This window comes from Pannonibacter sp. Q-1 (genome assembly GCF_054073275.1).
On sequence record NZ_JBSXNB010000001.1, the window covers coordinates 283524 to 339455 of the forward strand.

The following is a 55932-nucleotide window of genomic DNA, read 5'->3' on the forward strand; positions in this document are numbered from 1 at the left end:
CACCGCAATCGCCCGGCTTTCGAGCGCGCGGCAGGCCCAGGAACGGGCGCGTCTCGCCGCAGAGGAAGCCTTTTTTCAGTCCCAGCGGGCGGCAGCGCAACCCCATGCGCGGCCATTTCAAGAAGAGTGGCCGCTCTATACGGTGCTGGTCCCGCTCTACAAGGAGGCGGCGGTCGTGCCGTCGCTGGTGGATGGCCTTGCCAGGCTCGACTATCCGGCGGACAGGCTCGACATCCGTTTTCTGGTGGAGCAGGACGACCGGGAAACCCGCGTGGCCTTCAGGGGCCTGCTGCGCGAAGGCATGGAAGTGGTGGTGGTGCCGCCGGGCCATCCGCGCACCAAACCAAGGGCTCTGGCCTATGGGCTGGACTCCTCCATGGGCGAGTTCGTCACCATCTATGACGCGGAAGACCGGCCCGAGCCCGGCCAGCTGAAAAAGGCGGTGCGCAAGTTCCGGGAGAGCCCGGAAAGCCTCGCCTGCCTGCAGGCGAGCCTTGTCATCGACAATGCGGAGGAGAGCTTTTTCACCCGCCAGTTTGCCATGGAATATGCCAGCCTGTTCGATCAGGTCATTCCGTGGTTTTCCGGCGAGGAATGGCCCTTTCCGCTGGGTGGCACCTCAAACCATTTCCGCCGCGCGGCCCTCGTTACCGCAGGCGGGTGGGACCCCTACAATGTGACGGAAGATGCCGACCTTGGCCTGCGCCTTGCCCGCTTCGGCTTTTCCAGTGCCGCCCTCGACAGCGCCACATATGAAGAAGCGCCGGTGACGTGGAAGGTCTGGTATGCGCAGCGGGCACGCTGGTACAAGGGCTGGCTGCAGACAGTGCTCGTCCACCTGCGCGATCCGTCCATGCTGTGGCATGACATGAGCCCGCGCCGCGCGGTGCCTATCGCCTTCCTCATCGGCGGCAGCCTGCTGACGCTCGGCCTGCACCCCATATTCTGCATGATCCTGATGGGTTACCTGATCGGCCTGTGGAACATGCCCGTGCCCGATGGGCTCATGTCCGACATCACCGTCTGCCTCAGCGCGCTGGCCGCCATTTCCGGCTATGGCGCCGCCGTCATTGCCGGACGCAGCGCCGCCCGCGCCCGCGGCTTCGACCCGCATTTCAGCGATCTCGCCCTCATCCCCGCCTACTGGCTCTGCGCCAGCTTCGCCTTCTACCGCGCCGTCTGGGACTTCTTCATCCGCCCCCACCACTGGCACAAGACCACCCACGGCACCGCCCGCAAGCGCAAGACACCGGATTTCGGGAACAAGGGGGAGGATGGGTAGCCCTTAAAAACAATGCGAAGACTATACTTTCGGATAAAGTTTACACATGAATATCATCAAGCTACCGAATATCCTGCAAAAGCCTGCCAATTTTCACGAGGACCCCAAGCACAACACCAAACAAAAAAATATAAATACCTTGATCTATCGCCTCACCAGTTGCTCTAGACCCCAAGTAACGAGCTGCAAGCTCTGCCCGAGACATCGGATCGTCAACACTAGCAACAAAAAAACCGACGATAACTTTTACTCCACCCAAAACCAAAGCCAGCCACGCAACAACCCGACCAAGTAAGAGCATTTCGATTCCCCGAACCTAATTTCTGCAACTATACAAATGACCGTATTTTTTGGCAAAAGAACAAGTCGTTGAAGTTGCCAGCTTTCTCCTTGCGTATCTCTGCGTGGGAAAATTGAGCCGATGCAGTTTTGCGGCGCAGTTGAGACTGTACCTATGCTGCGAACGCCGCCAGCAGAAAACTCACGCTTGAAACTCACTTCTTGAGAGCAAGAACCGCTTCGATCTGAAGGTCAGCATCGCTCCCTGAAACGGAGGGACGGCGATCGGCCAATGCCATTTCAATCCGTTCCTCGATCCAGCGCTCATAGGTATCGGAAACAGCCTCAGCATCCGGCATTGTGCCACCAAGCGCTATCAGGCGCCTGCCCGTCTCGAGGCGCACCAGCGTCTCCAGCGCCTGATGCACGATGGCAGTGGTCTCCATTGTGCCAGTCAGGTCTCGGGCCGCCTCAAGAAGCTCATCATCAATATTGATAGTCAACTTCATGATCCGGCCTCCGTTGTCAGGCATAAGAATAGCACCAGTGGCACCCAGACTGCTGACAAACCAGCAACTCCTCCATCGTCATCCTCGGCCCTGTGCCGAGGATCTATACAAATCAATGATCTGCAGATGGTCGGGACAAGCCCGACCATGACGAAAGAAAGAAAGGATCTGGAGCGGGTAGCGGGAATCGAACCCGCGCGTTCAGCTTGGGAAGCTGACAGGCTACCATTACATCATACCCGCCTGAGCATGACGGCATCAAAAGAGGACAAGGTGTGTCCGGATGCCGTGGCCTTGGCGCATTAGATCGCCTGCGGCGGCGGTTCTGTCAAGCGGCGCTGGGACGCTTTTCAACGGGAGCCGGATGCAGGGCGGCTTCCGCAGAGTGCTTCCAGAGGCCGGCGCGGGAAACTGACCTGCAAAGCTGAGGGATTTTGCGTTTCAATGTCCTGCGGGCTATTGCGTATCAAGAGCGGAATTGCCAGTTTGCGCGGGCGGCGTCCGGCCGTGTTTCCAGATGGACATTTTTCAGTATGCGCCAGACTTTAAAGGCCCTCATCACGTCAAGCCGCTGGGAAGCGGCCATCATTGCGATCATTGTTGTCAATGCCTTCACCCTCGGGCTTGAGACCAGCCCCACTGTCGTTTCTGCCATCGGCCCGCTGCTGCACACGCTCGACAAGATCATCCTCGGCATTTTCGTGATCGAGCTGACGTTGCGCCTTTATGTGCACCGGCTGTCCTTCTTCCGCGATCCCTGGAGCATCTTCGACTTCGTGATCGTGGCGATTGCCCTTGTTCCGGCCAGCGGCCCCTTCTCGGTGCTGCGTGCGCTGCGCATCCTGCGCGTGCTGCGTCTCATCTCGGTGGTTCCGTCCCTGCGGCGGGTTATCGGCGGGCTGATCACAGCCCTGCCCGGCATGGGCTCCATCATGGTGCTGATGAGCCTCGTCTTCTATGTCTTCGCCGTCATGGCCACGAAGCTCTATGGCGAGACATTCCCCGACTGGTTCGGAGATCTTGGCCGTTCGCTCTACACCCTGTTCCAGGTGATGACGCTGGAAAGCTGGTCCATGGGCATCGTGCGGCCGGTGATGGAAGTTCACCCCTATGCCTGGGCCTTCTTCCTGCCCTTCCTGGTCTGCACCGCCTTCACCGTGCTCAACCTCTTCATCGGTATCATCGTTTCGGCCATGCAGTCCGAAACGGAGACGATTGCCGAAGCTGACCGGCAGGCGATCCACGACGAAACGGGGGTCATTCTCGAAGAAGTCCGCGCCCTGCGCCGGGAGATCGAGGCGCTGCGGCAGCAGACGGCGGGCAGCTGAGGCTTGACTGACCGTGATCCAGACAGGGAGGCCGGAGTTCAACAACTCCGGCCTCTTCGCAGTTTCCATACCAAGGCTTTCGATGCTGACGCATCATGCCTTGAAATTGCTCAAGCGCCGCACGGGCTTGACCAAATCCCGATGAGACAAGCTCGTCGGGATTTGGTCTCAGTCCAGATTTTCGCCCGCCCAGGCATCCACATTGGCTGAGCGCAGCCCGGCGAGGCTGGAGAAGCCACCGCGTTTCAGTTCCCCATCCAGATGCTTGAGGATGGCGGGAACCAGCCCCGGACCCTTGTAGACCAGCGACGAATAGATCTGCAGCAGCGTTGCCCCGGCGGTGATCTTGACCAGAGCCGTTTCGGGGCTGTCGATGCCGCCAACGCCGACAATCGGAAGATCCGGCCCCACCAGCTTGCGCGCGCGGGCCAGAATGACCGTGGCACGGCGGAACAGGGGGCGCCCGGAAAGGCCGCCCGCTTCCTGCGCGGTCTGCGTATCGCGAAGGCCGGCGCGGGACAGCGTGGTGTTGGAGACGATCAGCCCGTCCACCTTGTGGGTCAGCACCGCTTCGGCAATGTCCTCCAGCCCTTCGGCGGAGACATCCGGCGCAATCTTCAAAAGCACCGGCACCTTGCGTCCCACCTGCAGGCTCTGCGCATCGCGTTCGGCCATCACGGCAGACAGCAGTTCATCCAGCGCCGCCTTGGCCTGCAGATCGCGCAGGCCCGGCGTGTTGGGCGAGGAAATGTTGACGGTGAAATAGGACGCCAGATGCGCGAAGGTGCGGATGCCGGCCACATAGTCGGCCACCCGGTCCGCCGCATCCTTGTTGGCCCCCACGTTGACGCCAACGATGCCGCCCCTGCCCTTGCGCGCTTCCAGCCGGGCCAGCAGCGCCGCATGCCCCTCGTTGTTGAAGCCGAAGCGGTTGATCACTCCCTGATCGGCCGGCAGGCGGAACAGGCGCGGACGCGGATTGCCCTCCTGCGGGCGCGGCGTCACGGTTCCCGCCTCGGCAAAGCCGAAGCCCATCCCGAGGATCGCATCCGGCACTTCGCCGTTCTTGTCAAAGCCGGCAGCCATGCCGAGCGGGTTCGGGAAGCTCAAACCCAGCACCTCCTGCCGCAGGGAGGGCAGGCTGGTGTTGGAAAAGCGCGGATAAACCCCGCTGGCGAGCGCGCGGATCGTCACGCCATGGGCCGTTTCGGCGTCGACACAGTGGAGAGCCCGGAGGGTCAGGCGATTGGCAAGGGACTGGAACATGGGCGTGAGATCACTTCGTCAGGTCAGGAAACACATGCTGCCCATCCGGGCCGAGCGGCAGCGCCTCGACCCACAGGGCGCAGGCCGGATCGAAGCTGGCGTAAAGATGCGGGAACAGCGCGCCGCCGCGCGAGGGCTCCCACTTGACCGGCTGCCCGAAAGCCTCGCTGTCGAAGGCGGCCAGCAAGAGGCCGTCCTGCCCGGCAAAATGTTTGGCCGCCGTTTCACGCACCTGCTCCGCCGTCGAGAAGTGGATGTAGCCATCGGCAAGGTCGACCGGCGCGCCATCGAACCTGCCACGGCTCATGGCATCATCCCAGAGGTTGCGCGTCAGTATCTTGAAAATCACCGTCATGCCGGTCTGCCCATGTGCTTTTGGGGAGCCTCGGAACTGGCTCCCGTGCGTTGGTTGAGGCGGACCCTAGTCCGGGATTTTGCATTGGACAACCAGCACGCACCACAGGATCAACCGCCTATTCATTTGCATCAGGAATATTTGCCAATATCAATGGAATTCAAAGGGATTTATTCCTGATGAGGCAGCACGTGGAGGAAAGAACCATGCTCTCGCACGAGCGCGTCTGGGCAGCGATAGACGCCCTGGCCACACGCAAGCGTCTTTCGCCCTCGGCCCTCGCGCGCCGTGCCGGGCTGGATCCAACCACCTTCAATCCGTCAAAGCGGGTCGCCGGCGACGGCCGCCCCCGCTGGCCCTCGACGGAGTCTCTTGCCAAGATACTTGAGGCAACAGGTGCGCAACTGTCCGACTTTGCACAACTTGTGGAAGGTGACGCAATCCTCGCTCCCGCCAAGACAGCAAACGGCATAACCATGCCATTTGCCCGTCTCTGCGAGGCCGGAGACGGCACTGGCCTCTTCGACGCGACAGGCAATCCGGCAGGCGCCGGCTGGGACGAGATCTCCTTTCCCGATGATCTGGGCAGTCAGGTCTATGCACTGGGTGTGGGAGGCGATGACTATCTGCCGCTTTACCGGGACGGAGACATTATCGTCATCGCGCCGGGCATTCCCATACGCCGGGGCGACCGGATCGTGCTCCGCCAGACCACTGGCGGGATGCTGGTCGGCAGCTTCGTGATGCGCACCGCGCGGCGGCTGGAGTTGCATACGCTGGGCAGTTCGGGCACCATCACTGCGATGGACCTCGACAGCATCGCCTGGATGGCGCGGATCGTCTGGGCCAGTCAGTAGACCGGGACGGTACGAGGCGGAACTGCATGGCCGGACAAGAGATCAGACACCCGGTCTCATGCCGCGGAATCATTCGCTTCACATGGGCTTGCAGCCTTGTCTTTCTTGCAGGCCCAGCCTTCAGTCAATCCGCCGTGCGCAATGTCTCGCCGCCGGGTGTCGCCGTACCTCACATCACGGCCCCCCTGCAGCGGATTGAGCGCGTCCGGCCGCAGGCTGCCCGCCAGAGCGAAGCCGCCGCCCTGCCTGAACGCAGTTTCCACATCATTCGCCCGCTCGTCCTGGAAAGAGCCGCCCTCAAGTCGGGGAAGCTGACGGTTGAACTCGCCCATGTCACCGGCCTGCCTGCTGCCGGGACCTGTGAAACCGCAAGTGGCCAGGTCTGGCCCTGCGGCACAAGGGCGTTGACGGCCCTGCGCGCGCTTGTCCGCAGCCACAGAGTGGACTGCGAACCGGCCGCCTCCCTGGGCCCGCATCACATGTCCGCCATCTGCCGCAAGGGACCGGTGGACCTTGGCTACTGGCTGGTGCAGCAAGGCTGGGCAAGGGCTTCCGGGGAAGCGCCGGAAGACTACACAACGGCTGAGGCCGCAGCCCGCGAGGCGGGGCTCGGCCAATGGCAACAGGCAGACTTCCAACCCTTGCCGCAAGGCACCCCCATACCGGACATGCCGCTCATCGGCATGACCGGTGACACGGCACCGCAAAGACCCGCGCCCATCGAGATACTCCAAGATGAAGGTGCGCCGGATCAAGCCAGTTCCCGCGCTGAAACACCGCTCATCCCGGCATGGGAAAACCCGTTTGATGTACAGGATACCGGCGCGGAGACGGCTTCTGCCCCCTGCGCTTCATTCTCTCCCCCAGCCCTGAGCCCAACGGCAGAAATCGCTAGGCATTCTTCCCCGCTTTCCAGCCGTAAAGACTGAGGCATGATGGCAGAATCCTGTGGGCGCGAAGGAGGAAGCACCATGCCAGCACCTGTACTGGTACTGACACTGGCACCTGCACTGGCGCAAACCGTTTTTGATTGAATCTGACGGAAAATTGACATGTTGCGCCAGCGCGGGAGTTGTATCATCCTATGCAATCACAGGATGAAGCCGGGGAAGATCTGATGGATAAGTCGTTGCCTCGCCGCATGGTGGAGGAATGGTGCCGGGCCGACACGCTGCAATCCCTCGAAATTATCTGCGAGGAAAAAGGCCTCGACTGGCCCCGCATTGCCCGGCGGTTTGGCATTTCTCCCGAGACGGTCCATCAAACAGGCGCGACAATTCCCTACCGCATCGCTCTTTCCGTCTGCGAATTCGTGGCGGCTGAAACACGGGATGACGCCATCATTCTGGATGTGGCCTCCAGTATGCCGACAGGCGTGTTTTCAACCTTCGACTACGTGGGCCTGTGCGCCCCCAACCTGCGTGCGGGCATACGCAACTGGGTCCGTTTCCTGCCGCTGCGCTCCAACAGTTACGGACTGAATTTCCGTGAGGATGAGGATTGGGGCATCATCGAGTGGGTCGTGCCCGACCGGAACATGCCCCGTGCCCAGCATACCTTCGAACGCGTTGCCTGGGCGGCCAGCCGGGTCGAATATGCGACGCAGGACCCGCAGGTGCAACTGCGCATCGACATCAGCCAGCCTGCGCCCCGATGCCGGTCCGCCTTTCAGGAGCGCTACGGCAGCAGGCTGCGCTTCGGCCAGCCGCTTGACCGTATCCTCATCCCCGCGAAATATCTCGACCGGCCGACCCCCAACAGCGAGCAAAACCTCTACAGCATCGTTGAACAGGCCGCGATCCGGGAGATGGAGGAGTTCCGGGTCCAGAGCGATCCGCTGGTGCGCGTTGCCGATACCATCAACGAAAGCCTCAAGGCAGGCGCCGTCAGTCTGGAGCGTGTCGCCAGCGAACTGGGCATGTCCCAGCGCTCGCTGCAGCGGCTGCTGGAGGCGGAGGGCACTTCGTTCCGCAAGCTGACGGAAACGATCCGCCGCAACATGGCCGCACGCTATCTGCGCGACACGTCACTGCCGCTGAAGGAAATCGCTTTCCTTCTTGGCTTCTCGGAGCTCTCGGCCTTTTCCCGCGCGGTCAAGACCTGGTACGGCGTGCCGCCCAAGGCTGTGCGGCTGCATGGGGAAACTCCGGCCCCGCTCAGCTGGCAAGCTGCCGACTGATCGCACAGGGGGGATGCGGAACGGCTGGCGAATCCCTATGTTGTGGCGCAGACGCTGATTCAAGGGAGTTCGGCATGTCCGGTGGCCTCAACAAGTTTCTGGGTGACAGTCCGGCACGGGTGCTCCTGCGCCTCGTGTTCCTGTCGCTTGTGGTCGGCGTCATCCTGTCGGCGCTGAACCTTGACCCGCTGGGTCTCTTCGACCTGCTGATCTCCTTCGTCCAGCGCCTCTGGAACATGGGCTTTTCCGCCATCGAGCAGGTCTGGCACTATCTGGTGCTTGGCGCCGTCGTGGTGGTGCCGGTGTGGCTGGTCATGCGGCTGATGGCGAGCCGTTCAAGCTGACAGAACGGACGTTTCGCGGGCGACCGTGGCTGCCGCCCGCAACAGGGTGAGATGCCGGCCCGCCAGTTCATCAATGTCCGTGGAATAGCCGCCGCCCAGCACTCCGGCCAGCGGCAGGCCGAGACGGCGCACGGTGCGGATGACATGTTCGTCCCTCAGCTGCAGCCCTTCATGGCTCAGTGCCAACCGCCCCAGCTTGTCGCCAGCAAAGGGATCAACCCCGGCATTGTAGAACACGATGTCCGGCTCGGCCCGGTCTATCACCTGCGGCAGATGCTCCGCCAAAAGGTCCAGATAAGGCGCGTCCATAAGCCCGTCCTCCAGCCCCAGATCCAGATCCGAAGGCACCTTGCGCACCGGATAGTTCTTCTGCGCATGCATGGAGAAGGTGAAGACGGACGGATCGCCTGCAAATATATCCGCCGTCCCGTCGCCCTGATGCACGTCCAGATCCACCACCAGCGCCCGGCGGATGACGCCATCGGCCTGCATCACCCGGATGGCCACAGCCACATCGTTGAAGACGCAGAAGCCCGCCCCATGCGCCTTGCGGGCATGATGGCTGCCGCCTGCCGTGTTGCAGGCAAGGCCGTGTTCCAGCGCCAGATAGCCGGTCAGCACAGAGCCGCCGGTGGCACAGCGCCCGCGCAGGGCAATGCTCTGCGTCATCGGAAAGCCGATCTCGCGGGCAATCGCGGGCGGAACATTGGTGCTAAAGACTTGCTCCACATAGGCCGGATCATGGGCCAAAGCCACCCATTCCGCCGGAGCGGCCCGTGGCTTCAGGAACTTGCCGCCCGGCACCAGCCCTTCGGCCAGCGCCAGCTCCGCCACACGGCGGAACTTGTTCATGGGAAAGCGGTGCTCTTCCGGCAGCTCGGCGCAATAGGCCGGATGATGGACAACAGGAGGAAGCGGCGGGGCGGCGGGCAGGATGAGATTCATGCCAGCCATTATAGATCTGCCTCAGCCTGTTTCCAGAGCAGGCCAACCGTCTTTCAGGAATGCTCCGGGCCGTCCGGCGGCACAATGAAGCCAAGCGCCGACAGGCTGTCACGCACCTGGCGGAGATGGCTCTCCATCTCCCGTGCCGCGCCTTCGCAATCGCCCGTCTCAAGCAGTTCCAGAATGCGCAAGTGCTGCCGGGCCTGCCGGTAATAGCGCTCCCGGTCCTCCATCGCCTGATAGGTCAGCAGCCGGCGCAGACGGTTCACGCGCACGAGGGTCTGCAGCATGAAGGGATTTCCCGCACCCGTCATCAGCGTCTCGTGGAACTGTGCGCCCCGCAGGTAGAGCATGTCGGGCGGAACACGGTCGATGCCGCCCTCCAGCAGATCGTGCTCCACGCGGCGCAACCGGACAATGTCCTCCGGGGGCAAACGGTAGCCCGGCAGCCGCAGGGCACCCGGCTCAAGGATCAGCCGCAACTGTGTCGTATGGGCCAGAGCATCCGGCGCCGTCAGTTCGGTGTTGATGTCCCAGCCATAGCCTGCGCGCTTTTCGGCAATGCCTTCGCGGATCATGCGGCCCATCAGATCCGCCGTTTGCCTCTTTGTCAGCGCAAACCGGTCGCGCAGTTCCTGCTCCGTCACCCTCGGCCCGATGGTCCGGCTCGCCAGCAATCCTGCCAGCTTCAGATAGGCGGCGTGGATCGGATCCTGCGCCGCTGGGGGCGCGGCGGCATGGGTGCCGTGAACGAAGAAGCCGCGATTGGGCTCGTGCCTCACGCGTCCCGCCTCGGCCAGCTGTTTCAGCGCCTGCTCAACCGGCCAGCGGGACACCGCGAAACGGCGCGCCAGCTCACCGGTGCGCAGATGCGCTCCTGCAGGCAGCGACTCGGCTTCGATGAAGGCCGCGATATCGGCCGCCAGATGGGAACTTATGCTGCTGCGCGGGGTGGACGAAGCGGTCAATGGCAGTGCTTTGGCTATGAATGGGAAGACATGCTTTCACCCTATCACGACGGCACTTTGTTTTGATATTGCATTTTTAAACTCAAAAATGGATATATGCAGGATCAAACGCAACACTGGAGCCGCACATGACCGCCCAGCCATCCGCCCCCATTTCCCTGCTGGTCCTCGATGGCGATGGCATCAGCCCCGAGATCACCACGGCCACGCTGAAGGTGCTGGATGCGGTGCAGCACCGGCTTGGCCTGCGGTTTCAGGTAAACCGTGCCGAGGTCGGGCTGCGCCCGCTCGCCGCACAAGGCACCACATTTCCAAAGGGCCTGCTGGAGCAGGCACGGGCGGCCGATGGCGTGATCCTGGGGCCGGTGTCCCACAACGACTATCCGCCCGCATCGGAAGGCGGCATCAATCCGTCGGGGCATCTGCGCAAGCATCTGGACCTGTTTGCCAATATCCGCCCCGCGAAGTCACATCCAGATTTTCCCGCGCGCTGCGGCGTTCCGGTGGATCTGGTCATCGTTCGGGAAAACACCGAGGGCTTTTACGCCGACCGCACCATGTTCGCCGGGACGGGAGAGTTCATGCCCACCGAGGATGTGGCCATCGCCATGCGCAAGGTCACGCGCCAAGGCTCCCTGCGCATTGCCGAGGCCGGCTTCCGGATGGCCCGTCAGCGCGGCGGCAAGCTGACCGTGGTGCACAAGGCAAATGTCCTGCGTCTCAGCGACGGGCTGTTCCTATCCTGCACACGCCAGGCTGCCGAGGCCTATCCCGATGTTCAGGTGGAGGAAGTGCTCGTCGACGCGATGGCGGCATTGCTGGTGCGGGATGCCTCCGCCTTTGACACGATCGTGACGACGAACATGTTCGGCGACATCCTTTCGGATCAGGCAACCGAAATCGCGGGGAGCATTGGTCTGGCGGCCTCGCTGAATGCAGGGACGGATCATGCAATGGCACAGGCCCAGCACGGCTCGGCTCCTTCGATCGCGGGACAGGACCGGGCCAATCCGGCGTCTTTGATCAATTCTGCGGCCATGCTTCTGCGGTGGCTGGCGGAACGGCGGCAGGACGCGCGGCTGGATGAAGCAGCCGGATTGATCGAAGCCGCGGTGACCCGCGTCATCGCCGTGCCGGAATGGAGAACCGGCGACATGGGAGGCCCGCTCGGAACTGCAGCCTTCACTGCGCGTCTTGTTGAGGCTATTGAGAGCAGCAGCATCTGAGGAGACGCCGAATGACAAATGACGGACTGAACGCTCTTTTCGCTCCAACAGGGGTGCTGCGGGTGGTGATCAACACCGGAAACGCCATCCTGACAAGGCCAGGCGAAGGGCAGCTTCCCGCCGGTGTTTCAGTGGATCTTGCCCGGGCCTTTGCCGCCGAACGCGGGCTGGAGCTGGAACTGCTGCCGGTCACGAATGCCGCAGCTTCCGTGGCTCTGGTGGCTGAAGAGCGCGCCGACATCGGCTTCTTCGCGGTCGATCCCACACGGGCAGAGGTGGTTGCCTTCACCAACCCCTGGCTCCTGATCGAGGGCTGGTATCTGGTGCGGGAGAACTCGCCCATCACGGCGCTGGAGCAGGTGGACCGTCCGGGCATCCGGATTGCCGTGGGCCGTGGCAGCGCCTATGACCTTTATCTCAGCCGCGCCATCACCTCAGCCATCTTGGAAAAGGTCACGACGTCACAAGAGGTCGTGGACTTCTTCATGCGTGAGAACCTGGAAGTCGCGGCCGGTGTCCGCCAGCAGCTGGAAGCAGATCAGCGGCGCGTGCCGGGATTGCGTCTGCTGCCCGAGCGTTTCATGGTGATCAAGCAGGCTCTGGGCGTGCCCGCAGGCCGGGATCCCCGCCTGACCGGGGCGCTCAACGCCTTTCTTGCCCGCTCCCGCAGTTCCGGCCTGATCGCGAAGCTTCTGGAGAGCAACAGGACGGAAGGCGCCGTCATTGCCGGGCCGGAGGCAGCCTGAAAAAAAGCGCCCGCCCTCGACGGGGCGGGCAGCCTTCATCTCTTTCAGACGGCTTCGGCCTTGAACTCGTAGACGGCACTGCAGAATTCGCAGGTCACCACCACCTTGCCGTCCACAACCATCTCCGCCTTCTCCTCTTCGGAGAAGCTCTGGAAGATGCCCTCGATCTTCTCGCGCGAGCAGCGGCAGCGGTCGGCGATGGGCTGGGCGTCATAGAGGCGCACGCCGCGCTCATGGAACAGGCGGAACAGCAGCTCCTCGACCGGGATGTCCGGATCGGTCAGCTCGTCATCGCGCACGGTGCCGGTGAGGCTGCGGGCCTCGGTCCAGGCATCGTCCTCATCAATGCTGTGCTCTTCCACGCCTTCCGGCATGTCTCCGGGGTGGAGATCGGCCTGACGCATGCGCTCCGGCGCTTCGGGCAGGAACTGCACGAGAATGCCGCCGGCAGTCCACTGCTGGCTCGGGGCTTCGCCCTCGCGGCGGGTGAACAGGCGGCCAACGGCAAGGCGCACTTCGGTCGGGATCTGTTCGGAACGGGCGAAGTAGCGGCGGGCCACCTCTTCCAGCGAAATGCCGTCCAGCTCCACCAGCCCCTGATAGCGCTGCATGTGCTTGCCCTGGTCGATGGTCATCGCCAGATGGCCACGGCCCAGAAGCGCGGCCGCATCGCCATGTTCCCCTGCCCCGCCCGGCGCAAAGGCTTCCGGCTCGAAACGGGCATAGGCGCGGATGGCATCAGGTGAGGAAAAATCCACCACCAGCATGTTCACCGGGCCGTCGGTCTGGGTCTGCAGCGTGAAGCGGCCCTCGAACTTCAGCGAGGTGCCGAGCAGCGCCGTCAGCGCAATCGCCTCACCCAGCAGGCGGGCGACCGGCGCCGGATAGTCATGCCGGTCAAGGATCTGGTTCAGGATGGGGCCAAGCGCCACGGCGCGGCCGCGCACATCCAGCCCTTCCACGGAGAAGGGCCGGACGGCATCGGTGCCCGCAGGCGTCACGCCATAGGATGCAAGATCAAGTGCCACGTTTTACGTCCTCAAAGGCCGTTGAAACACCAGGCCAGAATGCCCTTCTGGGCATGCAACCGGTTTTCGGCCTCGTCAAAGACCACAGAATTGGGTCCGTCCATCACGTCCGAAGTGACTTCCTCGCCGCGATGGGCCGGCAGGCAGTGCATGAACAGGGCATCCGCATGGGCTTCCGCCATCAGCCGCTTGTTCACCTGATAGGGGCTCAGCAAGTTGTGACGGGTTGCCTCGTCGTCGTCGCCCATGGACACCCAGCAGTCGGTGATGACGCAATCGGTGCCCTTCACGGCGGCGAAGGGATCATCGGTGACGATGATCGAGGCGCCTTCCGCACGCGCGGCTTCAATGAGCGCAGGCGGCGGCGCCAGTTCCGGCGGCGTGGCGATGCGCAGCTCGAAATCCATACGCGGTGCGGCATGCACCCAGGAGGCCAGCACGTTGTTGCTGTCGCCGGTCCAGGCCACGGACTTGCCCTTGATGGAGCCGCGATGCTCCTCAAAGGTCATCAGATCGGCCATGATCTGGCACGGATGCGAGCGCTTGGTCAGGCCATTGATGACCGGAACGGTGGCGTTTGCCGCCAGCTCGTTGAGGTCATCATGGTCGAGAATGCGGATCATGATGGCATCAACAAAGCGGGACAGCACCCGGGCCGTGTCGGCGATGGTCTCGCCCCGGCCCAGCTGCATTTCCGCGCCGGTCAGCATCAGCGTTTCACCGCCAAGTTCGCGCATGCCCACGTCGAAGGAAATGCGGGTGCGGGTGGAGGGCTGCTCGAAGATCATCGCCAGCACCTTGCCGGCCAGCGGGCCTTCACCGCGGCGGACACCGTTGCGCTCAGTCTTCAGCTTGCGCCCGAGGGCCAGAATTCCGCGCAGTTCCTCACCGTCAAACTGCGTCAGATCGAGGAAATGACGCCCATTCGCAGACATGTTCACACCCCATCCCCTTCCTTGGCCAGATCGGCCTCCACGGCCGCTGCGGCCGCCTCGATGCGGGCCACAGCCTCGCCGATTTCCTCATCCGTGATCGTCAGCGGCGGCAGGATGCGCAGCACGTTGTCGCCGGCGGGAACCACCAGCAGGCCATTGGCGCGCACCTTGGCCAGAACTTCCGCATTCGGGCGGACACATTTGATGCCGAGCATCAGCCCGCGCCCGCGCACATCCTCGAATACCTTCGGATAGGCGTCGATCACCGCAGCCAGCCGCTGCTTCAACAGGAGGCCCTTGCGCTGCACTTCTTCCAGGAAGCCCGGGGCCAGAATGACATCCAGCACCGCATTGCCCACGGCCATGGCCAGCGGGTTGCCGCCGAAGGTGGTGCCATGCGTCCCCGGAACCATGCCGGCGGCAGCGGCTTCCGTGGCAAGGCAGGCGCCCATGGGGAAGCCACCGCCGATGCCCTTGGCAACGGCCATCAGGTCCGGCGTCACACCCGCCCATTCATGGGCAAAGAGCTTGCCCGTGCGGCCAACGCCGGTCTGGATCTCGTCAAAGATCAGCAGCAGGCCTTCGGCATCGCAGATCTCGCGCAGCTTGCGCAGGAATTCCGCATCCACCTCGCGCACACCGCCCTCTCCCTGAATGGGCTCAATGCAGAGCGCTGCTGTCGTTGGGCCGATGGCCGCCTTCAGCGCATCCAGGTCACCGGTCTTCACCTGATCAAAGCCCGGCGCCTTGGGGCCGAAGCCTTCCATATACTTGGCCTGGCCGCCCGCCGCGATGGTGGCAATGGTCCGGCCATGGAAGGCGCCTTCAAAGGTGATGATGCCGATCCGTTCCGGGCGGCCATTGACATAATGATAGCGCCGCGCCGTCTTGATGCAGGCTTCCATCGCCTCGGCGCCGGAGTTGGAAAAGAACACCCGGTCCGCAAAGGTGGCATCCGCCAGCCGCTGGCCGAGCTCTTCCTGCCCCGCAACCTTGTAGAGATTGGAGATGTGCCACAGCTTCTCGGCCTGCGCCTTCAGTGCATTGACGAGATGGGGGTGGGAATGACCCAGCGCATTCACCGCGATTCCCGACCCGCAGTCGAGAAAGCGTCGCCCGTCAGCGGTCTCCAGCCAGACGCCTTCTCCGCGGACGAAATCCAGGTCCGCCCGTGCGTATGTGCCGAAAAGTGCCGACGCAGTCATTTCCCTTGCTCCTTCAGGTAGTTAAGCGCGCCTTCCGCATGGGGTTCATGCCAGGGCGTCTACCATCAACGGGTTCTCAAAACGAACTGTGCCGCCCTCGCAGGCGGCACACCGAACAAGGACCGTTTATACAACGGTCCTGCCTATGGGTGTCAATGCAAATGGCGCATTTCCGCCATTGCCGCAGAAGGTAAAAGTCAACCCCGGTTATCTGGGGAAAAGTCGTTTCGTCCCCGGTTCATGTTTGCCCCCAACTTGCCTCGCCTTCACCGCCCATTGTAGTGTCCAACCAGTCGGATACGACATGTCGTGCTGTAGTTCACCAAATCATACTGGATATGGCCACTAAGGCGCGGACCACGCGTGCCTTAATTCATGGTTAATGCGTAAAATTCTACAGCCGCAAACGACGGGGTGCGACAGATGAGCTGGACTGACGAACGCGTAGATCTCTTGAAGAAGCTTTGGACGGACGGTCTGAGCGCGAGCCAGATTGCTGCCGAGCTTGGCGGCATCACGCGCAACGCTGTCATCGGCAAGGTTCACCGCCTTGGCCTGTCGGGCCGCGCCAAGACGGCGGCCCCTGTCACCAAGCAGCGCCGCCCGCGCAGCGCAACGGCGCCGGTGACGGCAGCCGCCGCGCCGCAGCAGACCACGGTGCAGGCCACCTCCACCATCCGCACGCCTTCGGCAGGAACGCCGCAGCTGCGCGGCGCCACCGCACTGAAGATGGCACCGCAGGAAGATGTGGCCATCGACGTGGAAGCAGCACCGCTCGCCGAACTGGTGCCCTTCACCGAGCGCGCCACAATCCTCACCCTCACCGAGCGCACCTGCAAGTGGCCGATCGGTGACCCGTCCTCTGCGGATTTCTATTTCTGCGGCCGCCATTCGGAGCCCGGCGTTCCCTATTGCCCGCAGCACTGCCGGATCGCCTACCAGCCGGTCAACGACCGCCGCCGCGCCGCTCCGGACAAGAAAGCCCTTCGCGGCTGATGCTTCAGAGGGGGCCAACCAGCACCCCAAGCGGCTCCCTCACCCAATCAAGCCTGCCCGCTGCGGCAGGCTTTTTTGTTGGCTGGACGTCCGGCTGCATTTGTTGAGCGGCTGGGAACGCCGGCGCAAAGTGGCGCGCTTCTCCAAAAGCCAAAAGGCCCGCACGGATGGCGGGCCTTTCCAGAATAATTGCAGCAGAGCGGATCAGCTGGCGACGGCGAACTGATCGTTGAAGGCATAACCCGCGCCGCGGACCGTGCGGATCGGGTCCTTCACCTTGCCCTTGTTGATGGCCTTGCGCAGGCGGCCGACGTGAACGTCGACGGTGCGCTCATCCACATAGACATCGTGGCCCCACACGCCGTCGAGCAGCTGCTCGCGCGAGAAGACGCGGCCGGGCGAGGTCATCAGGAATTCCAGCAGGCGGAACTCGGTCGGCCCCAGGTGAATTTCCTTGCCGTTGCGGCGGACGCGGTGGGTTTCCTTGTCCAGTTCCAGATCGCCGGACTTCAGCATGGTGGACACCACTTCCGGGCGGGCCCGGCGCAGGATGGCGCGCACGCGGGCCATCAGCTCGGGGATCGAGAAGGGTTTCACCACATAGTCGTCAGCCCCGGTGGCGAGGCCACGGATGCGCTCGGCCTCCTCGCCGCGTGCCGTCAGCATGATGATCGGCAGGCGTTCGGTTTCGGACCGGGCCCGGACGCGGCGGCACAGCTCGATGCCGGAAAGTCCCGGCAGCATCCAGTCCAGCAGCAAGAGGTCCGGCTGCGTCTCCCGCAGCCGGATTTCGGCGTCATCTCCCCGGTTGCAGGAGTCCACGTCATAGCCTTCGGCTTCGAGATTGTAGCGCAGCAGAAGGCTCAGGGGCTCTTCGTCTTCAACGATAAGAACCTTGGGCATGGCAATATGCTCCGGACGTCACTTACAGGCAGGCAGATCAGGCGCCTTCGTTTTCGGCAATGCCCATCTCGTCGATCTTGCGGCGGGCTTCCAGCAGCTGGTCACCGGTCACCATGAAATAGACGTTTTCGGCGATGTTGGTGGCATGGTCACCAATGCGCTCGATGTTCTTGGCACAGAACAGCAGGTGGGCACACTGGGTGATCTTGCGCGGATCTTCCATCATGTAGGTCAGCAGCTCGCGGAACAGCGAGGTGTAGATGGCATCCACCTCATCGTCGCGCTCGCGCACGGCCTTGGCGGCTTCGGCATCACGGCCCGTATAGGCGTCCAGCACCGACTTGAGCTGGTTCAGCGCCAGATCGGACATGTGCTCGACGCCGAAGGCGGCCTTCTTGGAATTGAAGACGCCGTCGATGGCAATCACGCGCTTGGCGATGTTCTTGGCAAGGTCACCGACACGCTCCAGATCGTTGGCGATGCGGCCTGCGGCCATGATCTCGCGCAGATCCTGGCCCATCGGCTGGCGCAGGGCGACGATGCGGATGAACTTCGCCTCGATTTCCTGCTGCATCTCGTCCAGCTTGGCATCGGCCTGAACGGTGGCCTGTGCCTTGGGCAGATCGTGAGTCAGCAGAGCGGTGACGGCATCATTCACCAGCTTCTCCGCCAGACCGCCCATTTCGGCGACCCGGCCGGCCAGGGCGCGCAGTTCCTCGTCATACGAGCTAACGGTATGCTCGGACATGTCGTGTTCCTCTCAAATTCTGGGGCGCAAGATCCAGTATCAGCCGAAACGGCCGGTGATGTAATCCTGCGTGCGCTTGTCCTGCGGATTGGTGAAGATGTCCTGCGTCGCCCCTTCCTCGACCAGATTGCCGAGATGGAAGAAAGCGGTGCGCTGGGACACGCGGGCAGCCTGCTGCATGGAGTGCGTCACGATCACGATGGTGAAGTTGGTGCGCAGCTCGTCGATCAGCTCTTCGACCTTGGCGGTCGCGATCGGATCAAGGGCCGAGCACGGCTCGTCCATGAGGATCACTTCCGGGCTGACGGCGATGGCGCGGGCAATGCAGAGACGCTGCTGCTGGCCACCGGACAGGCCCGTGCCCGGACCATCAAGACGGTCCTTCACTTCGTTCCACAGGCCGGCCTTCTGCAGCGAGGCAGAAACCACTTCATCGAGTTCCGCCTTGTTGCGGGTCAGGCCGTGGATGCGCGGACCATAGGCGACGTTCTCGTAGATCGACTTGGGGAACGGGTTCGGCTTCTGGAACACCATGCCGACCTTGGCGCGCAGCTGCACCGGATCGACCTTCGGATCGTAGATGTTCTCGCCGTCGATCAGGATGTCACCTTCAACACGGCAGATGTCGATGGTGTCGTTCATCCGGTTGAGGGTGCGCAGGAAGGTGGACTTGCCGCAGCCCGACGGACCGATAAAGGCGGTCACGGAACGGGGCTGAATCTTGATGTCCACGTCCTTGATGGCGTGCTTGTCGCCGTAATAGACCTGAACCTTGCGGGCGACGATCTTGGGTTCTGCGTGGGTCACGCCGTTCTCCACTTTTGCGCTGACATTCATCGGTAATCCCTTTCTTACCAGCGGCGCTCAAAGCGGCGGCGCAGGATGATGGCAACCAGGTTCATTACGATCAGGAACACCAGCAGCACGATAATGGCTCCGGATGCGCGCTCGACGAAAGCCGGGTCACCACGCTGCGTCCAGTTGAAGACCTGAACAGGCAGGGCAGCTGCCGGCTCGAAGAAGCCTTCCGGCGGAGCAGACGGGAAACTGCGAACAAATGAAACCATGCCGATCAGCAGCAGGGGTGCGGTTTCACCAAGGGCCTGAGCCAAGCCAATGATCGTTCCAGTCAGGATGCCGGGAGCGGCAAGCGGCAGCACGTGATGAAAGATCGACTGCATCTTCGACGCACCGACCCCAAGCGCCGCATCCCGGATGCTCGGCGGCACCGCGCGCAGCGCAGCACGGGTGGCAATGATGATTGTCGGGATCGTCATCAGCGTCAGGACAAGACCGCCAACCAGCGAGGCCGACTGGGGAAGACCGGCAAAATTGATGAAAACAGCCAGGCCAAGGATACCGAACACGATTGACGGAACGGCTGCCAGGTTCGAGATGTTGACTTCAATCAGGTCAGTAAACCAGTTCTTGGGGGCAAATTCCTCAAGGTAGATGGACGCCGCCACGCCGATCGGAACCGCCAGGACAAGAACAATCATCATCATGTACATGGAGCCGAGGAAGGCGATACCCAGACCTGCCGCTTCAGGACGCAAGTCGGAGGCATCCGGTCCGAAGAAGAAGCCCCAGTTGAAGCCCTCATACATCATGCCGGCTGCGCGCATTCTGTCGGCGAGTTCCAGCTGCTCAGGCGAGATATTGCTATCCAGCTTCGCGCTGTCCATCGTGACGCGGCCCTTGAAGTAGCCATCGACACGGCCGTTGGCGTAGGTCTTGAACTTGATTGTCTGGCCGACAAGGTTCGGATCCGCCAGCACCATGTTGCGCAGTGTCGCCGGTGCTTCCTTGGAGACGAGATCAAAAATTTCCCTGTCGGACAAACCGCCGGTCTCAATGCCCGCACGGTTCAGAGCCTCCAGAAGCGCCTTCTGGATTACATTCCCGTAGCCGACCGTGCTGACCTTCTTCATCTCCTCAAGATCCCGCTGGCCCGACTTGTCGAGGGCGGATTCCGTCAGCTGCACATCGAACTCAACAAAGGCCTGGTTGAATGCAGCAAGGCCACTGGAAAGCACTGAAGACAGAAGGATGACGAGGGACATCAAGCCAATGAAAATGGCCGTCATTCCATAGAAGCGGAACCGGCGCTCTGCCGCATTTCTCCGCTTGGTCCGTGCATCCGGGTTATAGATCGATTTGAACGGAACAGTATCGACGCTGGTCATTCGTATTGCTCCCGGTATTTACGGACGATGTAAAGAGCGGCGACATTCAGTCCCAGAGTGAAGACAAAGAGCGTCATGCCAAGCGCGAAGGCGACCAGTGTCTCCGGTGAGGCGAACTCCGTGTCACCTGTCAGCTGGCTGACGATCTTCACTGTAACGGTGGTCATGGCATCGAACGGATTGAGCCCCAGCTTGGCTGCAGCTCCGGCGCCCATCACCACAATCATGGTCTCGCCAATGGCGCGGCTTGCTGCCAGAAGGACAGCGCCGACAATGCCCGGCAAGGCCGCAGGAAAGACAACTTGCCGGATCGCCTCGGATCTGGTGGCCCCAAGGCCATAGGCGCCGTCACGCAGAGACTGGGGAACCGCATTGATGATGTCATCCGAGAGTGATGACACGAAGGGGATGAGCATGATGCCCATCACGAGACCGGCAGTCAGCACCGACGACGACGAATTGCCCAGGCCCATGGGCTGGGCGAAGTAGTCGCGCAGGAAAGGGCCAACCGTGATCAGGGCGAAAAGGCCGTAGACGATGGTCGGGATACCCGCCAGCAGCTCAAGCAGCGGCTTGGCGATGCTTCGAACCGGCTTGGACGCATATTCCGACATGTAGATTGCCGCATAAAGGCCAATCGGCACGGCAAACAGGAGCGCGACGGTCGAGACATACAAGGTACCCCAGAGCAACGGCAGGATGCCCAGTTCGGAGCCGCCGCGGAACTGCGGATTCCAGACCGTACCGAAGAAGAACTCGGTCGCAGGGTACATGTTGAAGAAATTATAGGTCTCAAACAGCAGGGACGACACAATGCCGAAGGTCGTCAGCACGGCGACGAGCGATGCAGCAAGAAGCATTGAACGCGTGAACTGCTCGGAGACATTTCTGGCGCGGAAGTCCGGATTAATCCGGAAAAACGACCAGACAAGCCCGGCGGCCGCAACCGCAATCACCGCAATGGCCATCATGAACCGGGAGGAATTGGTCATCGCGCGGTATGACTTGGCAGCCTCAAAGACTTCGCTGCGCACATCGGCACCGAGGGCAACCCCTGCCTGCGCCATGCGGCCGCGAATGAGGCTGAGATCACCGCGCATTTCCGCGATGCTTTCCTCAGACAGATCACCACGGCGGGCAAGAACCTGCAGCCCGCCGGCAATACGGCGAACGTCGGTCATCACCAGTGTCATGGCAGTCGAGCTGTCGGATGACGCCTCCGGAAGACTCCGCGACGCCGCTCCTTCAATAATCACCGGCGACAAAAACAGCCAGGCAGCCATCAGCACGAGCGCCGGAACGGCCGTGAACAGAAACACAACCGTGCCATAGTGGCCCGGCAGCGAATGCAGTTTCCGTCTATCTCCGCCAACGAGAGCCACCGCCCGGCTTCTGCCAGCGAACGCCCCAACAAAGGCAAGAGCAACAATTATAAGGAGAAGGGCACCGAGGCTCATGAGCTATCCAATCCACAGAGCAAAGGGTGGCGCTATTGCGCCACCCTGGCCTTCCATAGGCTCGAACCGCTTACTTGAGCGGACCCATGACGACTTCGTCAGCAACGGCCTTCTGGGTCGCAGCCAGTTCCGGATCGGAAACGAGGCCGTACTGAGCGAGCGGGCCATCCGGACCTGCGATATCGTCGGAGACGAAGAACTCGACGTATTCCTTCAGGCCCGGGATCACGCCGATGTGAGCCTTCTTCACGTAGAAGAACAGCGGACGGGAAACCGGGTACTCACCCTTGGCAATGCTCTCGACCGTCGGAACGATGCCGCCCATGGTCGCAACCTGGAGCTTGTCGGTGTTGTTCTGGTAGAAGGACAGACCGAACACGCCGATACCATGCGGGTTGGCAGCAACGCGAGCCAGGGTCTCGGTGTAGTCGCCGTCGATGTCGATGGACACGCCATCGGTGCGCAGCGCCATGCAAGCCTTGGCAGCAGCCTTGGCGTCACCACCGTTGGCAGCCTTCAGAGCTTCTTCGATGCCGTTGGCCTTGCAGCCAGCGTGCAGAACCTTCTCGTCGAACACTTCGCGGGTGCCATGCTTGGTGCCCGGAATGAAGGCGAGGATGTCCTGCTCCGGCAGGTCAGCGCGCACATCGCTCCACTTCTTGTTCGGGTTGGCAACGAGCTGGCCATCCTTCACGACCTGGGCGGCCAGAGCGGAGTGCCAGTCAGCCGGGGTGAACTCGAACTTGTTTCCGTTGATGTCGGAAGCAAACACGATGCCGTCATAGCCGATGCGCACTTCCATGAGCTCGGTGACACCGTTGGCGTTGCAGGTGTCGATGTCCGACTGCGTGATGCGGCTGGAGGAGTTCGCGATGTCGATGGTGTTCACACCAACGCCTTCGCAGAGCTTCTTGCGGCCAGCGCCCGAACCGCCGGATTCCACGACCGGGGTCGGGAAGTCGGTGTTTTCGCCGAAAGCTTCAGCAACGATGGAAGCATAGGGCAGAACCGTCGAGGAACCGGCGATCTGGATCTGATCACGAGCCTGAGCGGCGCCGGCGACTGCGGTGGCGGCAACCGCGAGGGCAACCGTGCTTACGAGGGTTTTGAACTTCACTTGACCACTCCCTTTGAATGTCAAGGTTTTTGGGCGCGCCACCCAGCCTCCCCTGAGGCCCTGGCGACGAGCGGAACCTAACGGCCGCAGATGAGACTTCTATGTCAGTTCCATATCACTTTTGTGACAATTTAAGTTATTGATAAAATTGAATAATTTTTCTGAAGTCGCCCCAACAAATGCCGTTTTGTGACATTGGCGGGCGAGCAGGGCCGCTCCGGCTGGGACAGCCTGTCAGACCGGGAGCATCTTGTTAGCCGGCAGCGCGCCAGGAACCCTGCCGGCAGCGCCCGCAGCAGCGGAGAGCGGCAATGCCTCCCATCCCCTCTTGAAAAGCTGCGGTCAATGGGCCGCCGCCAGTTCCTCAGCCAGCTTCTCGTTCTCGAGCCGCTGGTGCTTCGGCAGCGGAATGAGGCCCTTCCCGGCCAGATAACCGCCCGGACCCAGCGCCTTTTCAGACGCAAATTCAAGGAGATATTCCTCAAGCCCCGGGATCTTTCCCAGATGCTCCTCCTTCACGTAGAAATAAAGCGGCCGGGACAGGGGATAGGTGCCAGCCGCAATCGTGACGGCGGATGGCTCGACACCGGAGATCTTCACGGCTTTCAGCCCGCCGCGGTTCTGGTCCAGGAAGGAATAGCCGAAGATGCCGAGGGCCCGCGGGTTCTGCTCCAGCATGGCCACAACGAGGTCATCGTTCTCGCCCGTCTCCAGAAAGGCCCCATCCTGCCGCAATTCATGACAGGTTGCGCCCTTCAGCCCGAGGCTTCCTGCATCGGCAAGTGCGGAACAGCCCTGCTCCATGGCAATTTCGACGAATGTATCGCGTGTGCCGGAGGTCGGCGGCGGACCAAGGATCTCGATGCGCTTGTCCGGCAGCTCTGCGCTGATCTGACGCCAGGATTGAAAGGGATTGTCCAGCAAACGGCCTTCCACAGGCACCTTGCGGGCGAGGCCCAGAAAGAGCTGTTCGAGGGAGAGATCCATGTCTTCCCCGCTTGCGGCTCCGGCAAGCACGATGCCATCAAAGCCAAACCGGATCTCGACCGGCGTGACGCCATTTGCGCGGCACTCCTCCAGTTCGGCCGGCTTCATCGGCCTTGAAGCGTTGGTGACGTCGGGTGTCGCATCCCCCGCGCCTGCACAGAACAGCTTGATGCCGCCTCCGGTGCCGGTGGATTCGATGACCGGAAATTTTCCGCCGTTCTGAAGAGAAACCCGTTCGGCGACCGCTGCTGCGAAGGGATAGACCGTCGAGGAACCGACTATCTGCACCTTGTCACGCGCCTGTGCAGGCAGGCCAGCCCCCACGAGGGCGGGCAGAAGCAACGCAGCTCCAAGATAATGTCTTGTCATGCTGATGATCTCCGGCGTGCAACTCAAGCGCGGGATCCGTCACGGGGACGGCCGCTTCGGCATGACTGCCTATAGCACATGTCCTAATGAGACGATGTGAGAGTTGCATGACGCCTTGCAGATTTTGACGGATCAACGTGAGGCTGCAGCCCCGGTCTGTCCATCTGCGGGAAAGGTGATCGAGAATGCCGCCCCCTGCCCCGGCTGGCTTTCGATATCCAGGCGGGCCCGGTGCCGGGTGAGGATGTGCTTGACGATGGCAAGCCCGAGGCCGGTGCCCTTCATGGCGCGGCTGGAGGCGACATCGACGCGGTAGAACCGTTCGGTGAGCCGCGGCAGATGCTCCGACGAAATGCCCTCGCCATAGTCCCGGACGGTCAGTACCCAGCCCTGCCCGCTTCCCTGCGGGCGGACCGAAACATCGACACGCTTGCCGGTGCTGCCGTATTTCAGCGCATTTTCCACGAGGTTCTCGGTCACCTGGATCAGCTCGTCACGGTCACCCCGGACAACGGCCTCCTGCTCGGGCACATCCACGTGCACCTCCATGCCAAGCTCGCGCGCCAGCGGAGACAGGGCGTCATTGGTGTGGCGCACGGCCTCGCGCAGATCCACCAGCTTGTCCGGACGCACATGGGCTTTCAGCTCGATGCGGGACAGGGACAGAATGTCATCGATCAGGCGGCGCATCCGGTTCGCCTGTTCCAGCATGATGGCAAGGAACCGCTCCCGCGCCCGCTCATCGTCCTTGGCCGGCCCCTGCAGGGTTTCGATGAAGCCGGTGAGGGATGCCAGAGGCGTGCGCAGCTCATGGCTGGCGTTGGCGACAAAGTCGGTGCGCATGCGCTCCAGCCGGCGCTGCTCGGTCAGGTCCCGCAGGGCCACCAGCAGAAAGTCGGGCATGGCGGGTTCGTCCTGCCCCGGCTTCAGCGAGGGCAGATAGATCGGCGCGATACTGGCTTCGAACCAGGATTCGGTCGGCACTTTCTCCGCCCATTCGATCCGTTCCACCGTGCCTTGCGAGCGGGCGCGGTCGAAGGCCTCCAGCAGGGATGGCGTGCGCAGGCCGAAGGAAATCGGGTCCCCCGGGCGGACGGCCGGATAGTGCTCGCGGGCCAGCGTGTTCACATAACGGGTGATGCCCCGCCCGTCGGCAATGAAACAGGGCATGGGCAGCGCGTCGGCCGTCACCTTGATGCCGGTTCCGGGCCACATGCGGCGCAGGTCGCGCTTGTTCTCAAGCTGCAGGGCACGAACGGCATCGCTGCGGCGGGGACCGAGGGCTGCGGCCAGAAACACGGCGAAGAAACCGCAAAGCACGGCCAGAAGCGGAATACGGAAGACGGCCCAGAGCAGAATCAGCACGGCGCCGGCCGTGAACAGCACCCAGCGCGCATCCTTCAGGCGCTGCGACGGCCTTGCCTGCAGCTCGCGCGGAGGCAGCTTCTCGTCTTCAATCTGTGTATTGGTCATCGCGAACCTGCGCCTGCTTCCGCCCCGCCGCTCCCACGGAATATCATGAGCCGGTGAAATAACCCGGCTCTATGTCACTCACACGACAAAAACCAGATTAGCGTATCGAACCAACGCCCAGATGAATGTCCCGTGTCATTTTGACGGCATTTCACATGTTCTGTCACTGTGCGAAACGGCAGGCGTCCCCTGGCCCCGGAAGGCTGATGCGGGGAGCGGCCGGTGCTGCCGGGCGAACGGAACTCATCCTGAGGTGATGTAGCGTGAAGAGGCGGCCCTCGTCAGGGCTTCCAGCAAACGCGGCCAGCCAGCCCCGGAGGCCATGAAGGCGCGGTAATCCTCGCCTGCCGCGCCATGGCGGATGAAGTCCCCGTGGCTGACTTCAAGGCGCGTCGCCTCCCCGGCATCGCGGAAGGACAGCACCACCCGGCTTGCTGCGGAAGGATCGGCAACCGGCTTTCCGTCCGGGCCGATTTGCCAGGCGAGCCGCAGATAGAGCGGCGCTTCAATGGACAGGACCGTGCCCCAGATGATCCGCCGGCCATCCTCGCCCACCCGCGAACAGGCCCCGCCCAGATGCGGATCAATGAGGACGTCCTGCGCGGACTGGCCGAAGAAGGGATCATGCCTTGGCCACCAGGAGGCAATCCTGTCCACAGTCAGGGCAAAGGCCGCCTCACGCTTGAGGGGAAGAACGGCTTCCAGGGAAAGAGCATGTTCGGGCATGGGGCCTTGCCTGTCCTCATCTGGCTGGTCGTGTGAGCGGCCGCGCGCACCTCTCCTTCGGGGAAAGACAGCGCCGCCCATCGCTTTCTAACCCGCCCACATTACCGCTTCATGCCAGTGGCGCCAATGCGACCGGTCAATCAAAACGGGAAACGGTTGTGTGCCGGACCTGACAATTGCTTGACTTGACTTGTCCTGCGCTGAACAGATGCGCAGGAACAGGCGATAGCAAGGCTTTGAGATGCTGACGCATCACGCCTTGAAATTGCTCAGGCGCCGCACGGGCTGGCCCGCTCCAAAGAGACCGGTGATGACGAAACTGCAGCACGATCTTTCCTTCGATCCGCGTCATGGCGAGCCGGTGGAAGTAGCCCCCGGCATCCGGCGGCTGACGGTGAACAATCCCGGCCCTTTCACGTTTCACGGCACCAACACCTATCTGATCGGCGAGGGCGAGGTGGCCGTGCTGGACCCGGGCCCGGAGGATGAGGCGCATCTGCAGGCCATTCTGGCGGCCACCCGCGGCCAGAGCGTCACGGCCATTCTCGTCAGCCACACCCACAAGGATCACTCGCCCGCCGCCGCGCGGCTTGCCGCGCTCACCGGTGCCCAGATACTCGGCTGCGCGCCCCACCGGCCAGCCCGGGCACTGCATGGCAACGAGGTCAATCCGCTGGATGCCAGCGCCGACATGGACTACCGGCCGGACCGGCAGTTGGCTGACGGAGAGCGCTTCACCGCCGGCGGACGGCTGTTCGAGGCGGTGGAAACACCCGGCCACACGGCCAATCATCTCGCCTTCGCCCTGCCGGATGACGGGTTGATGTTCTCCGCCGATCACGTCATGGCCTGGTCCACCTCCATCGTCGCTCCTCCGGACGGATCGATGCAGGCCTATCTCGCCTCACTCGACAGGATGATGGAGCGCAGCGAGAGCCTTTATCTGCCCGGCCACGGCAACCTGCTTCACGCGGCACAGGACTACATGGCTGCCCTGAAGGCACACCGGATGCAGCGGGAGGCAGCCATCCTCGGCGTGCTGCAGCGCCTTGGACAGTCGAACATTCCGCAGATCGTTGATGCGGTCTATGCAGGTCTTGATCCGCGCCTGAAGGGGGCGGCGGCCCTCTCCGTCTTTGCGCAACTGGAGCGCCTGGTGGAGACAGGAGCGGCGCAGTGCGACGGAGAAGCACGGCTCGAAGGGCTCTACCGGGCAGCGCCCTGAAAGCTCGCGCCTTGATATCAAGGCTCTGAGATGCTGACGCATCACGCCTTGAAATTGCTCAGACGCCGCACGGACTCGACCACCTCTCAATGAGCCAAGCTCATCGAGGGGCGGTATGACCCTGCACCTCATCCCCCTGATAAATCTCGTCGAACTCCGGCTCTGCAGCGGCAGGCTCCGGTGCCTGATAGGGTTTGAAGCCTGGCAAAGGCACTGGCCTGCCCGCGTCCTCTTCCGGCCGCTCGGTCAGGAGCGGCAGTTCTTCGGCCTGTGCACGGGCCTCCTCGGCTTCTTCCTCAGTGACATTGAGGCGGCCGATGCTCCCGTAGGCCTCGGTCAATGCCGCATCGAGATCCCGGTAGAAGCTGCGGATCTGCTGGGCATTGAAACCCAGATCATGTGCGGCGAAACGCGAGCTGGCCCGCACATCGAGGATGGATCCGGTCACGTCAGGCTCCACGCGCACGGATATGCCGGCCGGAAGGCCGATGAGCGGAACCCGGGCGATCGCCTGCAGCAGGCTGGGAGAATCGCGCATGTCCGGCGGCAGTTCGGTGACGATTTCCCAGCCGTTCTTTTCCATCACCTTGCGCACAGCCGCATGCAAATCGACCGGCTCCAGCCGGAAGCGGCGCGAGACGATTTCCGGATAGGCCTGCGTCTGCAAGGCAGCATCGAAGCGCGGCGGCGCGAGAGCATCACGGGCAGACAGGGCTTCAACGGCCGGAGGCGGATCGGATGGGTCGGTGCTGATATCATTGAGCTGGGGAAACATGTTCCAGCCCGCAGCCAGAAGCGTCAGCGGCACGAGCAGGACAAGACCGTAGAACACCGCGCGCACAGCATCGCCGACGCCGGTCCCGCCGCGCTGCCACCACAAGAAGATGGCCGTGATGGCCAGACCAAGGCCGGAAAGCCCAAGAGCGGCGCCGAGCAGCAGGCTGAGTTCAAGCTGGTTGGCTGCGATGACCCCGCTTCGATAGGCCACGGCAGCGGCAAACAGCGTCGGAACGCCCATTGCCGCCATGAAGCGTGAGGCGCGCCCAAGTTCAGAACGCGGAACGGGATACCGCTTTCTCACCACCTGCTCCCCTGCCCGGCCCAGCTGGGCCTGTTGCCGGAATGGCCGCCGGAAGGCGGCATCCCTATCTGGGTGCCGTCTGCCGCCGTCAAAAGCAAGAGCAGAAACGCCGTCCCCGGCAAAGAGACGGTGTTCAGTGCACCGGCATCATTGCATCAAGCCAGTCCAGGAGATCATCAAGACCGGTGAGAACGTGATCCGCATGCGGGGCCAGAATGTCTGCACCAATTGTCCCGGTGGCAACGGCCACGGCAACGGCACCGGCCTGGCGTCCTGCATGCATGTCATGCAGGCTGTCCCCCACCATGGCAACCTCCTGCGGGTGCAGGCCGTTCTGCTCCTGGAAGGCCATGACCATGCCGGGCGCAGGCTTTGCCCCGAAGCCGCTGTCATAGCCATAGATCTGGGCAAAGCACTGCTCGATGCCCAGTGCGCGCATCTGGGCGCGGGCGGAGCTTTCCGTGTCGTTGGTGGCGATGCCGAGGATGTAGCCGGCGTCATGCAGCGTCCGGATCGTCGCTTCCAGCGCCGGGAACGGCGCAAGGCTTTCAAGGCCAAAGGCCTTCAGATGCGCTTCGATCTCGCGCAGGAGTGCCGTGGTATCGGCAATGCCCATCACCTGGGCCCATTCGCCGATGACCGCATCATTGGCCCCCGCCACGAAGGGAGAATGCGGCTCGAACAGGCCGGTTTCCAGATTGAAGGCGGTGATCCGCGCCAGCTCGGTCTTCACCAGCGCATTTCCGGCGGCCATCGTGTCGAGCAGCCGGGCAAAGGCGGGCGACCAGGTCTGCTGGAAGTCGATCAGCGTGCCGTCCTTGTCGAACAGGATTGCCTTGACCGGGGTTTGCGGCCGTGTGCTCATGCCTTGCATCTCCGATGCCCGGGGCCGGACATGAAAGGCCGGAGACGGGACCAAACTTCTGTTGCGGGCTGATTCCGCCCTTTTGCGCAGACAGACATGACTTGCCCGCCCATGCAAGACCCGTCTGAAAGGAGAAGGCGGTTTCCTTGGATTTTATCCCGCCGCATCCGTCAATTTGCCTTTGCCGCCTCTGGAACGGCCATACGGGGCATCAGCCTTTTCAAGGCGTGAGCGGATTGTAACAAGACGACATTTTATTTGACCGGCATTTGCCTTCAACTCGCCTTACCCAAGGATTAAGTTTTTACCAGACGTAAACTGTCGAAGTTTACGCTTTAGTCAGTGTCTTTCCTCTGTGTTTTTCAGGGAAAGGCAAGAAAAAACCCGCGCGAAAGCCACATAGATGCCGCAATCGGGCATCACTGAGCGCGCCATTCAACGCCCAACGGACCAGAAACAATGTCGACCCTTGCAAAGCAGACCCCGAAAGCCGCCGCCGCCCCGAACCTTGCAGATCTCTACAAGCCGCTGGGCATCCAGGCCGTGACGGCTGCCGCCATGTGCTTCAAGCAGAGCAAGGCCGCCAAGGCCGGCTCCAACCGCAAGTAATGCGCATGACCGCTGATTTCTGAGCCGGGCATCTGAGGAGGGTGCCCGGCTCTTGCTTTTTCTGCCCCCTTCCGCGCAGGGCGCTCTTTCACATGCGCCAGTGCCTGTCGTCTTTCTGTCATGGTGGAATCGTATGCGGCGTGGCATCGTCACCCCGGCGCATCGGGCGGGAGTTCCTTCATGATCATTGCATACACACCATCAGCCGCCGCCATGGTTAGGGTTGAAGTGAAAGGCGGCGAACAGATACCGCCGTCTGCAGTGTGGATTGACCTGTTCAATCCCACCTTCGAAGAACAGCGGCTGGCGGAAAAACTGATGGGCGCAGAGATCCCGACGCGGGAGGAAATCTCCTCGATCGAAACGTCGGAGCGGCTCTATGAAGAACCCGGCGCCATCGTCATGACGGCGGTGCTGCCCATGGCCGCACGGATGCCCGATCCGCGCACCTCATCCGTCACCTTTGTCCTCAGTTCCCGGCGGCTTGTGACCGTCCGCTATGGCGAACCCCAGTCGATCCAGACCTGCGCCCGCCGCGTCCAGCAGGATGGCACCATCCCGCGCAATGGCCCCGGTGTGCTGTTCGTGCTGCTGGATATCATCTGCGACCGCTGCGCCGATGTGATGGAAGAAGCGTCGGATGCTTTCGACCGGATATCGATGCAGGTGTTCGAGGAGGGCTTGAGTTCGCGCAAGGCCGAGACCTACCGTTCCGCCATCCGCACGCAGGGGCGCATCGGTCTGCAGGTCGCACGCATGCATGATGTCTGCGCCAGTCTGACACGGCTGTTCCTGTTCCTATCCGCCCGCTCAACACGGGTGAACCTGACGGACGAACAAGTGGCGGCCTGCAAGATGCTGGGGCGTGACATCAACTCGATCAAGCAGCATGCCGATGCGCTGGATGCCAAGCTGAGCTTCCTGCTCGACGCAACGGTCGGCCTGGTCAATCTGGAGCAGAACCAGATCATCAAGATCTTCTCGGTTCTTGCTGTCGTGTTCCTGCCGCCGACGCTGATTGCCTCGATCTACGGCATGAACTTCGCCAAGATGCCGGAGCTGGAATGGGACTGGGGTTACCCGTTTTCGCTCGGCCTGATGCTTCTGGCGGTCCTGGTGAACTTCCTCTATTTCCGCTGGAAGAAGCTGCTCTGATACCAGGGCTTTCGATGCTGAGGCATCACGCCTTGAAATTGCTCATGCGCCGCACGGGCTTATACCGGCTCCCGATGAGTCAAGCTCACCGGGAGCCGGTATGTCAGGGCAGCTTCCAGTGGCTCACGGATAGAGACGGGCCTTCGTCCATGCTTCGCCTTCCGATGCCCGGGTGAATTTCACCCGGTCGTGCAGGCGGAACGGACGGTCGTGCCAGAACTCGATCTCCACCGGGACGATGCGCAGGCCCGACCAGTGATCGGGACGGGGGATGTCGCCAATGCCGAACTTGGCCGTGTAGCGCGCCACTTCCTTTTCCAGCGCAAAGCGGCTTTCCAGCGGGCGGGACTGTTTCGAGGCCCAGGCGCCGATCCGGCTGCCGCGCGGGCGGGACTTGTAATACTCGTCAGCCTCCTCCGCGCTCACCTGCGTGACGAGGCCGCGTACCCGCACCTGACGGCGCAGTGACTTCCAGTGGAAGCACATGGCAGCCTTGCCGGCGGACAGAAGCTCGTGGCCCTTGGCGCTTTCCAGATTCGTGTAGAACACGAAGCCGCGCTCATCGAAATCCTTCAGCAGCACCATGCGCACATTCGGCAATCCACTGTCATCGACCGTAGCGACCGCGACCGCGTTGGGGTCGTTGATCTCTTTCTCCGTGGCGTCCGCAAGCCATTCAGCAAAAAGCTGAAACGGTTCCGCTACTTCCGTGAAGTCACCTTTTGTTAACGCTTCCGGGGGAGTGTTTACTGTATGGGTCATCGGCTTTCACGACTGGTTCTGATGGGCGCTTTGCCTCCAGGCGGGAAGGTCCGACCCGGGGAAAGAAGGGCTTTTGTGATGCGTAACCTTTCATATCCCCGGCCGCTTTCCAAGCGGCTGGTTCCGCTTGGTGTGATTTTGTCACTGGGCTGGATTGCGGCTGGCTGTTCGCAGATGTCAGCCACGCTCGCCACCAACGACATGATCGCGCCGCTGGATCTGACCAATTCCATCAATGGCATGCCCACGGATGCCAGTGCGGGCGTTGAACCGGCAGACCGCAAGGCCATCGCTCTGGCGCTTGCCGAAACCGCACCCGCCGGGGGCGGCGAGGTCGAAATTCCCTGGCTCAACCCCGAAAGCGGCAACTCCGGCACCATCACCAAGGTGTCCGGTGAAGGCGCGCAGGTGCCCGGCTGCATGAGCTTCCGCACCACAGCCAACACCTTTCAGGGGGTGAAGGCCTATGAGGGAAGCGCCTGCCGGGATGCGCGCCAGAACCTTGCCGTCATCAGTCTTGCCGCACTTGGGGTTTGAAAGAAGATATTCCGGCGTTGCATGAGCTACGTGCAAGCTTGTACTGGCATCATTTCCTGTCGCTTCCCATATGAGACGTGACTAGACTTATCAGGCGTCCGGATGCTCCGGGCGCCTTCACCACATAGCGGACTGACAATGAAAGACCCTTACTCCGTTCTTGGCGTAACCAAAACGGCAAGCGAAGCGGACATCAAACGGGCCTTCCGCAAGCTTGCAAAGCAGTATCACCCGGATCAGAACGCCAATGATCCGAATGCACAGGCACGCTTTTCCGAGATCAACCAGGCCTATGAGATCGTGGGTGACAAGGAGAAGCGCCAGAAATTCGACCGGGGCGAGATCGGCGCCGACGGCAAGCCGCGCTTCCAGGCGCATGGCTTTGAAGGCTTCGACGGCTTCCGCGAAGGCTCCGCGCGTGGCGGTGCCGGCGGCGGCTTCACGGGCGGTGCCTTTGACGACATCCTGAACGACATTCTCGGCGGCTTCGGTGCACGCCGTGGCGGCGCGGGCGCAGGGCCCGGCGCAGGCGCCGGAGCCCGCGGTTTTGCCGGGGATCCGGGCGCAGCGCGCGGCGGCGCCCCCCGTGCCGGACAGACGGTCGAGATGATCGCACTTGTGACGGTCGAAGAGCTTGGCCGCGACGGCAAGACCCGCGTCACCCTGCCCAATGGCAAGACCATCGACATGAAAATCCCGGCCGGCACCGTGGAGGGCGACAAGATCCGCCTGCGCGGTCAGGGCCAGCCCGGCGTCAACGGCGGGCCAGCGGGCGATGCGGTGATCGAGATCCGCCTGAAGCCGCACAAGCTGTTCGTGGTGCGGGGCAACGACCTGCATCTCGATCTGCCGCTGGCGCTCTATGAGGCGGTTCTGGGCGCGAAGGTGCGCACGCCGCTGCTCGACGGCGCGGCCTATCTCACCATTCCGCCCGGCTCCAGCAGCGGCAAGACCATGCGGCTCAAGGGCAAGGGCCTGCCGACGAAAAACGGCGGCCATGGCGACCTTCTGGTCCGCCTCGAAATCGTGCTGCCGCCGCATGCGGATGAAGAGCTGGAGACGCTGATGAAGGCCTGGCGGGAAGTCACCCCCTACCCGGCCCGCGGCCCCGAGTTCGACTGACCGCGGCCATTTGGACAAACAGAAATGAAGCAGCCCGCCGGAGAGGTCCGGCGGGCTGTTTTGTTTGGGTCTGCAGGCTTCTGCTGGTCAGGTTCCCGCAGGCTTTCAGCCTACACCACGCCGTCCCGGCCTCCGTGCCGGGACCTGTCAGGGAGTTGCTGCCGTGAGGCGTTCGAGGCCGTCGTCCCGGACGAAGCGAAGCGGAGATCCGGGAACCACTCGCTTCCAGAGCGGCGAGATTGAACTACCGCTGTAGAGGCTAACAAAAAGTGGCTTCCATTGCCGCGCCCTTTCAAACAACGGCACATCTCTGGAAACGAGTGGGCCCCGGCTCAAAGGGCCGGGGTGACACCTGAGCAAGCTGCAAGGCTGCATGTCTGTGACAGGGCAGAGCAAGTTCCACGCCTTACCGTCTCACCCCTTCCCCTTGCCCATGAAGGCCGCAAAGGCGGTGGCGGCTTCCGGGGAGGAGAGCCGCTGGCCGAAGATGAGGGCTTCCTCGTCCATCCGTGCCAGAACCTCCGTCCGGTCCCCGCGCAGCAGGCGGCGGGAGAGGGCCATGGCCTCGCGCGGACGGGCGGCAATGCGGCTGGCGCAATCGAAAGCCGCCGTTTCAAGATCGGCCTCGCTGACCACATGGTTGACGATGCCCGCCTCACGCGCGGCTTCCGCCGTGAAGGGATCACCAAGGCACAGAAGCGCAAAGGCGCGCTGGTGGCCCATGATGCGCGGCGCCAGCAGGCTGGAGCCAGCCTCCGGCACAAGCCCCAGATCGACAAACGGCGTGCGCAGCACCGTGCGGGGCGTGGCATAGACCATGTCGCAATGGAACAGCAGCGTGGTGCCGACGCCGACGGCAAGCCCGTCCACCGCCGCGACCAGCGGCTTTTCCAGCCGGGCAAGGACGGACAGGAACTTCAGCACCGGCGTGTCCGACAGGTCGCCCTGCGAGGCGTAGCGCATGAAGTCGGCAATATCATTGCCTGCGGTGAAGGCGCCGGGCGAGCCGCTGATGAGGTGGCAGCCGATACCTGCATCCGCCTCACCCGCCATCAACCCGTCCACGAGGGCGAGATACATTTCGCCGGTGATGGCATTTTTCTTGTCCGGCCGGTCGAACCTGACAAGGTTGACGCCATCCCTGCTTTCATGACGGATCATGCCGCCCTCCCCGCTTCATGTTTGGTCAGAAGGTCAGCCATCAGCCGATGCGAGCCGAAAGGGCCGCCGGATCGAAGGCCAGGATTGCGCCCGCCGCTCCGGTGACATCGCGGGCAAGGCCAGCCGTCTCGCCCAGCAGCGTTTCGGCAAAGTGCCGTGCCAGCAGGCGGCGGTGGGCCTCAGCGGCAGGGTTCTGCCCGTCAGCCGCCATCGCACCCTTGACCAGCAGCGCACCGCCCAGCGCCAGACCAGCCAGCCGCAGATAGGGCGTTGCACCCGCCAGCGCTTCCGCCACCCGGCCATCGGCCTGCGCCTGCTTCAGCCAAGCTGTGGCCGAGGACAGGCCGTCGAGGACGGGCAGAAGAAGGGCGGCAGCGGCCTTGATGTCTGCATCCGAATGGGCAGCGGCGGTCTCCGCAATCGCCTTCAGTTCGGCGATGAACCCGTCCACATGCGCCCCGCCCTCCAGCGGCAGCTTGCGCTGTACGAGGTCAATCGCCTGAATGCCGTTGGTGCCCTCATAGATCGGGGCAATGCGGGCATCGCGCAGGTGCTGGGCGGCCCCCGTTTCCTCGATGAAGCCCATGCCGCCGTGGACCTGCACGCCGAGCGAGGCCGATTCCACGCCGAAGTCGGTGGAAAGCGCCTTGGCGATGGGCGTCAGCAGCCCGGCGCGGCTTGCCCAATGCGCCCGCTCTTCCGGCGTTGCGGCCAGATGCGCCATGTCGATGGCATGGGCGCAGGAATAGCAGATGGCACGGGCCACCTGCGTGCGGGCCTGCATGGCGAGCAGGGTGCGCTTGATGTCGGGATGCAGGGCAATGGGGCTCATGCCCTCGCCCTTGTCGCCGGGCGCCCGGCCCTGACGCCGGTCCAGCGCATAGGCCAGCGCCTGCTGGAAGGCACGTTCGGACACGCCCAGCCCCTGCACACCCACCGCAAGGCGGGCGTTGTTCATCATTGTGAACATGCAGGCGAGGCCCCGGTTCTCCTCGCCGATCAGCCAGCCGGTGGCGCCGCCCTCGTCCCCATAGATCATGGTGCAGGTCGGCGAACCGTGGATGCCGAGCTTGTGCTCGATGCCCGCGCAGCGCACATCATTGCGCGCGCCCAGCGAGCCATCGTCATTGACGAAGAATTTCGGCACGAGGAACAGCGAAATGCCGCGCGTGCCCGCAGGCGCGTCCGGCAGGCGGGCCAGCACCAGATGGATGATGTTGTCCGTCAGATCGTGCTCGCCATAGGTGATGAAGATCTTCTGCCCGAAGATACGGTAGCTGCCATCGGCGTTGCGCTCCGCCCGTGCCTTCAGCGCATTGAGGTCAGAGCCTGCCTGCGGCTCGGTCAGGTTCATGGTCCCCATCCACTCGCCGGAAACGAGTTTGGCGAGGTACTTCTCCTGCAGCTCCGGCGCCGCATGCTTCTCCAGTGCCTCGACGGCGCCCATGGTCAGCGTCGGGCCAAGGGCGAAAGCCATGGAGGCGGAGTTCCACATCTCCAGCGCGGCGATGTTCAGCATCACCGGCAGTCCCTGCCCGCCGAAGTCCGTGGTGGCGGCCAGCGCGTTCCAGCCGCCCTCGATCCAGTGATGATAGCAATCGCGCCAGCCTTCCGGCGTCGTCACCGTGCCGTTGGCGAAGGGGGTGCCCTGCCTGTCGGCGATCTTGTTGAGCGGGGCGATTTCCTCGGCGGCGAAACGTCCGGCCTCGGTCAGAATGGCCTCGACCAGATCCTCGCCAAGCTCTTCCGCGCCATAGGCGTCCCGGACTTGCGGCAGTCCGGCCACATGCTTGAGCGTGAAGGCAATTTCGGCGAGAGGCGCGCGATACATCCTGTTTCTCCCTGATGCGGACGCGCTTGGTGCTTGACGTGGACCGCTGAAGTCCGCAAAAGCCGCGCATCTCATGTGTCTCCTGCGAACGTACCGCAGTTTACGTAAACGTCAATACGTTACCCAGAGGCAGGCCGCGCCGTTTTCTGTTGGCACAGCGCAGCCGCCCCGGCTTCCGGAGCCCCAGAATGCAGCGCTGGCCCATCGATTTGAAGTCCACCGACTGGATGATGTCCGGCCTGCTTCAGCCGGTGGTGGAGGCGCTGGCCGGGGGCAAGCTGGTGGCCGTGCCGACGGAAACCGTCTACGGCCTCGCCGCCGACGCCACGAACGGGCGCGCCTGTGCCAGCATCTATGAAGCCAAGGGACGGCCGAGCTTCAATCCGCTGATCTCACATGTGGAGAGCCTCAAAGCGGCGGAGCGCCACGGCCTGTTTGATGACAGGGCGAAAGCGCTGGCCGCGGCCTTCTGGCCAGGGCCGCTGACCATGGTGGTGCCGCGCAATCCAGTATCCCCCATCGCCAGCCTGACGACCGCAGGCCTCGACAGCGTCGCGCTGCGCGTGCCTGCCGCACCCGTCATGCGCTGGCTGGCCAGCCGTCTCGGCCGTCCGCTGGCCGCCCCCAGCGCCAATCTCTCGGGCCGCATTTCAACAACAGATGCGGATGCGGTGATTGCGGATCTGGGGGACAAGGTGGCCCATGTCATCGACGCAGGCCCCTGCCCCATCGGCATCGAATCCACCATCGTCAGCCTGACGGGCGAAACTCCGGCGCTGCTGCGGCCCGGCGGCGTTCCGGCGGAAGAGATCGAAGCGGTGCTGGGCTGCCGCCTGATCCGCGCTGCCGCCGATGATCACGCGCCGCAGGCCCCCGGCATGCTGACCTCCCATTACGCCCCCGCCGCCGCCGTGCGGCTTGAGGCGAACAGCATCGCCGCCGGTGAAGCCGCGCTGCTGTTTGGCCCGAATGGATTGCCCGGTGCAGATCAGGCAAGGGCCTGCCTCAACCTCTCCCCCACCGGCGATCTGGTGGAAGCGGCGGCCAATCTCTTCTCCGCCCTGCGCCAGCTGGATGCGAGCGGGGCCGCCGTCATCGCGGTGCAAGCGATCCCCGGCGAAGGACTGGGCGAAGCAATCAACGACAGGCTGCGCCGCGCCGCTGCCCCAAGGTGAGCGCACCTCTGACCGGCCGGGACATCATCCTGCTGAAATTTCCTAGGCTGATCCGCGTAAGCATTTTACCTGCCTGAATATTTCGCCAATATCAAACCCGTTGAACCCCGTTGATGAGCTGGCTTATGCACAGCCTGTCTGACAATTGTTACTGTAATCACCTGCGTGAGGCGGCACAGAATCAGCTACCAATAGTCTTGAGGATAGGAGATGCAGCGGACCTCCCCCGAGCATAGCGATGCTCGCACCTTCAGAAGGACTTGACCTTGTGGCCAAGTCCTTTCTTTTGTCTGCCGCCCCCTCAAGTTCCCTTCTCCTCAGCAATCAGCGCAAGCGTGACCTCACGGATTGACAGGCCGGGATGAAATGCCGCTCACTGGCACCCCTGTTCTTGCGGAGGAGCGCAGATCCTTGTCCACCCTTCTGATTTCCCATCCCTGCTTTCTCGATCACCTGACGCCCATCGGCCATCCGGAGCGGCCGGACCGGCTGCGGGCCATCGACAGGGTATTGGAGCACGAGCGGTTTCAGGCGCTGGAGCGGGAAACGGCAGCAATGGGCACAGTGGAGGCCATCGCCCGGGCCCATCCCATGGCGCATGTGGACCGGCTCTACAAGGCTGCGCCGGAAGAAGGGCTGGTGCGGCTCGATGCGGACACGACGCTTTCCCCCGGCAGCTGGGAGGCGGCCCTGCGCGGCGCAGGCGCGGCCTGTCAGGCAGTCGATGAAGTGGTGACCCGCAAGGTCAGCAATGCCTTCGTGGCATCGCGTCCGCCCGGCCATCACGCGGAACATGAGCGGGCCATGGGCTTCTGCCTGTTCAACAACGCCGCGATTGCCGCCCGCCACGCGCAGGCCGTCCATGGCATTGGCCGCGTCGCCATCGTCGATTTCGACGTGCATCACGGCAATGGCACGCAGGACATTTTCTGGGCCGACCCGTCCGTCATGTATTGCTCCACCCACCAGATGCCGCTTTACCCCGGCTCGGGTGCCGCCAGCGAGCGCGGCGAAGCGGATACGATCGTCAACGTGCCTTTGGCCGCAGGCGATGACGGCGCCATCTTCCGCGAGGCTGTGGAAACCGGCATCCTGCCGCGGCTGGAAGCCTTCCGGCCTGAACTGATCATCATCTCCGCCGGTTTCGATGCCCATGCGCGCGATCCGCTCGGCGGGCTCAATCTGGTGGAAGCCGATTTCGGCTGGATCACCCGCGTGCTGATGGATGTGGCGGACCAGCATGCCGGCGGGCGTGTGGTCTCCCTGCTGGAAGGCGGCTATGACCTTGAAGGGCTGGCCCGCTCCACGGCCGCCCATGTCATGACGCTGATGACAGGGTAGGAAACTTCGGCAAAACAGGATTGTCAGGCTTGACGCCCGGCAGCGTTCCGGCAAGGGTCGCCAGCCTGACCAACCGGCGAGGATGACACCATGGCAAACGGAACGCTTTCCCACGACGAAGCTGCGGCTCTGGCTGCCCTGTCCTTTGAAGAGGCGCTGAGCCAGCTGGAAAGCATCGTCAGGGCTCTGGAACAGGGCAATGTGCCGCTGGAAAAGAGCATCGAGATGTATGAGCGCGGCGACCGCCTGCGTGCCCGTTGCGACCAGCTTCTGAAAGCTGCGGAAGAAAAGGTGGAGAAGATCCAGCTTGGCGCTGACGGCCGCGCCGCAAAGACCGTGCCGCTTGACCCCGAGGCCTGAACGGCCCGTCACAGAGGTTCATAAGCCGATGGAGGCGGACGGGAACAGCCGGACACCCGGGTGCGGCAGGCCTGACGATCCTGTTGCCGCTCTCAACAGGGAGCTTGAGGGGCTTCTGGATGCCATTCTGGAACCCGCCGGCTGGCCACGCATCTGCAACGCACTGAACCAGATACTTGACGCAAGGCTTATCTTGCTGACGTTCGGACCGGACGGACGCCATGATGCACGCTTTTGCGACAGGGCCGTGGCCGAGCCGGTTCTCGTTCATCTGGCCCGCAGCCAGGTGGAAAGCGGCAAGTCCATCATAGCCTATATGCTGCATGATGCGGATCAGCTGACTTTCCATTGCAAGCGCAAGATCAGCAGCCCCGCTCAGAGCCCGGCGCCGGCTTCCCCTGAAGCGCAGGATAACCTGCGTTCTAAAAAGGCGCTGATGTCCCGTATCTATGACAGGAACGGGCAGAAGGCTCTGCTCGCCGCGTTCCGTGAGGCCCCGCAGCCGCCCTTCGGCACGCAGGAGCTTTGTCTCATCGAGTTGCTGTCCAGGCGCCTCAATTTGGCGCTGGACTGTGCTGCCCGCATTGGCGAGGCCCGGCAGCAAGCGGGGCAGATACGGCTGATGCTGCAATCCGGCAGCCACTTGTCCCTTCTGATCGACAGTACGCGGCGAATTGTCACGTCTTGCGGCACCACGCTCGACGAACTTGGCCTGAACGACCTTCTGGAAGTGCGGGCGGGCAGGCTGAACATTCTTGCCAAGGAACTGGAAGAGAAGCTGGATCCGCTGCTCGACCGGCTGACGCCGGGCCTCCTGTTCGGATCCGGCCGCTCGGCAAAGCGGGAAACGGATCTGTCCCGGCCGCAGGAGCTTGTTCTCATCACGCAAAGCGGGACCCCGTGCCGCATCGTGATGACAGTGACCGGGCAGGAGGGACAGGAAGGCGCTTCCCATGTGCTGATCCGCATTCATCTGCCGCGCAATCTGCCCGAAGAAATCGGCACTGCGCTGCAAGCGGTATATGGCCTGTCGAAAAGTGAGGCGCGGCTTGCCTTTTTTCTCGTTGTCAGCGGCTCCCTGACAGACACGCTGGATTCGCTGTCCGTCACGCGCAACACCGCCAAGACCCATCTGCGCAGGATTTATGAAAAGACCGGCACGCGGTCCCAGCTGGAACTGGCTCAGGTGATCTTCAGGCTCGCGAGCCTCTATCCGTAACCTGACCAGTCCCCTCAAATCCCCAGGCGGTTTCCGCTGGATAAGCTCACCACGCCTGACGTAAGGTCATCCATGGCTTAAAAAAAAGGACCGTGCCGAAACACGGTCCAAGTTATCACTGTGCACGTGGCCCCATCGACCACGCGTAACCCTTAGGACATTTCAAACCTTGCTGCATCACCCTTTCGGGTGACAATCAGGGGCTTATGGTACGATTTTTCAGCGCCTGGATTGCCATTCGCTTCACGACTCCCGCTCCGGAACCTGACGGGCCTTGCCGAACGGTTTGCGCCGCCCAGATGGTTGGTGTAAGGCTCGAACCTTGTTTGCGCCGCATCATTGCCGTGTCATGGAGTGACCCAAAGCGTGTCTTCTAAGCCGCATACCCCTTTGCTTGACGGGATCACCGGCATGGACGCCCTGCGCGCCCTGCCCGAGAGCGACCTGCGCCAGCTGGCCGAAGAACTGCGCACGGAAACAATTGATGCGGTTTCCCAAACCGGCGGGCACCTTGGCGCAGGCCTTGGCGTCGTCGAGCTGACGGTGGCGCTGCACTATGTCTTCAACACACCGGATGACCGGCTGATCTGGGACGTGGGTCACCAGTGCTACCCGCACAAGATCCTGACCGGACGGCGCGACCGCATCCGCACCCTGCGCCAACCGGGCGGCCTTTCGGGCTTCACCAAGCGCAGCGAAAGCCCGTTTGATCCCTTCGGCGCGGCCCATTCCTCCACATCCATCTCCGCCGGCCTCGGCATGTCCGTGGCGCGGGATCTGGACGGGCGCAGCAACAATGTCATCGCCGTCATCGGCGACGGGTCGATCTCCGCCGGCATGGCCTATGAGGCCATGAACAATGCCGGGGCGCTCAACTCGCGGCTGATCGTCATCCTCAACGACAACGACATGTCCATCGCCCCGCCGGTGGGCGCCATGTCCGCCTATCTGGCACGGCTCGTTTCGGGCCCGACCTACAAGTCGCTGCGCGATGCGGCCAAGAAGATTGCCCACACCCTGCCGCGCCCGCTGCAGGAAAAGGCGGCGCGGGCCGAGGAATATGCCCGGGGCTTCTGGACCGGCGGCACCCTGTTCGAGGAACTGGGCTTCTATTACGTCGGCCCGGTCGATGGCCACAACATGGACCATCTGCTGCCCGTCCTGAAGAATGTGCGCGACACCCATCAGGGGCCGGTGCTCATTCATGTGGTCACGCAGAAGGGCAAGGGCTACGCCCCGGCAGAAGGCGCCAAGGACAAGTATCACGGCGTCGCGCGCTTCGATGTGATCACCGGCAAGCAGGACAAGCCCAAGGCCAACGCGCCGAGCTACACCAGCGTCTTTGCCCGTGCGCTGGTGGAAGAGGCCGAGCGTGACGAGAAGATCGTCGGCGTCACCGCAGCCATGCCCGACGGCACGGGCCTTGACCTGATGCAGCAGGTGTTCCCCACCCGCGTCTTCGACGTCGGCATTGCCGAACAGCATGCCGTCACGTTTGGTGCGGGCCTTGCCAGCGAAGGCTACAAGCCTTTCGTCGCCATCTATTCCACCTTCCTGCAGCGTGGCTACGATCAGGTCGTGCATGACGTCGCCATCCAGGGCCTGCCCGTGCGCTTCCCCATCGACCGTGCGGGGCTGGTGGGCGCCGATGGCCCCACCCATGCGGGTGCCTTCGACACGGCCTTCCTCGCCTGCCTGCCCGGCTTCGTGGTGATGGCAGCGGCCGACGAAGCCGAGCTGAAGCACATGGTGGCAACCGCTGCAGCCTATGACGAAGGCCCCATCTCCTTCCGCTATCCGCGCGGTGAAGGCCTTGGCATCGAATTGCCGGAGCGCGGGCAGGTGCTGCCGATCGGCAAGGGCATCATCCGCAAGGAAGGCACCAAGGTGGCGCTGCTGTCCTTCGGCACCCGTCTGGCGGAGTGCATGACGGCGGCGCATGAACTGGATGCAGCCGGTCTTTCGACGACCGTGGCCGACGCCCGCTTCGCCAAGCCGCTGGATCTGGACCTGCTGACGCGGCTCGCCCGCGAGCACGAGGTGCTGATCACCGTCGAGGAAGGCTCCGTTGGCGGCTTCGGCAGCCATGTGCTGAGCGCGCTGGCCGAGCTTGGCGCGCTGGACAAAGGCCTCAAGGTGCGCACCATGACCCTGCCCGACCGCTATCAGGACCACGACAAGCCGGACGTGATGTACCGCGACGCAGGCCTCAACGCCGAAGGCATCATGCGCAAGGTCTTCGAGGTGCTGGGCAAGGACGCCGCCGGTCTTGCCCTGCGCGCCTGAGTGCACCGGCACAGCAGAACGAAAATTTTCACAACCACCGGGTAGACTGCTGCCGCGCGTGCGTTGAGGATGACATCATGATCAAGGCTCTGGCCTCCATCTCCGCCCTGCTTGCCTCGGTGGCGCTGCTGCTCGTCGGCCACGGGTTGCAGGGCACGCTGCTGCCGCTTGCCGCCCAGCAGGCGTCCTTCTCCGATCTCGAAATCGGCTTCATGTCGTCGTTCTACTTTGTCGGCATGGTGCTCGGCTGCCTTGGCTCGCCCTACGTGATCATGCGTGCCGGTCATATCCGGGCCTTCGCGGCGCTGGTTTCGCTGATGTCGGCTGCCGTCATCCTGCACCCGGTGCTGATGGACCCGATCTCGTGGAGCCTCATCCGCGCCGTCTCGGGCTTCTGTCTCGCCGGCTTCTACATGATCGTCGAAAGCTGGCTGAACGAGGCCGCCGACAACCGCAACCGCGGCACCATCATGTCGGTCTACATCGTCGTGCTCTATGCAGCGATGATGGCCGGTCAGGTGTCGATCACCGCCACCGGCATCACCAGCTTCCTGCCCTTTGCCGTGGCCTCCGTCATGGTCAGCCTCGCGGTCATCCCGGTGTCGCTGACCAACGCCAACCAGCCCGCGCCGATCACGCTGGTGCGCTTCCGCCCGGTGAAACTCTACATCACCTCGCCCGCCGCCCTTGTCGGCTGCTTCCTTGTCGGCGTCGCCAGCAGCGCCATGTGGACGCTGACGCCGCTCTATGGCTCGCAGATCGGCCTCAGCAATGATCAGGCGGCGTTCTATGCCGCAGCCTTCATCGGCGGCGGCGTAATTGCCCAGTGGCCCTTTGGCCGCCTGTCGGACCGCATCGACCGGCGTTTCGTGCTCGTCGGCCTTGCCATGGCGACATTGACGATGGCCTGCCTCATCGTCGTGTTCAAACCTTCGAATCCGCTCATCGCCACCTTGATGACCATGAGCGTCGGCGCCTTCCTGCAGCCCGCCTATTCCGTCGCCGTCGCCCATGCCTATGATCATGCCGACCCGGCGGAATATGTGGAAACCTCTTCCGGCCTGCTGCTTGCCTATGGCATCGGCTCGATCATAGGCCCCATGTCCGCCTCGCTGCTGATGTATGTCATGGGCTCGGAAGGACTTTACGCCCAGGTGGCCCTGGTGCAGGTGGTGACGATCCTCTTCGTCTCCGGCCGTCTGCTGGCCCGCAAGACCCCCTCGCGCGCCGACAAGACCGACTTCGAATATGCCGCGACCGCGCAGGTCGGCTCGGTCATCGCCCCCGATCCGCTGGACACCACCGATCCGCTCATCATTCCGCCGGAAGAATTCCCGGCCTATGACACACAGGCCTTCGATCCGGCCGAGCCCGGTGTCACGGAGGAAAATGTCCCCGGCGCCGGACAGGACACGGAAAAGACGGATGGCACCGCGTGAGGGGCAAGGTGCGGCAAATTTGCGCTCGCACACTGCACAGGAAATAGTCATAGTGCGCCCATGAAGACGCCTTCGAGCCTGTTTGCAATCCTGCGCACGGAACGCACGCCATTCGCACTGATGGCGGTGATTGCCCTTGTCTTCAGGCTCTTCCTTCTGGCTTCGCCTGCCCATGCGGCGGCGCTGGCCGGGGATGTGGACTTCGGCAGCATCTGTCTCGGCATGAGCCAGAGTGTCGAAGCTACCCTGCCCGGCGATACACCTGCTGAAGCACCCAGGGCGCCGCATGATCCGGCAGCCTGCGTCTGTGCCACGGGTTGCCACATTGCCATCACCGGCCCGCTGTTTGCCGCGCCCTTGAGCGATTCAAGCCTGCGCATTCCGGAAGCGGCGGTCCTGCCGCTGCTGCAAAACCAATCCCTTCCCGTCACCGAAGCCTTGCTGACCGGCAAGGCCATCAGGGCACCGCCTGCGATCTGACATCCCGCACGCGTTCACCCCTGATGATCTGCGGCATGCCTGATGCTGCCGCCCTACATGACTGGAAGACACATGACCATTCTGAAGACCCTTGCCGGTGCTGCCGCTGCCCTTGCCCTGCTTGCCTCCTCCGCCATGGCGCATGAGTACAAGCTCGGCGATCTCGTCATCAACCATCCCTGGACCCGTGCCACCCCGCCGAATGCTCCGGCAGCCGGCGGCTTCCTGAAGGTGCACAACGGCGGTGCAGCCGATGACAAGCTGATTTCCGCAACGTCCCCGGCAGCCGGCCGCGTCGAGTTGCATGAAATGGCGGTTGTCGACAGCATCATGAAGATGCGGGAAGTCGAAGGCGGCATCGCGCTGCCGGCCGGTCAGGACACCGAGCTGAAGCCGGGCGGCCTCCACATCATGCTCATGGAGCTGAAGGGACCGCTGGTGGAAGGCGAAAGCATTCCCATGACCCTGACCTTTGAAAAGGCAGGCCCCATCGACGTGACGCTGAAAGTCGAAAAGATGGGCGCAAAGGGCAATGACCACGGCAGCCACAACGGGGCAGCCCACAGCCACTGAGAGGGAACATGTCTTCTCTGAAATTCATCCGCTACGGCGCTTGGGCGGCAGTTGCCGCCCTCGCCATCGGCGCAGGATATGTCACCGTCTCGCAGATGCAGAACGGCGGCGGGGCGCAGGTTGCGTCCGTTGCCAGCATCGGCGGCCCCTTCACGCTTGTGCGCGGCGACGGCACCACGGTGACCGACAAGGATTTTGCCGGCAAGCCGCTGGCCATCTTCTTCGGCTTCACCTTCTGTCCGGATGTCTGCCCCACCACCCTGTCGGACCTGCAGGGCTGGATCGAGCAGCTCGGGCCGGACGCGGACAAGATGAGCTATGCCTTCGTGTCGGTTGATCCGGAGCGCGACACCCCGCAGGTGATCGGCGACTATGTGGCGGCCTTCGACCCGCGCATCACGCCGCTGACCGGCTCGCGCGAGCAGATCGACGAGGTGATCAAGGCCTACCGCGTCTATGCCAAGAAAGTTCCGCTGGACGGCGGCGGCTATACGATGGATCATTCGGCGATGATCTACCTCATGGATGGCAGCAACCGCTTCGTCGGCACCATCGCCTATGAGGAAGATCCGGCAACTGCCCTGCAGAAGCTGAAGAACCTGATCGCCCGCAACGGCGCCTGACAGCTGGCCCCTGCAGAGGCAGGGGAGTCAGGACAACGGGAGACTTGGACGTGGTATCCGGACGCTGGATCGCGGCAGGCGGACTGACGGGCGGAGCGCTGATTGCGCTGGCCGGTTTCGGCTGGCTGCGCTATGGCGAGCAGCTCTATTTCGATGTTCTGGTGGCCGGCCTCGCCGGCTGCCTCTGAGCACCGGTATCACCCCTCCGGAACCCCGCCCGCATGTCCAGCCGCCAGCGCCTTGACCAGTGCCTTGCCGACCTCGGCCTTGCCCCCAGCCGCGCCCGCGCCCGCGATGCCATTCTGCGCGGCACGGTCAGTGTCGATGGCGTGGTCATCACCAAGCCGGGGCAGCTTGTGTCTTCCACCCAGAAGATCACGCTGGCCGACCCTGCACAGAACTACGTCTCCCGCGCCGCGCTGAAGCTACTGGCAGCGCTGGAGGCCTTTCCCGTTGATCCTGCCGGCAAGACCTGTCTGGATGTCGGCGCGTCCACCGGCGGCTTCACGCAGGTGCTGCTGGAGCGTGGTGCCGCCCGTGTCCACGCCATCGATGTAGGCCACGGCCAACTGCATGAGCGCATTGCTTCCAACTCGAAGGTCAACCGCCGTGACGGGCTCAACGCCCGTGACCTGACGCTGGCAGACCTTGAGGGCGAAGCGCCGCAGCTGATCGTCTCTGACGTCAGCTTCATTTCCCTGAAACTCGCCCTGCCTTCGGCGCTGGAGCTTGCAGCACCCGGCGCCGAAGCCATTCTTCTGGTCAAGCCGCAGTTCGAGGTGGGCCGTCAGGGCATCGGCAAGGGCGGTCTGGTGCAGCCGGATCTGGTGGGCCCTTGCGCCGAAGATCTGCGCCTCTGGCTCGATGCCCTGCCCGGCTGGAAGTCTCACGGCCTCATCCCCTCCCCCGTCACCGGCGGCGACGGCAACCGCGAGTTTCTGCTCTATGGCCGCAAGGACGGCTGAGGATAAGCATTAGGCCGCCGTCCTTCTCTCACCGTTGGTAAAGCACAGCGCAATCGAAGCACTTCATACCTTAGAAAAAGGCAGCAGTTTGGTAACTTCGGCACGGTGTTTCAGCCCCCCTCCCCCTGGTGGGGAGGGGGTAGGGGTGGGGGGAACGCCTCTCCGTCCGGCAGAGAAAACCAATTGATCCCGAGTTGCAGTTCGTGATGACTGCCAATTTAGAAAAATATCTATCTTTCAGTAAGTTGCGGGCTCAGAGCCCCCCACCCCTTACCCCTCCCCACCAGGGGGAGGGGGGCGGCAAAAGTCCCGCCAGGAAACAAATGCATCACTACGGCTATACGTCTTTAATTGATTGAAGAATTCGGCTGCGCAAGAAGAAGGGCTTCTGTCACAATATCTCCCCCGCAATTCCGCGCTTGCGGTTGGTGGCGGGGCGGGGTATCGCACGGCGATGACGGACGCGACAATCGACATCACCATCACCGCCCTCGGCCACCTGGGCGACGGGCTGGCTTCTGGCCCGAGAGGCTCCCTTTTCGTTCCCGGCGGACTGCCGGGCGATGTGCTGCGCGTGAAGGCGCAAGGGGACCGGGCTTCCATCCTCGAAATCCTCACCCGCAGCCCGGCTCGCGTGGAGCCCACCTGCCGCCATTTCGAGGCCTGCGGCGGCTGCTCGCTGCAGCATATGGCCGAGCCCGAATACCTCGCCTTCAAGCGGGATCAGGTGGTGCGCGCGCTGGAAGACCGGGGCATCGAGGTGCCGGTGGATGAGGTCATCCCAAGTGCGCCGGGCTCCCGCCGCCGCGCCGTGCTGACGGCCGTGCGCGCTGGCCACAAGCTGCTGCTCGGCTATCACGAGCGCGCCAGCAACCGGCTGGTGGACATCACCGAATGCCCCGTTCTTGATCCGAAGATCGTGGCCGCCGTCCCGGGCCTCAAGCGCCTTGCCGAAGTGCTGATGCCGCGCAAGGGCGAACTGCGGCTTACCGTTCTGGCAACACAGGCGGGGCTTGATGTGGCGCTGGCCAATGTGGCGCCCGGCATCGAGAAGAAGCTGGTGCAGCTCTCCGGCCTGACGGCGAATCTCGGTCTTGCCCGCCTTTCCGTCGATGGCGAGATCATTCTGGAAGCCCGTGCCCCGGCCCTGCCGATGGGCAAGGTGGCAGCCGTTCCGGCGCCGGGCGGCTTCACCCAGGCCACTGCCGAGGCCGAAGCTCATCTGGCCACTCTGGTTCTGGCAGCCCTTGGCAAGTCGAAGAAGGCGGCCGACCTTTTCGCGGGCATCGGCACCTTCACCTTCCGCATGGCCGAAACCATGTCCGTGCATGCGGTGGAAGGCGAGGCCGCAGCCGTGGCCGCTCTCGACTGGGCCTCGCGCCAGCCGGCAGGCCTCAGGCAGATCACCTTCGAGCGGCGCGACCTGTTCCGCCGCCCGCTGATGGCGGCAGAGCTGGCAGGCTTTGATGCCGTCACCTTTGACCCGCCGCGCACAGGCGCGCAAGCTCAGGCCGAGCAGCTGGCCCTTTCCAAGGTGAAGCGCATTGCTGCCGTCTCCTGCAATCCGGCCACCCTCGCCCGCGATCTGCGCATCCTGATCGACGGCGGCTTCAAGGTCACCCGCGTTACGCCGGTGGATCAGTTCCTCTACTCCCCGCATGTGGAAGTGGTGGCGGCGCTGGAACGGGCGTAACGGCAAGACAGGACGTTCACGTTTGCGTGCTTGAGGCTGATCAGCCTCGAACTGGCATAAAGGCGCATTAGTGTACCAGCTGGCGAATGGCACCGCCCGGGGGCGGGCCATCATCGACAGGGAGCACATCATGAACGACATGACGCCCATGCAGCGCAAGACCGCACGGGATTTCCCGCAGGAACTGCTCGACCTTTACGACTTCTATGCCCACGGCAAGATCACCAAGCGCGACTTCCTGGAAAAGGCCGCCAAGTTTACGGTCGCGGGCATTACGGCCGCCATGCTGCTGGATCAGCTGGCTCCCAACTATGCCCTCGCCCAGCAGGTGGCGCCCGATGATGCCGGGATCGTGGCGGAACGCATCACCTATGCCTCCCCCAATGGCAACGGCGAGGTGAACGGTTATCTGGTGAAGCCCGCAGGAGCCGCTGCAAAGCTGCCGGCCGTGCTGGTGATCCACGAGAACCGGGGTCTCAACCCCTATATCGAGGATGTGGCACGGCGGCTCGCCAAGGCCGGTTTCATGGCGCTGGCGCCGGATGGACTCACCTCCGTTGGCGGCTATCCGGGCAATGACGACAAGGGCCGCGAGCTGCAGCAGACGGTTGATCCGGAAAAGCTGATGAATGACTTCTTCGCCGGTTTCGAGCATCTGCTCGCCCGCGAGGACGGCACCGGCAAGGTGGGAGCCGTCGGCTTCTGCTACGGCGGCGGCGTGGTCAATGCCATTGCCGTTGCCTATCCGGAGCTTGCGGCGGGCGTGCCATTCTATGGCCGCCAGGCGCCGCTGGACGGCGTTCCGGCCATTCAGGCACCGCTGCTGCTGCAATATGCGGAGCTGGATGAGCGCATCAACGCAGGCTGGCCCGCTTATGAGGAAGCGCTGAAGGCCAATGGCAAGACCTACACGGCCTATATCTATCCCGGTGTGAACCACGGTTTCCACAACGATACCACGCCGCGCTACGACGAGGCCGCCGCAAAGCTCGCCGAAGAGCGCACCATCGCCTTCTTCAAGCAACATCTGGGATAGGCGCGGAACCTGGAGCACTTTCGTTGAAAAACGGGCCGCCGAGAGTGCTCTATTTCTTTGTTTTCACGCAATTCCGGACGCAAAACCGGTTCCCACTTTTGCTGGAATTGCACTAAAGCTGCAGGGCCTCCCGCAGCGCCAGACCGGAGCGGGTGTCGAGGTCCAGATCCATTTCGATGTGATCGATGTGATGGACGATCAGGGCCTCGGCGCCTTTCGCATCCCCAGCTTCAAGTGCATCGACAATCTGGCGGTGCTCGTCCAGGCCGCAACTGGACGAGCCTGTCCGTCCGTAAAGCGCAATCACCAGCGAGGACCGGGCGATCAGTTCCTCGATAAAGCGCTGCAGGATCTGGTTGCCGCCGATGGCGGCCAGCAGCAGGTGAAATTCACCTGAAGCCTTGATCTCGGCGCGGCGCGCGTTCGGCCCGCGCGCATTCATGTGGCCCTGCTCTTCGATCAGATGCTCGCGCAGGCGGGCAAAGTCGGCGGGCGTGGCGTTCTCGATCACGGAAGCCACAATCCCCGGTTCGACGAGCCGCCGCGCAGTGAAAAGCTGCCGGGCTTCCGCAGGCGTCGGATTTGCCACGAAGGCCCCACGGTTGCGCTCGAACCGCACCAGCCCCTCAAACGACAGCATCTGCAAGGCGGCGCGGGCGACGGTGCGGCTCACATCGAACAGCGCACCGACTTCGCTTTCGGTGAGCTTGGCGCCGGGCGCCAGGCGGCGGTCAACGATGGCATCGCGCAAATGATCGCGGATGGCCTGGGTGCGGTCATCCCCGGCCTGCGGCCCGTCCTGTGATGTCGAATCGATGGTGCCCATGGCTCCCCTGTTCTGCCCACCATTTCTTACTCCGAAACGCGCAGGATGAAATCCCTTCTTGCATACATCTTCCGGAAAATATTGCATACAATTTATTCAGTTCATTGAACGCAATCGGGTATTTTTTAAGCAGCGCGTGGGCCGGGCATCGGCACAAATCACAGGCTCAACCAGTATTCCTTTTCAAAACAACAGGTTAGGCAGCCAACCGCAAACTGGCACGAATGATGCGAAGCGATGGTCCAGCAAGGAACGCCGCATGAGCAAAGCAGCCACCATCGAAATCGCCTCCGTTTCCAAGGTCTATGGCACGGCTACGGCCGTCCGCTCGATCAGTCTCAAGATTCCGGCCGGAAGCTACTGCTGCCTGCTGGGGCCGTCCGGCTGCGGCAAGTCGACGACCTTGCGCATGATTGCCGGCCATGAGGCCATTTCGTCGGGCGATATCCTGCTTGGGAACACGATGATCAACGATCTGCCGCCCGCAAAGCGCGGCACGGCGATGATGTTCCAGTCCTATGCGCTGTTTCCTCACCTCGACGTCACCGACAACGTTGCCTTCAGCCTGAAGATGAAGGGCGTGGCCAAGCCCGAACGCCGGGCCAAGGCGCTGGAAATGCTCCGTCTGGTGCAGATGGAGCCCTATGCGGAGCGCCGCCCGGCGCAGCTTTCGGGCGGGCAGCAGCAGCGCGTTGCCCTCGCCCGCGCCCTGATCACCGATCCGGAAGTGCTGCTGCTGGATGAGCCGCTGTCGGCACTGGACCCGTTTCTGAAGATCAAGGTCCGCGCCGAACTCAAGCGTCTGCAGCACCAGCTCGGCATCACCTTCGTTCACGTCACCCACAGCCAGGAAGAGGCGATGGCTCTGGCTGATCTGATCGTGGTCATGAACGATGGCCGGATCGAACAGGCCGCAAGCCCCCGCACCATCTTCGAGCGTCCGGCGACGGCCTTCGTTGCCCGCTTCATGGGCGACCACAATGTCATCACGGGGCGCGTTGCCAGCACCACCGGGGACAGCGTCCTCATCGAGACGTCCGGCGGCGGCAGTTTCGCAGCATCCGGGCGCGCCGCGGAAACCGGCGGCATAGCCGATATCGCCGTGCGCACCCACAAGGTCAGGCTGGCGCAACCGGCAAGTCCGGGCCTCGGCTTCACCGGCATCATCACCAACATCGAATATCTGGGCCCGACCGTGAAGCTGACGGCGGAGGGGCCAGGTGTGGAAGAGTTCACTGCAATCGTCAGCGACGGCGCTTTCTACACGAATCCCGTCAAGCGCGGCGAGGCCGTTCCATTCGCGTGGGATGCCGAAGACGCCATCGTTCTTGGCCGGATTTGACCAGATCTCGCAGCATCAAAAACAAGGGGACATGCCATGACAGACCAGACCAGCAGCAAGACTGATATTTCCCGGCGTTCGCTTCTCAAGGCCGGGGCTGCGGCCGCCGGTCTTGCCGCCGGTTCGGGTGCCATCACCGGCTTCCCGACCATCTGGGCGCAGAACCCGATCACCCTGCGCCAGTTCGGCACCGGCGTTTCCAACCTCAATGCCATCGCCGAAAAATGCAAGGAAGACCTCGGCATCACGCTGGAGATGACGGCGAGCGATTCCGATGCTGCCGCCCAGCGCGCCGTCACCCAGCCGGACAGCTACGATATTGCCGACATCGAATACTGGATCCTGAAGAAGGTGTTCCCGTCCGGCGTCATCCAGCCGATGGATACCTCGCGCCTCACCTATTACGACAAGATCGTGCCGCTGTTCAAAACCGGCAAGCTGCTGCCGGACAGCGTGATTGCGCAAGGCACGGCGCCCCACACGGTGGGCTTCGTCGAAGGGCCGGACAGCCGCACCTTTGCCACGGGCGAAACCGGCTGGTTCACCATGGTCCCGACCATCTACAACGCCGACACCCTGGGCATCCGCCCGGATCTGGTGGGCCGCGAAATCACGACCTGGGCCGATATCATGGACCCGGCCTTCCGCGGCAAGACCTCGATCCTCAACATCCCCTCCATCGGCATCATGGACGCGGCGATGATCATGGAGGCGATGGGCAACATCACCTATGCCGACAAGGGCAACATGACGGTGCAGGAAATCGATGCCACCATCGACTTCCTCATCGAAGCCAAGCGCAACGGCCAGTTCCGCGCCTTCTGGAAAAGCTTCGACGAGAGCGTCAACCTGATGGCATCGGGCGAAGTGATCATCCAGTCCATGTGGTCACCCGCCGTCGCCGCCGTCCGTTCGCGCGGCATTGCCTGCAAATACCAGCCCCTCAAGGAAGGCTACCGCTCCTGGGGCGGCGGTCTTGGCCTGGCCGCCCACCTGTCGGGCGCCAAGCTCGACGCGGCCTATGAGTACATCAACTGGTACACCTCCGGCTGGGTCGGCGGCTATCTCAACCGCCAGGGCTATTACTCGGCCTGCATGGAAACGGCCAAGGACTACATGTCGGCGGATGAATGGGGCTACTGGATCGAGGGCAAGCCTGCGCAGGGCGACATTCTTGCCCCCGATGGCACGGTCATGGAAACGGCCGGCGCCGTGCGTGACGGCGGCTCCTTCGAAGAGCGCATGGGCAAGGTTGCCTGCTGGAACTCGGTCATGGACGAAGACCGCTACATGGTCCGCCGCTGGAACGAGTTCATCGCCTCCTGATCATCGCATCCCCCTCCTCCCTGCTGCCGCGGGGAGGAGGACCGGTCACAGTCAGCGGATATTCCCTGGGAGACAGCCATATGGCATCGCAAGCCGCAAAGCCGTCAGCGGTTCCGGTCACGGGCACACCGGCCGCCGGTGTGCTGACCGCGTTTTTTGACCGGTTCTCCGCCTATCTCCAGGCCTTTCCCCTTGCGGCCATTCTCGGGTTCTTTCTGCTGGCTCCCGTCCTGATGATCGCGGTGGTGAGCTTCTGGGATTATGACTTTGCCCGGCTCTACCCGGATTTCGTCATGACCAACTATGCCGAAACCCTCGGTTCCCGGGTGACCTGGCGGATCTATCTCAACACGCTGAAATATGCGGCCATGGTCTGGGCCATCACGCTGGTCCTCGGGTTCTGGGTGGCCTATTTCCTCGCCTTCCACATCCGCACGGCCGCCATGCAGATGGTGCTGTTCCTCGTCTGCACCGTGCCCTTTCTCACGTCGAACATCATCCGCATGATCTCCTGGATCCCCGTGCTGGGGCGCAACGGGCTGGTGAACTCCGGGCTGATGCAGGCCGGCATCATATCCGAGCCCATCGAATGGCTGCTCTATTCGGACTTCGCCATCGTGCTGGCCATGGTGCATCTCTACACGCTGTTCATGGTGACGCCGGTCTTCAACACGCTGATGCGCATCGACCGTTCGCTCATCGAGGCCGCACGGGATGCGGGCGCCAGCAGCTTCCAGATCCTGTGGAACGTCATCCTGCCGCTTGCCAAGCCCGGCATGGCCATCGGCACCATCTTTGTCGTCACGCTTGTAATGGCCGATTTCGTCACCGTTCTGGTGATGGGCGGCGGGCAGAGCGCGTCGGTGGCGCTGATGATGCGCAACCAGATGTCCCTGCTGCAATATCCGGCGGCAGCCGCCAATGCGGTGGTGCTGCTGGTTGTCGTGCTGCTGATGGTCGCCGCAATCCTGCGCGCCGTCGATATCCGCAAGGAGCTTTGACATGATCTCCGAAAAACGCGGACGCAGCTTCTGGGTGCTCGCGGTCTTTTTCGCCCTGTTCGTCGTCTTCCTCTATGGGCCTCTGTCGGCCATCGTCATGCTGTCGTTTCAGGGGCCGAACGGCGGGCTGACCTTCCCCATGAACGGCGTCTCGCTGCACTGGTTCCACAACCTCACCCAGCAGCAGGCCGTCGGTGATTTCGGCGGCTCGTTCCGCCGCTCCTTCTCGCTCGGGCTGATGGTGATGAGCGTGACGGTGCTTGTCTCCCTGCTGGCCGGACTTGCCTTCCGGCGCAGGTTTTCCGGTGCAACGCCATTGTTCTATCTCTCGGTCGCCAGCCTCGTCGTGCCGTCCATCGTCGTCTCGCTCGGGATCGGGGTCATGTTCCAGCAGCTTGGCCTGCGCCCCTCCTGGTACGGCTCGGCCTTCGGGGCGCACCTGACCTGGACATTGCCCTTCGGTGTTCTGATCATGTTCGCCGTCTTCAACCGCTTTTCCCCCTCCTACGAAGAAGCGGCGCGCGACCTTGGCGCCTCGTCCTGGCAGACGTTCCGCCATGTTGTCCTGCCGATGATCGCGCCGATGCTCACCGGCGTCGGGCTCTTCGGCTTCACGCTGTCCTATGACGAATTCGCAAGAACCCTGATGACGGCAGGCACCTACAACACGCTGCCGCTCGAAATCTATGCCATGACCACCAATGTAACGACGCCTGTACTCTATGCCCTTGGCACCGTGACCACCCTGTTCTCGCTGACGGTCATCGGCACGGCGCTCGGTGTCATCGTCTGGCTCAACCGGCGCAGGACCAAGGGATGACGGCCATCAGCAACCAGCGTATTCTTGTCATCAATCCCAACACCACGGCATCGATGACACAGACCATTGCCAAAGCCGCCCGGGGGGCCGCCGCACCATCCAGCGACATCTGCGCGGTTACCTCCGCCATGGGGCCCGCCTCGATCGAAGGCTATTACGACGAGGTGCTGGCCATTCCCGGCGTCCTGACGGCCATCCGCGAGGGCGAACGTGAGGGCGCTGCTGCCGCCGTGATTGCCTGTTTCGATGATACGGGCCTTGATGCCGCTCGTGCTCTGGCCACCATTCCGGTGATCGGCATCTGCGAGGCAGCGCTCAGCCTTGCCTCCTTTGTCGCCCGGCGCATCACCGTGGTGACGATGTCGTATCTGTCCATCGTTCCGGTCGAGGAGCTTGTGCATCGCTACGGCATGAGTTCGCGGGTGCGCGTGCGCGCTGCGGGTGTGCCCGTGCTGGAGCTGGAAAACCCCGCCTCCAATGCGGTGGACCGGCTGCGCAGCGAAATCTCAAGTGCGCTTGGGGAAGACCACGCAGAAGCCATTGTTCTGGGCTGCGCCGGCATGGCGGATCTGGCTGCTTCCCTGCAGCGGGAATTCAGGGTGCCCGTCATCGATGGCGTGGGGGCAGCGGTCAAGCAGGCCGAAGCACTGCTCGCTCTGGGTCTG

General features: G+C 63.1%; 56 protein-coding genes, 1 tRNA gene and 1 pseudogene (2 of these 58 running past the window's edge). 32 read left to right on the forward strand and 26 right to left on the reverse strand.

Annotated elements, in window-relative coordinates; all coding sequences use genetic code 11:
• Positions 1 to 1282, forward strand: the 3' portion of a protein-coding gene (locus ACVNHC_RS01245) for a glycosyltransferase family 2 protein (protein WP_457166485.1). It extends 485 nt beyond the left edge of the window; only the last 1282 of its 1767 coding nucleotides appear in the window; its start codon lies off the left edge, out of view; it ends in the stop codon at positions 1280 to 1282.
• Between the two features lie 61 nt (positions 1283 to 1343).
• Here the strand turns inward: ACVNHC_RS01245 and ACVNHC_RS01250 are convergent, their stop codons facing one another.
• From ACVNHC_RS01250 to ACVNHC_RS01260, 3 genes and pseudogenes are all read right to left on the reverse strand, one after another.
• Entirely contained in the window at positions 1344 to 1583 is a 240-nt protein-coding gene (locus tag ACVNHC_RS01250) for a hypothetical protein (protein WP_457166230.1), read from the reverse strand.
• A gap of 319 nt (positions 1584 to 1902) precedes the next feature.
• Positions 1903 to 2070, reverse strand: a pseudogene (locus tag ACVNHC_RS01255) (type II toxin-antitoxin system VapB family antitoxin); the annotation flags it as partial.
• A 169-nt stretch (positions 2071 to 2239) separates the two neighbouring features.
• Positions 2240 to 2313, reverse strand: a tRNA-Gly gene (locus ACVNHC_RS01260).
• Positions 2314 to 2603: 290 nt separating this feature from the next.
• On the opposite strand from ACVNHC_RS01260, the gene ACVNHC_RS01265 reads away from it, so the two are divergent.
• Positions 2604 to 3398: an ion transporter gene (locus ACVNHC_RS01265; protein WP_457166231.1), complete on the forward strand. Its 795-nt coding sequence runs from the start codon at positions 2604 to 2606 to the stop codon at positions 3396 to 3398.
• 168 nt (positions 3399 to 3566) lie between these two features.
• On the opposite strand, the gene ACVNHC_RS01270 is transcribed toward ACVNHC_RS01265, so the two are convergent.
• Entirely contained in the window at positions 3567 to 4664 is a 1098-nt protein-coding gene (locus ACVNHC_RS01270; protein ID WP_058897740.1) for a quinone-dependent dihydroorotate dehydrogenase, read from the reverse strand.
• Between the two features lie 10 nt (positions 4665 to 4674).
• A complete protein-coding gene (locus ACVNHC_RS01275; protein ID WP_122519494.1) occupies positions 4675 to 5019 on the reverse strand; it encodes a DUF952 domain-containing protein in 345 nt (114 codons plus the stop codon).
• A 206-nt stretch (positions 5020 to 5225) separates the two neighbouring features.
• Between ACVNHC_RS01275 and ACVNHC_RS01280 the strand changes: the two genes are divergently transcribed.
• Positions 5226 to 5876 carry a S24 family peptidase gene (locus tag ACVNHC_RS01280; protein WP_457166232.1) on the forward strand — a complete coding sequence of 217 codons (651 nt, stop codon included), beginning with the start codon at positions 5226 to 5228 and terminating at the stop codon, positions 5874 to 5876.
• Between the two features lie 56 nt (positions 5877 to 5932).
• On the opposite strand, the gene ACVNHC_RS01285 is transcribed toward ACVNHC_RS01280, so the two are convergent.
• Complete coding sequence (locus ACVNHC_RS01285; protein WP_457166233.1) at positions 5933 to 6208, reverse strand: hypothetical protein; 276 nt, start codon at positions 6206 to 6208, stop codon at positions 5933 to 5935.
• A 174-nt stretch (positions 6209 to 6382) separates the two neighbouring features.
• Here ACVNHC_RS01285 and ACVNHC_RS01290 point away from each other — a divergent pair, with 174 nt between their 5' ends.
• The 3 genes from ACVNHC_RS01290 (at position 6383) to ACVNHC_RS01300 (ending at position 8399) form a co-directional block, all read left to right on the forward strand.
• Positions 6383 to 6805, forward strand: a complete 423-nt coding sequence (locus ACVNHC_RS01290) for a hypothetical protein (RefSeq protein WP_457166234.1) — start codon at positions 6383 to 6385, stop codon at positions 6803 to 6805.
• A gap of 188 nt (positions 6806 to 6993) precedes the next feature.
• A complete protein-coding gene (locus ACVNHC_RS01295) occupies positions 6994 to 8055 on the forward strand; it encodes an AraC family transcriptional regulator (RefSeq protein WP_208982513.1) in 1062 nt (353 codons plus the stop codon).
• Between the two features lie 74 nt (positions 8056 to 8129).
• Entirely contained in the window at positions 8130 to 8399 is a 270-nt protein-coding gene (locus ACVNHC_RS01300; protein ID WP_050470882.1) for a DUF6460 domain-containing protein, read from the forward strand.
• On the opposite strand, the gene ACVNHC_RS01305 is transcribed toward ACVNHC_RS01300, so the two are convergent.
• Positions 8391 to 9353, reverse strand: a complete 963-nt coding sequence (locus ACVNHC_RS01305) for a histone deacetylase family protein (protein ID WP_457166235.1) — start codon at positions 9351 to 9353, stop codon at positions 8391 to 8393. The two genes, ACVNHC_RS01300 and ACVNHC_RS01305, sit on opposite strands and share 9 nt — an antisense overlap.
• Before the next feature lie 44 nt (positions 9354 to 9397).
• On the reverse strand, positions 9398 to 10312 hold the full coding sequence (locus tag ACVNHC_RS01310; protein WP_457166236.1) for a GntR family transcriptional regulator: 915 nt from the start codon (positions 10310 to 10312) through the stop codon (positions 9398 to 9400).
• 128 nt (positions 10313 to 10440) lie between these two features.
• On the opposite strand from ACVNHC_RS01310, the gene ACVNHC_RS01315 reads away from it, so the two are divergent.
• A complete protein-coding gene (locus ACVNHC_RS01315) occupies positions 10441 to 11538 on the forward strand; it encodes an isocitrate/isopropylmalate dehydrogenase family protein (RefSeq protein ID WP_457166237.1) in 1098 nt (365 codons plus the stop codon).
• An 11-nt stretch (positions 11539 to 11549) separates the two neighbouring features.
• A complete protein-coding gene (locus tag ACVNHC_RS01320) occupies positions 11550 to 12284 on the forward strand; it encodes a transporter substrate-binding domain-containing protein (protein ID WP_457166238.1) in 735 nt (244 codons plus the stop codon).
• 44 nt (positions 12285 to 12328) lie between these two features.
• On the opposite strand, the gene ACVNHC_RS01325 is transcribed toward ACVNHC_RS01320, so the two are convergent.
• The 3 genes from ACVNHC_RS01325 to ACVNHC_RS01335 are packed head-to-tail and all read right to left on the reverse strand — an operon-like array spanning position 12329 to position 15452.
• The gene (locus tag ACVNHC_RS01325) at positions 12329 to 13312 is read right to left on the reverse strand and encodes an Hsp33 family molecular chaperone (protein ID WP_050470877.1); all 984 of its coding nucleotides are present in this window, start codon (positions 13310 to 13312) and stop codon (positions 12329 to 12331) included.
• 11 nt (positions 13313 to 13323) lie between these two features.
• Positions 13324 to 14247, reverse strand: a complete 924-nt coding sequence (argF, locus tag ACVNHC_RS01330) for an ornithine carbamoyltransferase (protein ID WP_050470876.1) — start codon at positions 14245 to 14247, stop codon at positions 13324 to 13326.
• A 2-nt stretch (positions 14248 to 14249) separates the two neighbouring features.
• A complete protein-coding gene (locus tag ACVNHC_RS01335; RefSeq protein WP_457166239.1) occupies positions 14250 to 15452 on the reverse strand; it encodes an acetylornithine transaminase in 1203 nt (400 codons plus the stop codon).
• Positions 15453 to 15875: 423 nt separating this feature from the next.
• On the opposite strand from ACVNHC_RS01335, the gene ACVNHC_RS01340 reads away from it, so the two are divergent.
• The gene (locus ACVNHC_RS01340) at positions 15876 to 16448 is read left to right on the forward strand and encodes a GcrA family cell cycle regulator (RefSeq protein ID WP_050470874.1); all 573 of its coding nucleotides are present in this window, start codon (positions 15876 to 15878) and stop codon (positions 16446 to 16448) included.
• A gap of 204 nt (positions 16449 to 16652) precedes the next feature.
• Here the strand turns inward: ACVNHC_RS01340 and phoB are convergent, their stop codons facing one another.
• From phoB to ACVNHC_RS01385, 9 genes are all read right to left on the reverse strand, one after another.
• Positions 16653 to 17351, reverse strand: coding sequence for a phosphate regulon transcriptional regulator PhoB (phoB, locus tag ACVNHC_RS01345; protein ID WP_457166240.1), 699 nt, complete (start codon positions 17349 to 17351; stop codon positions 16653 to 16655).
• A gap of 37 nt (positions 17352 to 17388) precedes the next feature.
• Positions 17389 to 18099, reverse strand: a complete 711-nt coding sequence (phoU, locus tag ACVNHC_RS01350) for a phosphate signaling complex protein PhoU (RefSeq protein WP_050470872.1) — start codon at positions 18097 to 18099, stop codon at positions 17389 to 17391.
• A gap of 39 nt (positions 18100 to 18138) precedes the next feature.
• Positions 18139 to 18936 (reverse strand): phosphate ABC transporter ATP-binding protein PstB, encoded by a 798-nt coding sequence (gene pstB, locus ACVNHC_RS01355; RefSeq protein WP_457166241.1) that lies wholly within the window; start codon positions 18934 to 18936, stop codon positions 18139 to 18141.
• Positions 18937 to 18950: 14 nt separating this feature from the next.
• Entirely contained in the window at positions 18951 to 20285 is a 1335-nt protein-coding gene (gene pstA, locus ACVNHC_RS01360) for a phosphate ABC transporter permease PstA (protein WP_050470870.1), read from the reverse strand.
• Positions 20282 to 21742: a phosphate ABC transporter permease subunit PstC gene (pstC, locus tag ACVNHC_RS01365; RefSeq protein WP_457166242.1), complete on the reverse strand. Its 1461-nt coding sequence runs from the start codon at positions 21740 to 21742 to the stop codon at positions 20282 to 20284. Before pstC ends, pstA begins: the two co-directional genes overlap by 4 nt.
• A 70-nt stretch (positions 21743 to 21812) precedes the next feature.
• Positions 21813 to 22859, reverse strand: coding sequence for a substrate-binding domain-containing protein (locus ACVNHC_RS01370; protein WP_457166243.1), 1047 nt, complete (start codon positions 22857 to 22859; stop codon positions 21813 to 21815).
• Positions 22860 to 23201: 342 nt separating this feature from the next.
• Positions 23202 to 24215, reverse strand: coding sequence for a substrate-binding domain-containing protein (locus tag ACVNHC_RS01375; RefSeq protein ID WP_050471352.1), 1014 nt, complete (start codon positions 24213 to 24215; stop codon positions 23202 to 23204).
• A gap of 132 nt (positions 24216 to 24347) precedes the next feature.
• A complete protein-coding gene (locus tag ACVNHC_RS01380; RefSeq protein WP_050470867.1) occupies positions 24348 to 25688 on the reverse strand; it encodes an ATP-binding protein in 1341 nt (446 codons plus the stop codon).
• A gap of 243 nt (positions 25689 to 25931) precedes the next feature.
• Positions 25932 to 26414: an SRPBCC domain-containing protein gene (locus ACVNHC_RS01385; protein ID WP_050470866.1), complete on the reverse strand. Its 483-nt coding sequence runs from the start codon at positions 26412 to 26414 to the stop codon at positions 25932 to 25934.
• A gap of 310 nt (positions 26415 to 26724) precedes the next feature.
• On the opposite strand from ACVNHC_RS01385, the gene ACVNHC_RS01390 reads away from it, so the two are divergent.
• Positions 26725 to 27639, forward strand: coding sequence for an MBL fold metallo-hydrolase (locus ACVNHC_RS01390; RefSeq protein WP_050470865.1), 915 nt, complete (start codon positions 26725 to 26727; stop codon positions 27637 to 27639).
• A 100-nt stretch (positions 27640 to 27739) separates the two neighbouring features.
• On the opposite strand, the gene ACVNHC_RS01395 is transcribed toward ACVNHC_RS01390, so the two are convergent.
• Positions 27740 to 28720 carry a DUF1499 domain-containing protein gene (locus ACVNHC_RS01395; RefSeq protein WP_157757067.1) on the reverse strand — a complete coding sequence of 327 codons (981 nt, stop codon included), beginning with the start codon at positions 28718 to 28720 and terminating at the stop codon, positions 27740 to 27742.
• Positions 28721 to 28853: 133 nt separating this feature from the next.
• Complete coding sequence (locus tag ACVNHC_RS01400; protein WP_050471350.1) at positions 28854 to 29585, reverse strand: HAD family hydrolase; 732 nt, start codon at positions 29583 to 29585, stop codon at positions 28854 to 28856.
• A 459-nt stretch (positions 29586 to 30044) separates the two neighbouring features.
• On the opposite strand from ACVNHC_RS01400, the gene ACVNHC_RS01405 reads away from it, so the two are divergent.
• Positions 30045 to 30194 (forward strand): hypothetical protein, encoded by a 150-nt coding sequence (locus tag ACVNHC_RS01405; protein ID WP_157757068.1) that lies wholly within the window; start codon positions 30045 to 30047, stop codon positions 30192 to 30194.
• A 180-nt stretch (positions 30195 to 30374) separates the two neighbouring features.
• The gene (locus ACVNHC_RS01410; protein ID WP_050470863.1) at positions 30375 to 31349 is read left to right on the forward strand and encodes a magnesium transporter CorA family protein; all 975 of its coding nucleotides are present in this window, start codon (positions 30375 to 30377) and stop codon (positions 31347 to 31349) included.
• A 123-nt stretch (positions 31350 to 31472) separates the two neighbouring features.
• On the opposite strand, the gene pdxH is transcribed toward ACVNHC_RS01410, so the two are convergent.
• Entirely contained in the window at positions 31473 to 32111 is a 639-nt protein-coding gene (pdxH, locus tag ACVNHC_RS01415) for a pyridoxamine 5'-phosphate oxidase (RefSeq protein WP_123193710.1), read from the reverse strand.
• 78 nt (positions 32112 to 32189) lie between these two features.
• On the opposite strand from pdxH, the gene ACVNHC_RS01420 reads away from it, so the two are divergent.
• Together ACVNHC_RS01420 and ACVNHC_RS01425 are read left to right on the forward strand one after the other, a co-directional pair.
• On the forward strand, positions 32190 to 32648 hold the full coding sequence (locus tag ACVNHC_RS01420; protein ID WP_050470861.1) for an RT0821/Lpp0805 family surface protein: 459 nt from the start codon (positions 32190 to 32192) through the stop codon (positions 32646 to 32648).
• A gap of 138 nt (positions 32649 to 32786) precedes the next feature.
• Positions 32787 to 33770: a DnaJ C-terminal domain-containing protein gene (locus ACVNHC_RS01425; protein ID WP_122519478.1), complete on the forward strand. Its 984-nt coding sequence runs from the start codon at positions 32787 to 32789 to the stop codon at positions 33768 to 33770.
• Positions 33771 to 34184: 414 nt separating this feature from the next.
• On the opposite strand, the gene ACVNHC_RS01430 is transcribed toward ACVNHC_RS01425, so the two are convergent.
• Both ACVNHC_RS01430 and ACVNHC_RS01435 read right to left on the reverse strand, forming a co-directional pair.
• Positions 34185 to 34931 carry a crotonase/enoyl-CoA hydratase family protein gene (locus tag ACVNHC_RS01430; protein WP_457166244.1) on the reverse strand — a complete coding sequence of 249 codons (747 nt, stop codon included), beginning with the start codon at positions 34929 to 34931 and terminating at the stop codon, positions 34185 to 34187.
• Between the two features lie 40 nt (positions 34932 to 34971).
• Positions 34972 to 36762 carry an acyl-CoA dehydrogenase gene (locus tag ACVNHC_RS01435; RefSeq protein WP_457166245.1) on the reverse strand — a complete coding sequence of 597 codons (1791 nt, stop codon included), beginning with the start codon at positions 36760 to 36762 and terminating at the stop codon, positions 34972 to 34974.
• A 188-nt stretch (positions 36763 to 36950) separates the two neighbouring features.
• Between ACVNHC_RS01435 and ACVNHC_RS01440 the strand changes: the two genes are divergently transcribed.
• The 13 genes from ACVNHC_RS01440 (at position 36951) to yghX (ending at position 49952) form a co-directional block, all read left to right on the forward strand.
• Entirely contained in the window at positions 36951 to 37937 is a 987-nt protein-coding gene (locus ACVNHC_RS01440) for an L-threonylcarbamoyladenylate synthase (protein WP_457166246.1), read from the forward strand.
• A gap of 411 nt (positions 37938 to 38348) precedes the next feature.
• Positions 38349 to 39278: a histone deacetylase family protein gene (locus ACVNHC_RS01445; protein ID WP_457166247.1), complete on the forward strand. Its 930-nt coding sequence runs from the start codon at positions 38349 to 38351 to the stop codon at positions 39276 to 39278.
• A gap of 90 nt (positions 39279 to 39368) precedes the next feature.
• On the forward strand, positions 39369 to 39638 hold the full coding sequence (locus ACVNHC_RS01450; RefSeq protein WP_019963041.1) for an exodeoxyribonuclease VII small subunit: 270 nt from the start codon (positions 39369 to 39371) through the stop codon (positions 39636 to 39638).
• A 193-nt stretch (positions 39639 to 39831) separates the two neighbouring features.
• A complete protein-coding gene (locus tag ACVNHC_RS01455) occupies positions 39832 to 40857 on the forward strand; it encodes a helix-turn-helix transcriptional regulator (protein WP_162936318.1) in 1026 nt (341 codons plus the stop codon).
• Between the two features lie 366 nt (positions 40858 to 41223).
• Positions 41224 to 43143 carry a 1-deoxy-D-xylulose-5-phosphate synthase gene (gene dxs / locus ACVNHC_RS01460; protein ID WP_094462251.1) on the forward strand — a complete coding sequence of 640 codons (1920 nt, stop codon included), beginning with the start codon at positions 41224 to 41226 and terminating at the stop codon, positions 43141 to 43143.
• Between the two features lie 77 nt (positions 43144 to 43220).
• Positions 43221 to 44582, forward strand: a complete 1362-nt coding sequence (locus ACVNHC_RS01465; protein WP_457166248.1) for an MFS transporter — start codon at positions 43221 to 43223, stop codon at positions 44580 to 44582.
• A gap of 60 nt (positions 44583 to 44642) precedes the next feature.
• The gene (locus ACVNHC_RS01470) at positions 44643 to 45062 is read left to right on the forward strand and encodes a hypothetical protein (RefSeq protein ID WP_123193702.1); all 420 of its coding nucleotides are present in this window, start codon (positions 44643 to 44645) and stop codon (positions 45060 to 45062) included.
• 72 nt (positions 45063 to 45134) lie between these two features.
• Positions 45135 to 45635, forward strand: coding sequence for a copper chaperone PCu(A)C (locus ACVNHC_RS01475; protein WP_058897760.1), 501 nt, complete (start codon positions 45135 to 45137; stop codon positions 45633 to 45635).
• Between the two features lie 8 nt (positions 45636 to 45643).
• Positions 45644 to 46258: an SCO family protein gene (locus ACVNHC_RS01480; RefSeq protein ID WP_457166249.1), complete on the forward strand. Its 615-nt coding sequence runs from the start codon at positions 45644 to 45646 to the stop codon at positions 46256 to 46258.
• Positions 46259 to 46308: 50 nt separating this feature from the next.
• Positions 46309 to 46446 (forward strand): hypothetical protein, encoded by a 138-nt coding sequence (locus tag ACVNHC_RS01485; protein ID WP_157757070.1) that lies wholly within the window; start codon positions 46309 to 46311, stop codon positions 46444 to 46446.
• A 33-nt stretch (positions 46447 to 46479) separates the two neighbouring features.
• Positions 46480 to 47223: a TlyA family RNA methyltransferase gene (locus ACVNHC_RS01490; protein ID WP_457166250.1), complete on the forward strand. Its 744-nt coding sequence runs from the start codon at positions 46480 to 46482 to the stop codon at positions 47221 to 47223.
• A 454-nt stretch (positions 47224 to 47677) separates the two neighbouring features.
• Positions 47678 to 48916, forward strand: a complete 1239-nt coding sequence (locus ACVNHC_RS01495; protein ID WP_457166251.1) for a class I SAM-dependent RNA methyltransferase — start codon at positions 47678 to 47680, stop codon at positions 48914 to 48916.
• A 148-nt stretch (positions 48917 to 49064) separates the two neighbouring features.
• Complete coding sequence (gene yghX / locus ACVNHC_RS01500) at positions 49065 to 49952, forward strand: YghX family hydrolase (RefSeq protein WP_457166486.1); 888 nt, start codon at positions 49065 to 49067, stop codon at positions 49950 to 49952.
• Between the two features lie 112 nt (positions 49953 to 50064).
• Here the strand turns inward: yghX and ACVNHC_RS01505 are convergent, their stop codons facing one another.
• Positions 50065 to 50778, reverse strand: coding sequence for a GntR family transcriptional regulator (locus ACVNHC_RS01505; RefSeq protein WP_457166252.1), 714 nt, complete (start codon positions 50776 to 50778; stop codon positions 50065 to 50067).
• Between the two features lie 259 nt (positions 50779 to 51037).
• Between ACVNHC_RS01505 and ACVNHC_RS01510 the strand changes: the two genes are divergently transcribed.
• The 5 genes from ACVNHC_RS01510 to ACVNHC_RS01530 form a co-directional block, all read left to right on the forward strand.
• Positions 51038 to 52120 (forward strand): ABC transporter ATP-binding protein, encoded by a 1083-nt coding sequence (locus ACVNHC_RS01510; RefSeq protein WP_457166253.1) that lies wholly within the window; start codon positions 51038 to 51040, stop codon positions 52118 to 52120.
• A 36-nt stretch (positions 52121 to 52156) separates the two neighbouring features.
• Complete coding sequence (locus ACVNHC_RS01515; protein WP_457166254.1) at positions 52157 to 53446, forward strand: ABC transporter substrate-binding protein; 1290 nt, start codon at positions 52157 to 52159, stop codon at positions 53444 to 53446.
• An 80-nt stretch (positions 53447 to 53526) separates the two neighbouring features.
• Positions 53527 to 54447, forward strand: coding sequence for an ABC transporter permease (locus ACVNHC_RS01520; protein WP_082205829.1), 921 nt, complete (start codon positions 53527 to 53529; stop codon positions 54445 to 54447).
• Between the two features lies 1 nt (position 54448).
• On the forward strand, positions 54449 to 55267 hold the full coding sequence (locus ACVNHC_RS01525; RefSeq protein WP_050471907.1) for an ABC transporter permease: 819 nt from the start codon (positions 54449 to 54451) through the stop codon (positions 55265 to 55267).
• Positions 55264 to 55932, forward strand: the 5' portion of a protein-coding gene (locus tag ACVNHC_RS01530; protein WP_457166255.1) for an aspartate/glutamate racemase family protein. Its footprint extends 96 nt past the window's final position; only the first 669 of its 765 coding nucleotides appear in the window; the start codon lies at positions 55264 to 55266; its stop codon lies off the right edge, out of view. The genes ACVNHC_RS01525 and ACVNHC_RS01530 overlap by 4 nt, the downstream gene beginning before the upstream one ends.

Bases quoted from the DNA above. Each gene is read 5' to 3' on its own strand.
- ACVNHC_RS01315 (WP_457166237.1), top strand. From the start codon at position 10,441: ATGACCGCCCAGCCATCCGCCCCCATTTCCCTGCTGGTCCTCGATGGC.
- ACVNHC_RS01495 (WP_457166251.1), top strand. From the start codon at position 47,678: ATGACGGACGCGACAATCGACATCACCATCACCGCCCTCGGCCACCTG.
- ACVNHC_RS01490 (WP_457166250.1), top strand. From the start codon at position 46,480: ATGTCCAGCCGCCAGCGCCTTGACCAGTGCCTTGCCGACCTCGGCCTT.
- ACVNHC_RS01305 (WP_457166235.1), bottom strand. From the start codon at position 9,353: ATGGCTGGCATGAATCTCATCCTGCCCGCCGCCCCGCCGCTTCCTCCT.
- ACVNHC_RS01300 (WP_050470882.1), top strand. From the start codon at position 8,130: ATGTCCGGTGGCCTCAACAAGTTTCTGGGTGACAGTCCGGCACGGGTG.
- yghX (WP_457166486.1), top strand. From the start codon at position 49,065: ATGCAGCGCAAGACCGCACGGGATTTCCCGCAGGAACTGCTCGACCTT.
- ACVNHC_RS01520 (WP_082205829.1), top strand. From the start codon at position 53,527: ATGGCATCGCAAGCCGCAAAGCCGTCAGCGGTTCCGGTCACGGGCACA.
- ACVNHC_RS01380 (WP_050470867.1), bottom strand. From the start codon at position 25,688: ATGACCAATACACAGATTGAAGACGAGAAGCTGCCTCCGCGCGAGCTG.
- ACVNHC_RS01375 (WP_050471352.1), bottom strand. From the start codon at position 24,215: ATGACAAGACATTATCTTGGAGCTGCGTTGCTTCTGCCCGCCCTCGTG.
- pstA (WP_050470870.1), bottom strand. From the start codon at position 20,285: ATGACCAGCGTCGATACTGTTCCGTTCAAATCGATCTATAACCCGGAT.
- ACVNHC_RS01400 (WP_050471350.1), bottom strand. From the start codon at position 29,585: ATGAGCACACGGCCGCAAACCCCGGTCAAGGCAATCCTGTTCGACAAG.
- ACVNHC_RS01275 (WP_122519494.1), bottom strand. From the start codon at position 5,019: ATGACGGTGATTTTCAAGATACTGACGCGCAACCTCTGGGATGATGCC.
- ACVNHC_RS01335 (WP_457166239.1), bottom strand. From the start codon at position 15,452: ATGACTGCGTCGGCACTTTTCGGCACATACGCACGGGCGGACCTGGAT.
- argF (WP_050470876.1), bottom strand. From the start codon at position 14,247: ATGTCTGCGAATGGGCGTCATTTCCTCGATCTGACGCAGTTTGACGGT.
- ACVNHC_RS01480 (WP_457166249.1), top strand. From the start codon at position 45,644: ATGTCTTCTCTGAAATTCATCCGCTACGGCGCTTGGGCGGCAGTTGCC.
- ACVNHC_RS01405 (WP_157757068.1), top strand. From the start codon at position 30,045: ATGTCGACCCTTGCAAAGCAGACCCCGAAAGCCGCCGCCGCCCCGAAC.
- ACVNHC_RS01320 (WP_457166238.1), top strand. From the start codon at position 11,550: ATGACAAATGACGGACTGAACGCTCTTTTCGCTCCAACAGGGGTGCTG.
- ACVNHC_RS01440 (WP_457166246.1), top strand. From the start codon at position 36,951: ATGCAGCGCTGGCCCATCGATTTGAAGTCCACCGACTGGATGATGTCC.
- ACVNHC_RS01425 (WP_122519478.1), top strand. From the start codon at position 32,787: ATGAAAGACCCTTACTCCGTTCTTGGCGTAACCAAAACGGCAAGCGAA.
- ACVNHC_RS01280 (WP_457166232.1), top strand. From the start codon at position 5,226: ATGCTCTCGCACGAGCGCGTCTGGGCAGCGATAGACGCCCTGGCCACA.
- ACVNHC_RS01265 (WP_457166231.1), top strand. From the start codon at position 2,604: ATGCGCCAGACTTTAAAGGCCCTCATCACGTCAAGCCGCTGGGAAGCG.
- ACVNHC_RS01505 (WP_457166252.1), bottom strand. From the start codon at position 50,778: ATGGGCACCATCGATTCGACATCACAGGACGGGCCGCAGGCCGGGGAT.
- pdxH (WP_123193710.1), bottom strand. From the start codon at position 32,111: ATGACCCATACAGTAAACACTCCCCCGGAAGCGTTAACAAAAGGTGAC.
- ACVNHC_RS01285 (WP_457166233.1), bottom strand. From the start codon at position 6,208: ATGGGCGAGTTCAACCGTCAGCTTCCCCGACTTGAGGGCGGCTCTTTC.
- ACVNHC_RS01420 (WP_050470861.1), top strand. From the start codon at position 32,190: ATGCGTAACCTTTCATATCCCCGGCCGCTTTCCAAGCGGCTGGTTCCG.
- ACVNHC_RS01470 (WP_123193702.1), top strand. From the start codon at position 44,643: ATGAAGACGCCTTCGAGCCTGTTTGCAATCCTGCGCACGGAACGCACG.
- ACVNHC_RS01390 (WP_050470865.1), top strand. From the start codon at position 26,725: ATGACGAAACTGCAGCACGATCTTTCCTTCGATCCGCGTCATGGCGAG.
- ACVNHC_RS01295 (WP_208982513.1), top strand. From the start codon at position 6,994: ATGGATAAGTCGTTGCCTCGCCGCATGGTGGAGGAATGGTGCCGGGCC.
- ACVNHC_RS01385 (WP_050470866.1), bottom strand. From the start codon at position 26,414: ATGCCCGAACATGCTCTTTCCCTGGAAGCCGTTCTTCCCCTCAAGCGT.
- phoU (WP_050470872.1), bottom strand. From the start codon at position 18,099: ATGTCCGAGCATACCGTTAGCTCGTATGACGAGGAACTGCGCGCCCTG.
- ACVNHC_RS01475 (WP_058897760.1), top strand. From the start codon at position 45,135: ATGACCATTCTGAAGACCCTTGCCGGTGCTGCCGCTGCCCTTGCCCTG.
- ACVNHC_RS01465 (WP_457166248.1), top strand. From the start codon at position 43,221: ATGATCAAGGCTCTGGCCTCCATCTCCGCCCTGCTTGCCTCGGTGGCG.
- pstC (WP_457166242.1), bottom strand. From the start codon at position 21,742: ATGAGCCTCGGTGCCCTTCTCCTTATAATTGTTGCTCTTGCCTTTGTT.
- ACVNHC_RS01435 (WP_457166245.1), bottom strand. From the start codon at position 36,762: ATGTATCGCGCGCCTCTCGCCGAAATTGCCTTCACGCTCAAGCATGTG.
- ACVNHC_RS01250 (WP_457166230.1), bottom strand. From the start codon at position 1,583: ATGCTCTTACTTGGTCGGGTTGTTGCGTGGCTGGCTTTGGTTTTGGGT.
- ACVNHC_RS01450 (WP_019963041.1), top strand. From the start codon at position 39,369: ATGGCAAACGGAACGCTTTCCCACGACGAAGCTGCGGCTCTGGCTGCC.
- pstB (WP_457166241.1), bottom strand. From the start codon at position 18,936: ATGAATGTCAGCGCAAAAGTGGAGAACGGCGTGACCCACGCAGAACCC.
- phoB (WP_457166240.1), bottom strand. From the start codon at position 17,351: ATGCCCAAGGTTCTTATCGTTGAAGACGAAGAGCCCCTGAGCCTTCTG.
- ACVNHC_RS01410 (WP_050470863.1), top strand. From the start codon at position 30,375: ATGATCATTGCATACACACCATCAGCCGCCGCCATGGTTAGGGTTGAA.
- ACVNHC_RS01270 (WP_058897740.1), bottom strand. From the start codon at position 4,664: ATGTTCCAGTCCCTTGCCAATCGCCTGACCCTCCGGGCTCTCCACTGT.
- ACVNHC_RS01510 (WP_457166253.1), top strand. From the start codon at position 51,038: ATGAGCAAAGCAGCCACCATCGAAATCGCCTCCGTTTCCAAGGTCTAT.
- ACVNHC_RS01525 (WP_050471907.1), top strand. From the start codon at position 54,449: ATGATCTCCGAAAAACGCGGACGCAGCTTCTGGGTGCTCGCGGTCTTT.
- ACVNHC_RS01430 (WP_457166244.1), bottom strand. From the start codon at position 34,931: ATGATCCGTCATGAAAGCAGGGATGGCGTCAACCTTGTCAGGTTCGAC.
- ACVNHC_RS01340 (WP_050470874.1), top strand. From the start codon at position 15,876: ATGAGCTGGACTGACGAACGCGTAGATCTCTTGAAGAAGCTTTGGACG.
- ACVNHC_RS01515 (WP_457166254.1), top strand. From the start codon at position 52,157: ATGACAGACCAGACCAGCAGCAAGACTGATATTTCCCGGCGTTCGCTT.